The organism is Lysobacter yangpyeongensis (genome assembly GCF_042655745.1).
GTDB classification, from domain to species: domain Bacteria; phylum Pseudomonadota; class Gammaproteobacteria; order Xanthomonadales; family Xanthomonadaceae; genus Agrilutibacter; species Agrilutibacter yangpyeongensis.
The window spans coordinates 169,656-213,076 of the sequence record NZ_JBHSNM010000004.1; the positions used below are offsets into that span (position 1 = coordinate 169,656).

The following is a 43,421-nucleotide window of genomic DNA, read 5'->3' on the forward strand; positions in this document are numbered from 1 at the left end:
GTTCGACGGTTCCGACACCGACATGTACGGCGTCGGCGTCGGCCGCTACTTCGGCAACTTCTACGCCCGCTACCGCGCGCTGCACGTGCCGGGCGTGGGTTCGGGCAGCCTGAGCCACCGCGCGCAGCTGCGCTGGTACTACGCCGGCAATGCCGACGACTACTTCGAAGTCAGCGCCGGGCACGGCCGCAGCCACGAACGCGATGTCAGCGGTTTCGATCGCGTGGTCGCCAACAGCCACTCCTCGTTCGGCGTCAACTACGTGAAGTTCTTCACGCCGCGCTGGGGCTTCAAGCTGGGTGCGGGCCTCGACAACGACGTGGACGGATTCGATGAGCGCAGCGTCAGCGCCTCGCTCTACTCGCGCTGGTGACGTCGCGACCGGCCGCACGCGCGGCCGGTCGGTGTCGGGATTCCTGTCGCTCGCGCCCGCGTTGTTGGCGGGCGTGCTGCTGTTGCGCCTGTGGTCGCTGTGGATGGCCGCGGCTGCGCAGCCGTTGCCGTGGCGCGACGTGGCCGCGGCGCTGGGCGAAGACCTGCTGGTGCTCGGGCGCAGCCTGCCGCTGCTGTTCCTGGTGTCGTGGCCGCTGCTGCGCCTGCGCAACGCGCGCTGGCGCATCGCGACGCTCGCCGTGGTCTGGTCGGCGTGGCTGGCGGTGCAGGTCGCGCTGGAGCAGTACTTCCTCGCCACGCGCGTGCCGCTGGGCGCGGACCTGTTCGGCTATTCGGTGCAGGAAATCGCCACCACGGTCGCCGGCGGTGCGCGCATGGACGCGATGACGGTCGCCGGCTGGCTGCTGCCGCTGGGCGCATTGCTCACCGTGCTGTTCGTATGCGCAGGCCATGCACGGCCGTGGCGCGCGAAGCCGGCGGTGATCGCGTTGCTCGCCTGCGCGCTGCTGTGGCTGGTGCCGTTGCCGTCGACGCTGGGGCGGGGCGGCAGCGAGGACCTGCGCAATCTCGCGTGCAACAAGCTGGGTCATTTCGCCGGCGACAGCCTGCGCTACTGGACGGAACTGTCGCCGCCGGCCGCCGTCGCGAGCGCGGCCACGCCGGCCGACGCCGCAGCCGATCCCGGGCATCCCTTCCTGCGCCGCGAGCAGGCAGCGGACGTGCTCGGCCCGTACTTCGCGAAGGGATCGGCGCAGCCGCCGCACCTGGTCGTCATCATCGTCGAAGGCCTCGGCCGGTCGTTCTCCGGTCCCGGCGCGCCGCGCGGCAGCTTCACCCCGTTCCTCGACCAACTGGGCGAACGCAGCCTGTACTGGAGCAACTTCCTCGCGCCGCAGGGACGCACGTTCGGCGTGCTGCCGTCGGTGTTCGGTTCGCTGCCGTTCGCCGATCAGGGCTTCGCCGCGTTGGGCGAACGCATGCCCGCGCACGCCGGCCTGTTCAACGTGCTCGCGCGCCAGGGCTATGCCACGCGCTTCTACGCCGGCACCGACCTGGCCTTCGACAACGAGCGTGCATTCCTGCAGCGCGAAGGCGTGCAGCGCATCGTCGACCTCACCACGTTCGGCCCGGGCTACCAGCGCAATCCGTACAGCAGCTGGGGTTACGACGACAGCGCGCTGGTGGCGCGCGTGCTCGCCGACGGCGCGGTCGGCGGCCCGCAGCCGACGGTGACCGCGATCCAGACGATCTCGATGCACACCTCGTACCGCTTCGCCGGACAGGACGCGTGGCGACGCCGCTTCGAGCAGCGTCTGGACGAACTGCACGTGGCCGATGCCGACAAGCCCGGCTACCGTGCGTTCGCCGACATCTACGCGACCATCCTGTTCACCGACGACGCGCTGCGCCGCTACTTCGAGGCCGCCGCGCGCACGCCCGGTTACGACAACACGATCTTCGTGATCACCGGCGACCACCGCCTGCCGGAACTGCCGATGGACACGCGCATCGAGCGCTACCACGTGCCGCTGATCGTGTTCTCGCCGCTGCTGAAGCGGCCGGCGCGCTTCGGTGCGGTGTCCTCGCACCTGGACATCACGCCGTCGCTGCTGGCCTTCCTCGCGCACAACTACGGCCTGCAGCGGCCGGCGCGCGTGACCTGGACGGGCACCGGCCTCGACACCGGCACCGCGTTCGGCAACCAGCGCGAGATCCCGCTCAAGCACGAGAAGACTACGCTCTCGGATTTCGTCGCCGGCCCGTGGTTCATCAGCCGCGGCGACTTCTACCGGCTGGAGGACGGGCTGCAACCGGTGCCGTCCGACGACGCGGCCGCGCGCGCGCAGGTCGTGGCGCGCTTCGAGCGCTACCGCCAGGCCAATGCGCAGTTCGCGCGCACGTTGCAGCTCTCGCCCGAAGGCGATCGGCCGCAGCTGGTGCCCTACGCCGAAGCCGCGCCCGCAGTAGCCGAAGCAAGCGCAACCGCGGCGTTGCAGCGGCACACGCTGCACGCGCACGACGTGGTCGCGCCCGACGGCGCCGATGCGGGCAGCGTGCAGGTGACCGCCGACTTCACCAACGGCAGCGACCGCGCCAGCGGTCCGTTCGTGCCGTTGCTCGTGCTCAGCGATGCGGGCGGCCGCGAACGGCGCGAAAGCTATGCCGCGGCACTGCAGCTGGCGCCGGGCGCCAGCGGCCAGGCACGCTTCACGCTGCCGCTGGACGGCATCGAGTCGGGGCAGTACTTCATCGCGGTCCTGCCCACGCATCCGGACAGCGGCAAGCGCGTGGGCGAAGGTGCCTACCGCATTCCCATCAAGGTCCGTTGCTGCGCGCCCGGGGGCGGCGCGCGGGCGCGGCCCTGACGCGGAGACGAACATGCACAGGCGGCACTGGCTGGGCTTCGTGTTGGCGCTGCTGTCGATGGCGGCATTGCCCGCATCGGCGGCCTCGCGCGCGGTGTGGACCTGGGAGCGCGACAGCTACGCGATGCTCGAATCCGCGGAGGAAGCGCAGGGCGCGCTGACGTTCCTGCACGGCCGCGGCATCGACACCGTCTACCTGTACGCCGATGCGTTCGAAGGCCGCAACCTGATCAGCGAACAGCCGCAACGGTACCGCCGCTTCATCGCGGACGCGCACATGCGCGGGTTCAAGGTCTACGCCCTGCTGGGTTCGGCCTACCTCAAGACCGAGCGTTACATCCTGCCGGAGCGTCGCCGCGACGCGGTGGCGATGCTGCAACGCGTGCTCGACTACAACGCGGCGGCGCCCGCGGACGCGCGCTTCGATGGCATCAATCTCGACATCGAGCCGCATCTGCTCGATGCCTGGGACGACGCGCACCGCGAGGACCTGCTGCGCGACATGCTCGACGTGAGCGCGGAGTGGATGCGCATGAAGCAGGCGTCGAAGCAGACGCTGGCGATCGGCCCGGCGGTGCCGTTCTGGTTCGACGGCATTCCGGTGCGCTGGCGCGGAACCACGAAGCCGGCGAGCGAACACCTCGCCGACCTCTACGATTATCTGGCGCTGATGGACTACCGCGACCACGCCGACGGCCGCGACGGCATCGTCGCGCACGCCGCGAAGGAAATGGACTACGCGCGGCAGGCCGGCAAGCGCGTCGTGATCGGCCTGGAACTGGGCGACAACGAACTGAAGAAGGTCACCTTCCACCACCGCAGCGAGGCCGACCTCGCGCGCGAGATGGCGGCGACCGAAGCGGCCTATGGCGAATCGCCGGCCTTCGCCGGCTTCGCCCTGCACCATTACCGCAGCTACCGCGAATGGAGCCAGGCGCAGCGCGAACGCTGAGGCGTGCTCAGCGTTCGGATTGCCCGGTGTCGTCGTAGCCGCCGCGCTCGAACAATGCCGGCTTGATCAGCGCGGTGAACGCGCGCGCCTGCGGCGACAGGAACTTGCCCTTGCGCACCACCACGCCGTAACTGCGCGAAGGAAAGTACTTGGCCAGCGAGCGCGCGGCGAGGCGTTCGCGATCGGCGTCGGTGAGGCAGATCGCGGTGACGATGCTGATGCCCAGGCCCATCGCGACGTATTGCTTGATGACTTCCCAGCCGCCCACTTCGAGCGCGACGGTGTAGGGCACGCGGTTCTGCTGGAACACCAGGTCGACCAGCCGGTACGTGGTCAGGCGTTGCGGCGGCAGGATCAGGCCGTATGGCGACAGGTCCTGCAGGGCGAGTTCGGCCTTCTGCGCCAGCGGATGCTCGCGCGGCGTGATCAGCATCGGCTCGAAGCGGTACACCGGCGCGTAGTCGAGGTCGGCCGGCACGTCGAGCATCGAGCCCACGGCGAGGTCGACCGCGTCGGAACGCAGCAGCTCCAGTCCGCCGGCGCCGGTAACGTTGTGCAGGCTCAGGCGGATCTCCGGGTGTCCGGCCTTGAAGGCTTCGACGATCTTCGGCAGCAGGTAGAGGATGGTCGAGCTGCCCGCGGCAACGTGCAGTTCGCCGGCGTCGAGCCCGCGCACCCGGTCGCGGAACGCGGTGTCCAGCCCGTCCAGGCCCTCGACCAGGGGCCGGGCCAGGTCGTAGAGCTCCTGTCCCTCGCGGGTGAGGGTGATGCGGCGGCCGCTGCGTTCGAGCAGGCGGGCGCCCAGGTCGCGTTCCAGCGCCTGCAGTTGCAGGGTCACCGCCGGCTGGCTGAGGAACAGGGCCTCGGCCGCCCGTGAGATCGACCCCAGCCGGGCGGTCTGGCAGAAGGCCCGCAGCGGCTTGAGCCGGTCGCCCTTGTAGGCGAAACGCGGGGCGGGGGGCGGCTTGGGGCTGCTCCGGGTCGGCATGGCGGGTCGGATTCCGCAGTGAACTATTAAACGAACAAATGATATGTATTGAAAAAACTTGATTGTCTTATACCAGACTTGACCGCATGGTCACGCCTCACCCGTTACACCCGTCACCCGGGTCCACGAAGAGGAGCGACGCATGTCGGCAGTGCTGGAATCACAGGATCAACGGAGCGGGGACGACGGCGTCGAGGTGCTCGCCCGCCATCCGGACGCCGCGACCCTGCTGACCCCCGCGGCCCTGGCCTTCCTCGCCGGCCTGCACCGCCGCTTCGAGCCGGCCCGCCAGGCCCGTCTCGCCGCCCGCCGCGACCGCCAGGCCTGCTTCGACGCCGGCGGCCTGCCCGATTTCCGCGCCGACACCGCCGCCATCCGTGCCGGCGACTGGCGCGTCGCCCCGCTGCCGGCCGCGCTGCGCGACCGCCGGGTCGAGATCACCGGGCCGACCGATCCGAAGATGGTGATCAACGCGCTCAATTCCGGCGCCAGCTGCTACATGGCCGACTTCGAGGATTCGACCGCGCCGACCTGGGCCAACCTCCTCACCGGCCAGCGCGCGCTGCGCGAGGCGGTGCAGGGCACCCTCCGGTTCACCGCCCCGGCCGTCGACGGCGTCGCCGGCAAGCACTACGCGCTGAAGCCGTTCGCCGAGCAGGCGGTGCTGATCGTGCGCCCGCGCGGCTGGCACCTGGACGAGAAGCACCTGCGGGTCGATGGCGAGCGGATGTCGGCCGCGTTGTTCGACCTCGGTCTGTTCGCGTTCCACAACGCGCACGCGCTCGCGGCGAAGGACCGCGGCCCGTACTTCTACCTGCCCAAGCTGCAGTCGATGGAAGAGGCGCAGCTGTGGAACGACGTGCTCGACCACGTCGAAGCCGGACTCGGCCTGCCGCGCGGCCAGCTCAAGGTCACCGTGCTGATCGAGACGCTGCCGGCGGTGTTCGAGATGGACGAGATCCTGTACGTCCTGCGCAGCCGCATCGCCGGCCTCAACTGCGGACGCTGGGACTACGTCTTCTCCTACATCAAGACCTTCCGCGCCCACCGCGACAAGGTGCTCCCCGAACGCGGCCAGGTGACGATGACGCAACCGTTCCTGCGCGCGTACTCCGAACTGCTGATCCAGACCTGCCACAAGCGCGGCGCGCACGCGATGGGCGGCATGGCCGCGCAGATCCCGATCAGCGGCGACGCGGCGGCGAACGAAGCCGCACTCGCGAAGGTGCGCGCCGACAAGCTGCGCGAAGTCACCGCCGGCCACGATGGCACCTGGGTCGCGCATCCGGCGCTGGTCCCGCTGGCGAAGGCGATCTTCGACGAACGCATGCCGTCCGCGCACCAGCACGCCGTGCGCCGCGAGGAAGTGCTCGTCACCCGCGACGACCTGATCAAGCCGAGCCTCGGATCGATCACCCGCGCCGGCTTCGAGAACAACGTCGAGGTGTGCGTGCGCTACCTCGCCGCGTGGCTCGACGGCAATGGCTGCGTGCCGATCCACTGGCTGATGGAAGACGCCGCCACCGCCGAGATCGCGCGGGCGCAGCTGTGGCAGTGGCTGCATCACGCTGATCCGCGCGGCCAAGCGCCGCGCGGCGGCGGCCTGCACCTGGACGACGGCAGCGAACTCGACTTCGCCCTGTTCGAGCGCGCGCTGCTCAACCTGCCGATGAAGCTCGGCGACCGCACGCAGTTGCCGGGCGGCAGCCGCATCAACGAGGCGATCGGAATGCTCGATCGCCTCACCCATGCCGACACGCTCGAAGAGTTCCTGACCCTGCCTGCGTACGCGCGGCTGGATTGAGCCGCTCCGGTCGCGGTCACGGAGCGCCGCAGCTGCTGATCCATTGCTGCTGCTGTCGCTGTTGCTGCTGTTGCTGTTGTTGCTGTTGCCCTTGCTCGTCATTCCCGCGAAAGCGGGAATGAGGAATCGACAAACCCGAACACCTCCACACCCACGCCCCAACGCCACCCACGAGGCACCCGCCATGAACAAGCAAGCCACCGCCGACCAGCTGCGCCACGACTGGCAGACCAACCCGCGCTGGGCCGGCGTTTCCCGGCCGTATTGCGCCGAAGACGTGGTGCGCCTGCGCGGTACGGTGCCGGTCGAACACTCGCTCGCCCGCCTCGGCGCGGAGAAGCTGTGGCATTCGCTGCACACCGAGGACTTCGTCAACGCGCTCGGCGCGCTGACCGGCAACCAGGCGATGCAGCAGGTGAAGGCGGGACTCAAGGCGATCTACCTCTCCGGCTGGCAGGTCGCGGCCGACGCCAACATCGCCGGCGAGATGTACCCCGACCAGTCGCTGTACCCGGTCAACTCGGTGCCGCAGGTCGTGCGTCGCATCAACAACACGCTGCTGCGCGCCGACCAGATCCAGTGCGCCGAAGGCGGCGGCGACGTCGACTTCCTGCAGCCGATCGTGGCCGACGCCGAAGCCGGTTTCGGCGGCGTGCTCAATGCCTTCGAGCTGATGAAGGCAATGATCGAAGCCGGCGCCGCCGGCGTGCACTTCGAGGACCAGCTCGCCTCGGTGAAGAAGTGCGGCCACATGGGCGGCAAGGTGCTGGTGCCCACGCGCGAAGCGGTCGAGAAGCTGGTCGCCGCGCGCCTCGCCGCCGACGTGATGGGCGTGCCGACGCTGATCGTCGCGCGCACCGACGCCGAAGCCGCCGACCTGCTCACCAGCGACGTCGATGCCAATGACCAGCCGTTCTGCACCGGCGAGCGCACCGTCGAGGGCTTCTACAAGACCCGCAAGGGCCTGGACCAGGCGATCTCGCGTGGCCTGGCGTACGCGCCGTATGCCGATCTGGTGTGGTGCGAGACCGGCAAGCCCGATCTCGAATTCGCGCGCCAGTTCGCCGAGGCGATCCACGCGAAGTACCCGGGCAAGCTGCTCGCCTACAACTGCTCGCCGTCGTTCAACTGGAAGAAGAACCTCGACGACGCGACCATCGCGAAGTTCCAGAAGGAACTTGCCGCGTACGGTTACAGGTTCCAGTTCATCACCCTGGCCGGCTTCCACAGCCTCAACTACGGCATGTTCAACCTCGCGCACGGCTACGCGCGCCGACAGATGAGCGCCTTCGTCGAACTGCAGGAAGCCGAGTTCGCCGCGGCCGAGAAGGGCTTCACCGCGGTCAAGCACCAGCGTGAAGTCGGCACTGGCTACTTCGACGCCGTCACCCAGGTGATCCAGAACGGCCAGTCCTCGACCACCGCGCTGAAAGGCTCGACCGAGGAAGAGCAGTTCCACGAGCAGAAGGCGGCGTAAGGCGCATTCGATGCATTGCCGCAAGCCTGACGGGCCAAGGCACATCTTCTCCCCGCATGCGGGGAGAAGCCGTCCGGAGGGCAGATGAGGGCGCGAGCGCAGCGAGCTGCGAATTGCGGAACCGATCCAGGCGGCGAACAACAGCGAAGACCAGCGGAAAAAGTGGGTGTTAACCCACCTCCAGATCGACGCCTTTCCCCCTCCCTTTCGCGCAGCGAAGGGGAGGGCCGGGGAGGGGTGCGAGCGCAGCCAGCCTGCTTCTTCCGAGTGCGGCCGCCGCTTCTCAAATTCCCATTGTCCGCCCCCGCCCCCGGATCCCGTTGGCCGCGCCCCGCGCCTGCCGCCGTAATCCTGAGGGTCGGGTGATATTCTCCCCCTCTCCGCAGGGCCGGGTACGTGTGGATGAAGCGCAGCACTGCGACGGAGTCGCTGCAGGAAGCCGGTATGCCCACCACGGCGCCCGATGCGGCGACCGCGGCGCTGACCCCTGCCGAATACGCGCTGTTCGCCGCCGTCGGCCGCCCGCGCCGCTGCTATGCCGGCGAGACCCTGTTCCGCCGCGGCGACCTGGGCACCACGATGTACGTCATCGCCAGCGGCGCCATCGATCTCGACTTCGGCGATGACCTGATTTCCAAGCGTCTGAGCCGGTACGAATTCTTCGGCGAACTCGGTCTGCTGATCGGCGATCACGCGCGCAGCGCCGATGCCGTCGCCGCCACCGACGGCGAACTGATCGAACTGCGCCACGAGGAATTCCAGCGCCTCGTCGACGACGATCCCGGCCTGGTCTCGCACTTCCTGCGCCGCGCGATCATGCGCGTCGTACTCAACGAACAGAGCCTCATCCGCCGCCTGCGTCGCCGCAACCAGGACCTGCAGTCGGCGCTGGATTCGCTGCGCGCCACCGCGCACCAGCTCAACCAGACCGAAGAGCTGATCCGTACCGATGAGCTCACCGGCCTGCACAACCGGCGCGGCCTCGCCCAGCACCTGGCCGAGCGGCGCCGCAACGGATCGCTCAAGGGCCTGGGCCTGGTGCTGGTCGATTGCGACCGCTTCAAGCAGGTCAACGACGAACACGGCCACCTGGTCGGCGATCGCGTGTTGCAGAGCGTCGCCAGCATCCTGCGCTCGGTCGCCGGCGAAGGCGACATCGCCTGCCGTCTCGGCGGCGACGAGTTCTGCCTGCTGATCGGCGCGGACAATCGCGAGGCCGTGCTCGGCTTCGCCGACTTCATCGTGACCACCACGCGCGGCCTGTTGCAGGTGCCGCGCCACGCCGAGCCCGGCGAAATACCGCTGGCCTGTTCGGTCAGCATCGGCGCCTGCCTGATCGACGGCGAGCGCGACTGGAACGACTGGTACGCGCAGGCCGACACGGCGCTGTATCGTGCCAAGCGCCTGGGCGGCAATCGCGTCGAGTGGCAGGACGATGCCTTTGCCGCGGCTTAATGGACCCGAGCCGATGAACACCGCGGTACAGACGTTCGACCCCACGCCCGATGCGGCACCGCGCATGCCGGCCAATGCGCCGCAGTTGCGCACGCTCCTGCTCACCGACCTCGTCGACTCGATGGGACTGGTCGAACGCCTCGGCGACGGGCCAGCCAGCGATCTGTTCCGCGCGCACGACCGCCTGGTCCTGCAGCTGCAGCAGCAATGGCGCGGTCGCCTGATCGATCGTTCCGACGGCTTGCTGTTGCTGTTCGAGCGCCCGATCGACGGACTCGGCTTTGCGCTCGATTACGTGCGCGGACTCGCGGACATGGGCCGCTCCCGCGGCATCGCCCTGCATGCGCGCGCCGGCCTGCACGTCGGCGAAGTGCTGACCTGGCGCAACAGCGACGAAGCCGTGAGCATCGGCGCCAAGCCGCTGGAAGTGGAAGGCCTGGCCAAACCGATCGCCGCACGCCTGATGGCGATGGCGCGGCCCGGGCAGATCCTGCTCTCGGCCGTGGCCGAACCGCTCGCGCACCGCGCCGCGCGCGAACTGGGCGAACGCGGCCAGCACCTGGCGTGGAAATCGTGGGGTAACTGGCGCTTCAAGGGCGTGCCCGAGCCGCAGCAGATCTTCGAGGTCGGCGAACCGGGCATCGCCCCGCTGCGCCGGCCGCCCGACACGCCCAAGGCCTGGCGCGACATCCCGCTGTGGCGACGCCCTGCGGCGCTCGCCGCCGAAGCCGCGCTGCTGGCCGGGCTCGCGGTCGGCGCGTGGTTCGTCACCCGGCCCGAGCCCGCCATCGCGTTCAACCAGCGCGACTGGGTCGTCATCGGCGACCTGCGCAACCTCACCGGACAGAGCGCGCTGGACGATTCGCTGGAACAGGCCTTCCGCATCAGCCTGGAGCAGTCGCGCTACGTCAACGTGTTGAGCGACCTGAAGGCGCGCGACACGCTCGGCCGCATGCAGCGTCCGGGCGACACCGTGCTCGATCGCGCCGTGGCTTCGGAGATTGCCCTGCGCGATGGCGCGCGCGCGGTGATTCTGCCGACGGTGGCCGAAGTCGGCGGTCGTGTGCGCGTGAGCGCGGAGGTGATCGATCCGCACACGCAGACGACGGTGTATGCCGAGTCCGCTGACGGACGCGGCTTCGAGTCCATGTTGGAATCCATCGACAGGGTCACCGCCTCGCTGCGCGGCAAACTCGGTGAAACGGTGAAATCCATCGAGAGGGATTCCACGCCGCTGCCTGCGGTGACGTCGAAGAGCCTCGACGCACTGCGTGCCTATGCCCTGGCGCAGAATGCGCTGGCGCGGTTCAACTATGCCGAGGCGCTGCAGCTGTTCCAGCGCGCCACGCAGCTGGACCCGCAGTTCGCTCTGGCCTGGCTCGGCCAGGTGCGCGTCTACTACAGCCAGGAAAATGCCGGGCGCGGCGAAGTTCCGTTGCGCCGTGCGCAAGCGCTGCGGGAGCACCTCCCGCCACGTGAAGCGCTGTACCTGGATGCATGGGTATCGGAGTTCGATACGCCCGCGGAAACGGCTACCAAATGGGTGGAACTTGCCGCGCTCTATCCGGATTATCTGCCGGGTCGAGGCAATGCCTCGACGTGGCTATACAAGGAGAACCGATTCAAGGAGGCGCTGGTCCACACTCAGGCTGCCGCGATCCCCCAGAACCCGCTGCAAGGGCAGGAATTCGATTCCGTGGGGCGTGCCTATCTGGGGTTGGAGCAGTACGCACAGGCCGAAGCGGCATTCAAGCGATCCTTCGCCATGAGTGGTGGCGGCAGCATGCGGCGGTTGGTTTCCACGGCCGCTGCGCGGCGTGATTTCAAGGCGGCGCGCGCGTACGAACGACGGCTCGAAGCCGATAACCCCTTCGTGTATATCGAACGCACCAGCCTGGCCATAGACCAGGGGCGCTGGCAGGACGCGCAGCGGATGGCGCGCAAAGCGGTCGATCTCGCAGGAAATGAAGGTGCAGCCAGCCGCTACCTGACACTGCCGGTGGCGGTTGCCGACTGGATGGCAGGAGATGTGGAAAGCGCCCGCGCCCATGCACGCAGCGCGCTTGAAAAAGCGTTATCGGCGCTTCGCGGATACCGGGGCGCGGATTCGGAAGAAGATGCTGCCCTGGCCCTGGGTGCGGCGTTGGCCCTGTTGCGCATGGGCGGCGGAGATACGACCGACGAAGTTCTCGGCGTCCTGAAGGAACGTCCGGCGCTCCTCGACATCCCGCAAATAGCCGAATTGGCGACGATCACCAAGGCCGCCAGAAATCGCCTTGCGGATCGCCCGGACGATGCCATTGCGTTGCTGTCACCGCTTTTCGATGGCAACGAGCGCTACCAGGCACATGTTGAAATGATGGAGTCCCTGTCCTTGTCCGGACGAAACGATGAAGCGCTCTGGCACGCGCGCTGGCTCCAGCAGCACCGTGGCACGGCCTATGTGGAGCTGGAGTGCGGTCACTGCCTCCAGGCGCTGAACGTCGTGGACAGCGATCGCGCGATCCGGATCGAGGCAGCCTTGCTGGAGAAGCAGGGGAAGGCGGCCGAAGCCGCGCGGAAACTGGAGGATTTCAACCGGCTGTGGCCGGTTGAAATCCAGCCGGCTCACCTGCGGAGGTGACGTCGGAGCGGATTGCCGGCATCCAGCTTGGGTGTCGTTTGATCCAGGCCGCTCAGCAGCATGGCGCGGATTTCTTCCCGTGCCGCCGCAATCGATTCCTTTGGCGCGAGTCGTTCGACCTTGCAGTCGACCAAGGCCTCGGGCAACGCGACTGGCAGGCTGCCGCAGGCCGTCATCTGCGCCGGTGTCGGCGACTCATGACCTATCTCGTGAAGCGCGGCACGCGGATCGGCCTGGAAGCGCGCGCGGTAGTCGTCGTCCGTGCTCAGCAAGTCCAGTAACCGGTCGGCAAGCCGCGGATCCAGCGGCGCCGTCTTCACCTTCTCAGCCATTTCCCCGTCCCCTGATCGCCGGTGTTGGCGTGGTTGCGGGGAATCTAGCGCCGGTTCGGCGGGAGAAACAACCTCTTTTGCCGCCACGTTCGTGGTGATCCCGGTGCGTCGGGGTTCACGAGCGCCGAATGCGGACCGCCGACGCTGGTCCGGCCAGGCGAATCCAGTCAACGCGAAGGTCTCTGATGAATGTCGTCCGGGCGCAGCAAAGGAGCTGCTCCTACAATCGAACTCGCGCGACGCAACCGGAGTTACGCATGCAGATCCGCCGCTGTGCCACCGTCTTTCTCGAACCGCGCGAGGAAGCCAGCTTCGACCTCCATCTGCTCCTGTCCGGCGGCGACGGCCTGCGCCGCGAGCTGCGCTGGCTGGCGCTCGCGCCGCACCGCGGCGAGGAGCTGGAGATCGATGCCGACGAACGCGAGGTGCTCGGCGCCATCGGCCCCGCGCGCTGGGTCGATGCCGAAGCGCTCGTCGCGTATGCGCCCGCCGCGGTGCAGCGCCTGCTCGCGGAAGGCCTGCTCATCAGCGATGCCGCCGCTCACGCGCACTGGCGCGAACGCGATGAAGCCCTGCGTTCCGTGCACTGGCACCCGCTTGCGGCGACGCTGCACGCCTTCACCCGCTGGAGCGGCGTTGACGGTGTGCAGAACGGCAAGGACAGCGGCACGGAAACCGCCGTGCAGATGCGCGCGGTGCTCGGCGCGCCGCCGGTGGAAGCCGCGCGCCGCACCGACGCGTCTTCGCAACTGAAACTCCCGCGCATCGCAGCCACCGCCTTCGACGATCTGCTCGCGCGCCGTGTCACCTGCCGCAACTTCGATCCGGAACGCGCGCTGCCGTGCGCACTGTTCGCGCAGCTGCTGCAGCGCGTGTTCGCCGCCCATGCCGAGGTGCGGATCAGCGACGACACCGTGTTCCTCAAGAAAAATGTGCCTTCCGGCGGCGGGCTGCATCCGATCGAGTGCTACCTGATCGTGCAGAACGTCGAGGGCTTGGCGCCCGGCCTGTATCACTACCAGGCGGTCGAACATGCGCTGGAGCCCCTGCCGGTGCCCGCCGGGCGCAGCTGGGAGGACGGCGGGCTGCGCCGCTTCCTCCAGGACATGGTCGCGCAGCAGCACTGGTTCGCCGATGCGCACGTGGCGGTGGTGTTGTCGCCGCGCTTCGACCGCACGTTCTGGAAGTACCGCCAGCACGCCAAGGGCTATCGCGTCGTGGCGCTGGAGGCCGGCCACCTCTCCCAGACCCTGTACCTGGCCGCGACGGACGCCGGCCTGGGCGCCTTCATCACCGGGGCGATCAACGAGAAGGAGCTGGAACAGGCCCTGGGGCTGGATCCGGTGAGCCAGGGGGCGCTGGCGGTGTGCGGCTTCGGCTGGCGCGGCGCGGCCATGGCGACGGCGGAGTTGGATCCCAACGCGGAGGTCTGGACGGCCTGACCCTGCGGCTCGCCATGACCGCAGGCAGGCGACATTCCCGGGCGCCGCAGGTAGTCTCGGCCGCTCCTTCACCTCTCACGAGAGCCCCCCGTGCGCCTTCGCTTTTCGATCCTTCTCCTCGCCGCCGGCCTGGCGGTTTCCTCGCTCGCGACCGCCAACGAGGGCGGTTTGCGCTTTGACGACATCCGCAGCCAGCAGGCGGAGATCCGCGCCGGCGTCGTCGCCAGGAGCGGCCGCTACCGCGACATGGCCGAGAGCACCCGCAGCGAGCTGCTGAGCCGGCAGACCCGCGTGCTCAACACCATCGACGGCAAGCAGGTGTCCGCCGACCTCACCCAGGAGCAGCGGACCGAGGTGTTCAACGACCTGGAGTGGATCGAGGCCGCCATCAACCGCGAGGACGACGAACGCATGGTCTGCGAGTACACCCGCACGATCGGCAGCAACAGGAAACAACGCGTATGCAGGACGGCGGCGCAGGTGCGCGAGGATCACGAACGCTCCAAGCAGGAACTCGACCGCATCCAGACCCAGACCGGCCGTTACTGAGGCACCATTCGGATTCGCGAAAAGAGGGCGGCGCAAGCCGTCCTCTCCTCGTTTCGGGCCATCGGTTGCGGTGCCTGCGGGCCGGGCGTAGTGTCGGCGCGCTCGCAACGGATCGGCCCGCGCGTTGCGTCAGCGACACCTGCCGCCGGGCCATGCCTATCGGGGAGACGGACATGCTCAAACGCTATCTGATCGTCGCATGCCTTATGGCGCTCGCGCAGTCGGGGTTGGCAGCGGAAAGCAATGCCGCGCAAGGTAACGAGGACGGCTTGCAGGTCATCCTCAAGCAGCAGGCCGAGCTGCGCGCCGATCTCGAGGACGGCGGCATCGACGGGCTCACCGCCCGGCAGAACAACCTGGTGCGCAAGGCGCAGGCCGAGGTGTTCGCGGTCACGGAAGGCAAGACGCGGCTGGACCAGCTGTCGATGGACGAGAAGATCCGCATGGAGAACGCGCTGGAGCGCATCAATGCGGAAGTGAAGAACAACCGCCAGGCCAGCGATGACCAGAACGTGTGCTGGCGCGAGCGGGTCAGCGGCTCGAAGCTGAAGACGACGCGCTGCGGCACCCAGGCCGAGATGCGCGAAGCACGCGAAGGCGCCCGCGACTACATGGAAAAGCCCAAGGTCTGCGTTCCGCCCGGGTGCGGCGGCACCTGACGCGCCTTCACGCGCCGCGGACTGCCGACGTATCGGGCGAGGAAAAAAGGGCGGGATATCCGCCCTTTTTTCGTTTCCGGAACCTTCATGTCCGGCCCCGGCCGCAGGCGTAATGTCGCCCTGCGTCACACGCGGCCCCGGGGTTGCGCCCCGGCCGCAACGGTAACGGAGGCGAACATGAAAACCCTGATCCTGGCAGTCCTGCTGTGCCTGCCGCCGCTGGCGGTCGCACAGGCCCCTGCCCCCACTCCATCCGGGCCCGATTCGCTCCAGGTCCTGGTCGATCAGCAACGCGCGCTGCGCGCGGATCTCGACGGCGGCCGCATGGTATCGCTCACGCCGCGGCAGAGCCGGATCGTGCGTACGGCGCAGGACGACTTCTTCGCCGCCACGCAAGGCAAGGCGCGGCTGGCCGATCTGTCCATGGACGAGAAGATCCGCGTCGAGAACGCTCTGGAACGCATCAACGCCGAGGTCCAGAACACGCGCACGTCCAATGACGCGCAGAACGTGTGCTGGCGCGAACGTGTCAGCGGCACCGGGATGAAGAAGACCCGCTGCGGCACCAAGGCGGAAATGCGCGAGGCCCGCGAAGGCGCGCGCGATTACCTGGAGCGGCCGAAGGTTTGCGGGCAGCAGTGCGGCGGGCTGTAGTGCCGGGCATTCGCGCGCACAACTCGCAAGGCCGGCTTGGCGCTACGCAGGGCCGCGGACGCCATGCGTGCGTGGCGGCTTGCGATACGGCCTCCGGAACGACTGCCCCCTGCTGCGAGCGGAATCGGCGGCGCGCCACCGCGTGATCGAAGACTCGCCGATAGCCGCAGGTCGTCGTGGCCCTGCGAAGCGATGAAGATGCGAGGCAAACCGCCCTCGCGTCCGCGTGCTGCGCGTCGGGTCGGTGCCACTCGCTACCCGCGTGAGCGGGCGTCCGAGTGCCGCAGAACGTTGTGGTCCTTGCTGCGATGAAGACGCGAGGGAAACGGAGATCCCTCGCGTTCGCGCATTGCGCGTCGTGCGGTGACCCGCGCTGCCCGCCTGATCGAAGACTTGCCGAAAGGTCGTGGTACTCCGCGAGAGGCGATGAAGCAGTGAGCGGGCGCGCCTCGCGTTTCGCTCTGTGTCAAGCCCGACCGCGGCGATACGGCGGCTTCGCGATTCCCTCACGCCGCCCGCGCCGCGTCGCCGCGATCCATACCGCGGTAACCCAGCGCTTCGGTCAGATGCGGGCTGAGGATCTGCGGCGCACCGTCGAGATCGGCGATCGTGCGCGCCACGCGCAGGATGCGGTGGATCGAACGCGCCGACAGGTGCAGCGCGTCGACGGCGCGCTCGAGCAGCAGCTGGTCATGCGGTGCGAGTCGGCAACTCGCCTGGGTCTGCGCCTGGTCGAGGCGCGCGTTGATCCTGCCCGCGCGGGCCAGTTGCCGTTCGCGCGCGTGGATCACCCGGGCGCGCACGTCGGCGCTGGATTCGCCCATGGGCAGGTCCGGACGCAACTCCGCGGGCGGCAGGCGCGGCACGTCGACGTGCAGGTCGATGCGGTCCAGCAGGGGACCGGAGATCCGCGCGCGATAGCGGCGCACCGCCTCGGGGTTGCAGCGGCAGCGACCGCTCGCATCGCCGGCCCATCCGCACGGGCAGGGATTCATCGCCGCGACCAACTGGAAGCGCGCGGGAAACTCGTTCTGCCGCGCGGCCCGCGAAATGGTGACGACGCCGGATTCCAGCGGTTCGCGCAACACCTCCAATGCCCGCCGGTCCCACTCCGGTAGTTCGTCCAGGAACAGCACGCCGTGGTGGGCCAGCGAGATCTCGCCGGGCCGCGGTTCGCCGCCGCCGCCGACCAGGGCGACGGCGCTGGCGGTGTGGTGCGGCGCACGGAACGGCCGCTCACGCCAGCGCGAGGGATCCAGGCCGCGACCGCTCACCGAGGCGATCGCGGCGGTCTCCAGCGCCTCGTCCTCGCTCGCCTCGGGCAGCAGGCCCGGCAAGCGCGAGGCGAGCAAGGTCTTGCCGCAACCGGGCGGTCCGACCAGCAACAGGTGGTGGCCGCCCGCCGCCGCGATTTCCAGCGCCCGTCGCGCGTGGGCCTGGCCGCGGACGTCGGCCAGGTCGACCGTGGCGGCGCGGCGCACCGGCATCGGCTGCGCGGCGGGCAGCGGCTTGCGGCCCGCGAGCATCGCGCAGACCTCCAGCAGGGTGCGTGCGGTATGCACGACCACGTGCGAGGCGAGCGCAGCTTCGGCGCCGTTGCCCTCGGGCACGATCAGCCGACGCCCCGCCTGCGCGGCGGCCAGTGCCGCCGGTAGCACGCCGTCGACCGCGCGCAACTCGCCGGTGAGGCCGAGCTCGCCGACGAATTCGCAATCCTGCAGGGCTTCCAGCGGCACCTGTCCGCTCGCCGCGAGAATGCCCAGCGCGATGGGCAGGTCGAAGCGTCCGCCTTCCTTGGGAAGGTCGGCCGGCGCGAGGTTCACCGTGATCACGCGCGCGGGGAATTCGAACTGCGCACAGGTGATCGCCGCGCGCACGCGGTCCTTGGCTTCGCGCACCGCCGCCTCGGGCAGTCCCACCAGCGAGAAGCGCGGCAGCCCGCCCGCCAGGTGGACCTCGACGCGCACCGCGGGCGCACGCACGCCCGTTCGCGCACGGCTGTGCACGAGTGCCAGGTTCATGCGGCCGGCTCAGTGGCGCGGCGGTTGCGCCGCGCCGGTGCCCTGCTGGGCTTCCAGTTCGGCGACGGTGCGCTGCAATTCCTCGAGCTTCTCGCGCGTGCGCAGCAGCACTGCGCGCTGCACTTCGAATTCCTCGCGCGTCACCAGGTCGAGTCTGGCGAGTCCGGACTGCAGCACCGCCTTGAAGTTCTGCTGCAGCTCGTCGCTGCCTTCGCGCAGGCCGGACGGCACCAGCGCGCTGAGGCGGCGGGCGAGGTCATCGAGGTGGCTCAGGTCGATCATGGGCGGGCTCCGTCGGGGATGGTTCCAGCGTGGACCGTTCGCCGCGGCGAATCAGTCGGGCGGTGCCGCGTCCCGGGGTAGGAAACATCCGATCCGCGCATTGTAGGCCGCCGCCGTGCGGCGACGTGTCGATACATCGTTGCGTCGATGCATCGAGACCTCCGCCCGGACTCGCCCGCGTGCCCGCTGCGGCTTATCCTCCACGCGCAAGCCGGGAGACATGCGATGAAGATGGTCATGGCGGTGATCAAGCCGTTCAAGCTCGACGATGTGCGCGAAGCGCTGGCGGAAGCCGGCGTCGCCGGCATCACCGCCACCGAGGTCAAGGGCTTCGGCCGCCAGAAGGGCCACACCGAGCTGTACCGCGGCGCCGAATACGTCGTCGACTTCCTGCCCAAGATCAAGCTCGAAGTCGCGGTCACCGACGATCAGACCGATGCCGTGGTCGAGGCGATCATGAAGGCGGCCGGCACCGGCAAGATCGGCGACGGCAAGATCTTCGTCTGGGACCTCGACCGCGTGGTGCGCATCCGCACCGGCGAAATGGACGGCGACGCGCTCTGACGCCGCGCTAAAGCTGCGCCGGATACGCCGGCGCGCGCTCAGATTTCCATGGCCACGCGATTGCGGCCGGCTTCCTTGGCGCGGTACAGCGCCGCGTCGGCGCGATCGATCACGTCGTGCACGCCGTCGTCTTGCGGGCGCAGCATCGCCAGCCCCAGGCTGATGGTGACGTTGAGGTCTTCGGCCAGATCGGACAGGTCCAGGCGGTGCACGCTGTCGCGCAGACGTTCGGCGACCATCAGCGCGGCGTCGGTCGAGGTCTTCGGCAACAGCACGATGAATTCCTCGCCGCCCATGCGGCCGAGCAGATCGTTCTGCCGCAGCAGCGTTTCGCAGGCGCGCGCCACGCGGATCAGGACCTGGTCGCCGCAGGCGTGGCCGTGGCCGTCGTTGATGCGCTTGAACCAGTCGAGGTCGAAGGTCAGCACCGCCAGCGGTTCCTGCTGCGCGCGCGCGTTGGCCACCGCCTGTTCGGCGGCGACTTCGACGTGGCGGCGGTTGGCCACGCCGGTCAGGGCGTCGGTCAAAGCCAGCTGATTGATCCGGCGCATGCTGCGCAGCTGGCGCATGAACAGCGCGAGCAGGATCACCATGAGCAGGGCGATGCTGACGAGCGCGGCCCACTGCCAGCGGCTGGCGCGTTCGGCGACCTTCAGTCGCTGCTGCTGGCTGCGGCGTTCGGCCTGCAGGCGCGCGTTTTCCAGGTCGCGGCGTGCCGTGTCGAACTGGTACTGCAGCAGCAGCGACTGCTGCGTTCGCGAGTCCTCGTAGAGCCGGCTCCGCCCGCTGCGCTCGAGCTTGAGGTCATCCATCGCCGCGCGGTAGTTGCCGAGGGCCTCGTGGCTGAGCGCGCGCGACGCGTACAGGTCGACCTGGTAGCGCAGGTTCGGATCGACCTCGAAGGCCCGGGCGGCGCGGTCGTAGTGCTCCAGCGCCTGCGGGTGGTCGCCGCGCCCGGCGAGCACCATGCCGTCGAGCAGTTGCAGCATGGCTTCGTTGGAACGGTCGCCGACGCGCTCGAAGCCGGCGCGGGCGGTCGTCAGCGCGGTTTCGGCGGCGTCGAAATCGCCTTTCCTTACCAGCGACGAGGCCATCGCCAGATGCGCGGCGGCGACGTCGTATTCGAGGCCGTGCGCGGCGGCGACATCGAGCGCGCGTCGCAGCACCGCCAGCGCCTCCTCGTATTGCCGGAGATCCTCGTGCAGGTAGCCGGTCTGCAGCAGGGCGACCGACAGCAGTCCGGCATCGCCCTCGCGCTCGGCGAAGGCGATGCCCTGGCGCAGGTATTCCAGGGCCTTGTCGTGGTCGCCCATGCGCCGGTACGCGGCCGCGATGTCGCCGAGGCTGGCTTCGGCTTCCTTGCGCAGGCCCGCCGCGGTGTAGACCTTCTGCGCTTCAAGGAAATCGGTCAGCGCCGCGGCCTGCTGCCCCAGCAGCGAATACAGGCTGCCGCGATGCACCAGCGTTTGCGCCAGCAGCCGCGGGTCGTCGTGCTTGCGTGCGAGCACCAGCGCCGCATCGACCGTCGCCGCGGATTGTGCGGTCCGGCCGGAGCCGTCGATGTAGTTGGCTTCGCACAGGCTGAAACGGATCTGCTCGCCGACATCGTGCAGGCGCGCCGCGTCGGCCAGGCCGGCGCGGGCGAAGGCGAGTCCGGCCGCCGGCTGGCCCAGGTCGTCGTAGTCGCAGCGGAAGCCGCGTAACCGCAGCTCGCGGCGCGCGTCGTTCTTCGGCCGCAGTGCGTCGAGCCGGCGCACGACATCGCGCACCTGTTGCGGGCCGGAAACGATGAGGTCGCCGCGCTCGACCTGCTCGATGAGCCGGTCGAACTGCCCGGCGTCGGGGGTCGTGCCGAAGGCGTCCAGACCGGTCCGGTCCGGGGACGGCGCCGGTTGTGCCGGCACGTCCACGACGACGCACCAGCCGATGACGGCCAGCAAGATGATTCCCGACAGGCGCAAGACATCCCCCCGGATCGAGCGCAGACGGCGCGGGTGCCGTCCGGGAGGCACCGTAACACAGGGCCCGGCCCCGAACGGGGGACGTACGGCGCGCTTCCGGCACCGTCCGTCCGGACGGTGCGTTATTCGCCCAGCGCGGCCGCCACGAACGGCGGCGACACCAGGGCGCCCTGGTGGATGCCGGCGCTGTAGTAGCGGGTGTCGAACAGCTTGGCGCGGGCGTCGGCCTCGCGGAAATCGAAGCCGCCGGCCTTACGCGCCAGGGTGCACGACCACCAGCCGGTCGGGTAGCACGGCTGCGGGAAGGGCAGGGTCTTGAAGGTGGTGAAGCCGGCCTTGCCCATCTCGCCGCGCATCTCCTTGATCAGGTCGAGCAGCACCAGCGGCGACTCGGACTGCTGCACGAGGATGCCGTCGTCCTTGAGCGCGCGGAAGCAGGATTCGTAGAAGGCCTTGTTGAAGAGCCCCTCGGCGGGGCCGACCGGATCGGTCGAGTCGACGATCACGATGTCGACGCTGCCCGGCGCGCAGTTGGCCATGTAGGCGATGCCGTCGTCGAACAGCAGCTGCGCGCGCGGATCGTGGTTGGATTCGCACAGCTCGGGGAACCACTTCTCCGCCATGCGCGTGACCTGCTCGTCGATGTCGCACTGCACCGCCTTTTCCACGCCCGGGTGCTTGAGCACCTCACGCAGCGTGCCGCAGTCGCCGCCGCCGATGATCACGACGTGCTTCGGGTTGGCGTGGGTGAACAGCGCCGGGTGCGACATCATTTCGTGGTAAAGGAAATTGTCGCGCGTGGTGAGCATCATCGCGCCGTCGATGAGCATCAGGTTGCCCCAGTCGGTGCTCTCGTAGATCTCGATGAACTGGAACGGCGACTGCACCTCGTCCAGCTTCTTCGTGATCCGGTAGCCGATGGCCGAGCCGGCGCGCTCGAAGTTCTCGTAGTGCCAGGTGGTGTCGGTCATCGCGGCGGTTCCGTAAGGCGGTGTGGGGGCGCGGATTGTAGCGAAAGGGACGTGGCGGCCGGCTTCGCTGCGCGCTTCTTCCGCTCTTTGGCAGCAGGTCCGGCCTTGTCCATTCGCTGGCGCAGGCCAGGCTTTTCTCCCTCCCTTTGGCCGCAGGCCAAGGGGAGGGCCGGGGAGGGGTGCTGTTGCGGTTGCCTCCTCGCGCCCACGAGCAAACCCCGCTCGCGCCTGTGGCGTTGATCGCGCCCCGGCTCGCCCCTCGGCCGCGGCCAGAGGAGAGGGAAGACGGGGCCGCCGCTAACGTCGCGTCGCGAACGCAAGCCCTACAATGCGCGCCTGATCGCCGCCGATCCTTGCGGATCTTCCGCCGTTCGCCGCCCGATCTCCGATCCTCCCCGTTCGCCGCTACAGGAAGCACGCCGATGACCGCCTGGTCGCTCGACCACGCCCGCAGGACCTATTCGATTCCGCACTGGTCGGAGGGCTACTTCGATGTCGACGCGCAAGGGCGGATCACCGTCGCCCCGCGTGGCCCCCAGGGCCCGAAGATCGCGCTGCCGGACGTGGTCGACCAGGCGAAGGCGCAGGGCGCGAAGCTGCCGCTGCTGGTGCGCTTCCCCGACATCCTCGGCGACCGCCTGCGCAAGCTGCAGGGCGCCTTCGCCCAGGCGATGGGCGAGTGGGACTACGCGGGCGGCTACACCGCCGTGTATCCGATCAAGGTGAACCAGCACGCCGGTGTCGCCGGCACGCTGGCTTCGCATCACGGCGAAGGCTTCGGCCTGGAAGCCGGCAGCAAGCCCGAACTGATGGCCGTGCTCGCGCTGTCGCGCCCGGGCGGGCTGATCGTCTGCAACGGCTACAAGGACCGCGAATACATCCGCCTCGCCCTGATCGGCCGCAAGCTCGGGCTGGAGACCTTCATCGTCATCGAGAAGCCCTCCGAGCTGCCGCTGGTGATCGAGGAAGCGCGCGCGCTGGGCGTGAAGCCGGGCCTGGGCGTGCGCATGCGCCTGGCCTCGCTCGGCGCCGGCAAGTGGCAGAACAGCGGCGGCGACAAGGCCAAGTTCGGCCTCTCGCCGCGCCAGGTGCTCGACCTGTGGAAGCAGCTGCGCGACGCCGGCCTGGAGGATTGCCTGGGCCTGCTGCACTTCCACATGGGTTCGCAGATCTCCAACGTCCGCGACATCGCCAACGGCATGCGCGAGGCGACGCGCTACTTCGTCGAACTCTCCGTGCTCGGCGCGAAGGTGCGCTACATGGACGTCGGCGGCGGCCTGGGCATCGACTACGAAGGCACGCGCTCGCGCAGCTACTGCTCGATCAACTACGGCGTGAACCAGTACGCCTCCAGCATCGTGCAGCCGCTGGCCGAGGCCTGCGAGGAATACGGCCTCGCGCCGCCGCGTGTGATCACCGAATGCGGCCGCGCGATGACCGCGCACCACGCGGTGCTGGTCGCCAACGTCTCGGAAGTCGAGCAGGCGCCGGAAGGCCGCGTGCCCGACCAGCACGACGACGAACCCGCGGTGATCCGCCACCTGCGCGAGATCCATGCCGAGATCGACGCGCGCCCGGCCGTGGAGCTGTTCCACGAGGCCCAGCACCACCACAGCGAGGGCCTGTCGCTGTACGCGCTGGGCCAGATCGACCTGGTGCACCGCGCGCGCATCGACGACCTGTTCTACGCGATCGCGCATGCGGTGCGCGCGCGCCTGAGCTACGACGAGAAGAGCCACCGCGATCTGCTCGACGAGCTCAACGACCGCCTGGTCGACAAGTACTTCGTCAACTTCAGCCTGTTCGAATCGATGCCGGACGTGTGGGCGATCGACCAGGTGTTCCCGATCGCGCCGATCGAGCGCCTGGACGAGGCGCCGACGCGCCGCGGCGTGATCGCCGACATGACCTGCGATTCGGACGGGATGATCGACACCTACGTCGAGACCGAAGGCCTGGACAGCTCGCTGCCGCTGCACGAGATGAAGCACGGCGAGTCGTACCGGCTCGGTTTCTTCCTGGTCGGCGCGTACCAGGAGATCCTCGGCGACATCCACAACCTGTTCGGCGACACCGACGCGGTGGAAGTGCACCTCGACGGTAACGGCGGCTACGCGATGAGCCAGCAACGGCGCGGCGACACCGCCGACGTGATGCTCGATTACGTCGGCTACAGGCTGGGCGACCTGCGCCAGGCGTACGCCGACAAGGTCGCCGCGGCGCACTTGCCGGACGACGAAGCCGCGCGCCTGGCCGCCGATCTGGAAGCGGGCCTGACCGCGTACACCTACCTGAGCGACGAACCCCTGGCCTGAAGCGCCGGATCGTTCGCGGCGCGCCGCGGCGGCGCGCAGGGGATGCGTGCCGCCCTCCAGATGCGCATGCCATCGCCTCGATGATCCCTGCGACCTGGCGGGGGTCGCGCTCGCGATGCTGCTGCTCCGCGACCGCACCGGTCTTCTGGCGTTGCTGGTCTTCGCAGGCGCGCAGCGCAGCAGCCGGATCGGTCGTTGCTACCGGGCGTGGGCTGGCTCGCGGCGGCTTCCTGCAGCCTGTCCCTCAGCCACAAACTGGCCTTTCGGCTCGTCGACTCCGTCTGGGGCAGGCCTTTGCAAGGACGTGGACTGCTCGCCTTCGGCGTGGGCGCGCTGGCGGCGCGCGTTGCCGCATCACGCGGTGAAGAACCGGCCTCCGGATGGCGCACGCGCTGGGAGCGCAGCGCCCAGCGAACAGGGAAGCCATCGCCCAGGCGGCTTGATGCTGTCGCTTTCGCTTTCGCCGGCAGCTGCCTGGTCGCAGCGTGTCTTCGTAACGAAGTTCAACCTTCGCGCGCGACCTGAAAGCCCGCGAACGACTGGCTCACCGGCATCATCTCCAGCCGGTTGACGTTGAGGTGCGGCGGCAGCGTCGCGATCCACCAGATCGTGTCGGCGATATCCTGCGCGGTCATCGGCTGCGCGCCGTGGTACAGCGCATCCGACGCCGCCTGGTCGCCGTGCGTGCGCACCAGGGTGAACTCGGTTTCGGCCATGCCCGGTTCCAGCGTGGTCACGCGCACGCCGGTGCCGTGCAGATCGCTGCGCAGGCCGAGCGAGAACTGGCTGACGAAGGCCTTGGTGCCGCCGTAGACGTTGCCGCCGGGGTAGGGGTAGTTCGCGGCGGTCGAGCTGATGTTGACGATGGCGCCGCGACGTTCGATCAGCGTGGGCAGCACGCGCCGCGTCAGCGTCACCAGCGCAGTGACGTTGGTGTCGATCATGCGCTGCCAGTCGTCGAGGCGCGCTTCCTGCGCGGGTTTGGTGCCCTGGGCGAGGCCGGCGTTGTTGATCAGCAGGTCGATGCCGCGGAACGCCGCCGGCAGCGCGTCCATCGCCGCATCCATCGCCTGCGCGTCGCGGATGTCGAACACCGCCGCGTGCACGTGGTCGGCGCCCAGTTCCTCGACCAGCGCCTGCAGCCGCTCCGCGCGCCGGCCCGTCGCGATCACGCGCCAGCCGCCGGCGACGAAACGGCGTGCGGTGGCGGCGCCGAAACCGGAGGTGGTGCCGGTGATGAGTGCGGTTTTGGTCATGCGGGGTTCCTCGTTGCAGGCAGTGTGCGGAGTCACGGGTGGATGGCGGCGCGCAGCGCACGCCATTGCGTGTCGTCCGGGTGATGGCAGGGCGCGCGCGTGGTCGTTTGCTGCGAGGCCGGGCGCCGTGCGTCCAGCGCGCCGTCGCGCCATTGCCACCCGCAGCTCGGCGGCGCGCTGTCCGGCAGCGGCGCCTGCGCGAGCCGGTCGACCAGCGCGGCGGCGATGAGCCAGGTGCCCAGGTAATCGGGATGGCCGTCGTCGTGCAGCAGCCGCGTTCGTGCGGTAGGCGAAACGCGTTGCAGCATCGCCCCGATATCGACCGTTTCCAGCTGCAGCGAATGCGACAGCGCGCGCACCCGCAGGCTCAGTTCGCGTTGCGCTTCGGGCGAGGCCTGCCAGGTGGCGAACCAGACGGCGCGCGCGCCGTGGGCGCGCACGAGCTCGACCGACTCGCGCAACGCGGCTGGCGCGTCCCTGCAGGACGGGAAGTCGTCGGGGCACAGGGGCAACCCGCCCAGTTCCTGCAACACCACGACGTCGTAGCGGTGTTCCGCCAGCAGCTTCGCCAGCACGCCGTCCTGCAGGCGCTCGCGCAGCCGGCCGCCGCCCTGCGCGAGCAGTTCGGTTTCGATGCGGGCGTCCGGCGCGGCGGCCTGGTACAGCGTCGCGAAGGTGCTGGGAAGATCGTTGTAGTAGGTGAGGCTGTTGCCGACGAACAGCACGCGCAGCGTCGTTCCGGCCAACGCCGCCGACGGAAGCAGCAGCGCGACCAGCAGCACGACGACGCCGATCGCCCCGCGCATCACTTCACCTTGATCGCCATCGCCTGCAGGCCGCCGGCCGAGAGCTTGCGCTTGGCCTCGGCCAGGTCGCTGGCGGTGCCGTAGGGCCCCATGCGCACGCGGTACACGGTGGTGCCCTTGATATCCGCGGCTTCGACGCGCGCGCCCAGGCCGAGCAGGGCGATTCGCGCCTTCAGCTCCTCAGCCTGGCCCGATGCCTGGAAGGCGCCGGCCTGGAGCAGGTAGCGGGTATTGTCATCGAGCGTCGGTGCCGTCGCGGTCCGCGTCGTCGCCGCAGCCGGCTTGTCGCTGCTCTTCGTCGGCGTGGTGGCCTTGGTGTCCGCGGGGGCAACCGCGGTCGCGACCGGCTTCGGCGTCGAAGCGGTCGCGGCATCGGCGCTGTCCACCGGCTGCGGCAGCGCATCGGCGACCGCATCGGTCGGCGCCGTCGCCTGCTTCGCGCGCGCGGCTTCGCGCTGCGCCTCGGCGCGCTCGGTGGCGGCGATCTCGGCATCGCTCAACGGCACTTCCTTGCCGGGGAGCAGGGTGTAGAAGTCGTAGTCCTCGCCCGGCTTGCCGGTGCCCTTGTCCTTCGGCTTGGGGGCGGGCGCATCGCCTTCGGGCGCGACCGCGTCCTCGTCCTCGGCGATCGGCGCCGGCTGCGCATCCGGGTTGGGCTGCGGCCGGAAGAAGCCGTCGCCATCGGACTTCAGGTATTTCGGCGCGACGATGACCACCACCATCGTCAGCAGGACGCCGAGCACCAGCCAGGCCCAGCCGGGAATGTTGTTGCCGTTGCCGCCACTGCGTCGTGCCTGCGACTTGCTGCGCTTTGCTGCCACTTCGGTCTGCCTTGGGTTGGATTGGCCCGTCACGTTTTTTGAAAGGCGGGAATGGGGAACAGGGAACGGGGAAACGAGGGGTTCCCGCTACCCGGCTTCCCGCCCTCGCCATGTTTACTGCGGAAGAGCCGGTATGGAGGGTGGGACCCGACTACTGCGCGCTTGCGTTCCCGATTCCCTGTTCCCCATTCCCGCTCTTTCCCTATCACATCACTTCCGGCGCGCTCACGCCCAGCAGCTCCAGGCCGTTCGCCAGCACCTGCCGTGTCGCCAGCGCCAGCACCAGGCGCGCGTCGCGCAGGTTGGCGTCATCGACCAGGAACTGGTGGTCGTTGTAATACGTCTGGAAGGTCTGCGCGAGTTCGAGCAGGTACGCGGCGATCTGGTGCGGCTCGAGGTCGCGGCCGGCCATCTCGACCACGTCGGGATAGCGCAGCAGCGTCGTGACCAGTTCGCGCGCGCTGTCGTCGTCGAGGTCGAGCGGCTGCGCCAGGCCGTTGGCCGCGTCGAAAGACAGACCACGCTCCTTCAGCTGGCGCGTCAGCCCGTGCATGCGCGCATGCGAGACCTGCACGTAGTACACCGGGTTGTCGAGCGACTGGCTGCGCGCGAAATCGATGTCGAAGGTGAGCTGCGAATCGGGCTTGCGCGCGATCAGGAACCAGCGCGTCGCGTCCCTGCCGACCTCGTCGATCAAATCGCGCAGGGTCACGTAGCTGCCGGCGCGCTTGGACAGCTTCACTTCCTCGCCACCGCGCATCACCGTGACCATCTGGTGCAGCACGTATTCCGGCCAGCCCGGCGGGATGCCGCAGTCCAGCGCCTGCAGGCCGGCCTTCACACGGGCGAGGCTGCCGTGGTGGTCGGCGCCCAGTTCGGTGATCGCACGCTCGTAGCCGCGCTGCCACTTCGACAGGTGGTAGGCGACGTCCGGCACGAAGTACGTGTACGTGCCGTCGGACTTGCGCATCACGCGGTCCTTGTCGTCGCCGAAGTCGGTGGTGCGCAGCCACAGCGCGCCGCCTTCCTCGTAGGTGTGGCCGTGGGCGATCAGCTCGCGCACGGTTTCTTCCACCTTGCTGTCGGTGTAGAGCGAGGATTCCAGGAAGTAGGTGTCGAAGGACACGCCGTACGCGGCGAGGTCGAGGTTCTGCTCGCGGCGCAGGTAGGCGACGGCGAACTGGCGGATCGCGTCGAGGTTGGCAGGGTCCTTCGCGCCGACCACGGTGTGGCCCTCGACCTCGACGCTGTCGCCGCGCAGGTAGGCGTTGGCGACGTCGATGATGTAGTCGCCGCGGTAACCGTCCTCCGGCCAGCCGGTGTCGTCCGGACCCTTGCCCTGCGCGCGCGCCTGCACCGAGATGGCGAGGTTGTTGATCTGCGCGCCGGCGTCGTTGTAGTAGAACTCGCGCTTCACGTTCCAGCCGTTGGCATCGAGCACGCGCGCGATGCAGTCGCCGATCACCGCGGCGCGGCCGTGACCGACGTGCAGCGGGCCGGTCGGATTGGCCGACACGTATTCGACACCCGCGGTGTGGCCCTTGCCGGATTCGTTGCGGCCGTAGCGCGCACCCTGCGCCAGCACCTCGCCGACCTGCGCGCGCCACGCGCTCTCGGCGACGAAGAAGTTGATGAAGCCGGGGCCGGCGATCTCCACCTTGGCGATGGCGTCGTTGGCCGGCAGCGCGTCGACCAGCGCCTGCGCGATCGCGCGCGGGTTCGACTTGGCGGGCTTGGCCAGCAGCATCGCGGCGTTGCTGGAGAAGTCGCCCTGGGCGCGGGTCTTGGGGCGCTCGATGACGAAGTCGGGCGTGGCCAGGTCGGCGGGAAGCGTGCCGGCAGCGCGCAGGGAATCGATGGCCTGCGCGACCAGCGCGCGGAGGGTGGATTTCACGGGGATTTTCAGGCGGCGTAGCGGGTCGGGCATTGTACGCGAGCGTTGCCGGCCCGCCGTTGCGGCGGCGTTCGCGCGGCCTGCTGGGCGTGCTTCGGTGCGAAGTCCAGCATGTCGCTTCGCCCCGAGGTCCCGCTAGACCCAGCCGCGCGCCGCCAGCGACACAGGTGGCCCGTCGCCGATCACGAAGTGGTCGAGCAGGCGCAGGTCGACCAGCGCCAGCGCCTGCTTCAGGCGCGCGGTCACCGCGCGATCGGCGGCCGAGGGCTCCGGGTTCCCGCTGGGATGGTTGTGCGCCACGATCACCGCCGCCGCGTTGTGGCCGAGCGCGCGCCGCACGACTTCGCGCGGGTGCACCTCGGCGCCGTCGAGCGTGCCCTGGAACAACTCCTCGAAGGCGAGCACGCGATGGCGGGTATCGAGGAACAGCGCCGCGAACACCTCGTGCGGCAATCCGCGCAGGCGCTGGGAGAAATAGCGCCCCGCCGCTTGCGGATCGCTCAGGGCGGCGCCGCGTTCGAGCTCGGCGTGCAGCACGCGGCGGCTGAGTTCCAGCGCCGCGGTGAGGGTGCAGGCGCGCGCGGGGCCGAGGCCAGGCAGGCGCCGCAGTTCCGTCGGTGGCCGTTCAAGCAGGGCGCGCAACGGCCCGTGCGCGGCCAGCAGTTCGCGTGCGGTGGCGATCGCGTCGCGACCCGGCAGCCCGGAGCCGAGGAACAGCGCCAGCAGTTCCGCATCCGAGAGCGCCCCGGCGCCGCGGGCGAGCAGCTTCTCGCGGGGGCGTTCGGTGGCGGGCCAATCGCGGATGTGCATGCGACTCGAGAGGTGGGAGAGGGTTCCCGGACGCGGCGAGCGAGCGTCTGCCTGCGAACCTGATCAGAAACAGGCGAGTGGATTCTCGCCGCATCCGGGATGGACATAGCCTGCCCGGCGGCCGGGGGTCTGACGATCAGGCGAATTCGCCTGTTCGGGTAAGCTAAGCGCCCGTTTCGCCGTAGGAATTTTCCTCGCCGATGGCCGATGCACGCGCCCGCGCCGCTGACCCGCTCGTCGACCAGCGCATCCTGTTGTGCGTGTGCGGCGGCATCGCCGCGTACAAGGCCGCCGAGCTGGTACGGCGCCTGCGCGAGGCCGGTGCCCAGGTGCAGGTCGCGATGACCGAGGAAGCGACGCGCTTCGTCGGCACCCCGACGTTCCAGGCCTTGTCCGGCTTCCCCGTGCGCACCTCGCTGTGGGACGAAGCCGCCGAGGCCGCGATGGGCCACATCGAGCTGGCCCGCTGGGCGGACCGGATCGTGGTCGCGCCGGCCACCGCCAACACCCTGGCCAAGCTGACGCACGGCTTCGCCGACGATCTGGTCACGACGCTGTGCCTGGCGACGACCGCGCCGATCACCGTCTGCCCGGCGATGAACCACCGCATGTGGCTGCATCCGGCCACGCAGGCCAACATCGCGACGCTGCGCGAACGCGGCGTGCAAATCGTCGGGCCCGAAGACGGCCCGCTCGCCGAGGGCGAATCCGGCCCGGGACGCCTGAGCGAACCGGCCGACATCGTCGCCGCGCTCGCCGGGGCCGGCCGATGAGCCTGCGCGGACGGCGCGTCGTCGTCAGCGCGGGACCCACGTTCGAGGACCTGGATCCGGTCCGGTTCATCGGGAATCGCAGCAGCGGCAAGATGGGCTTCGCCGTCGCCGAAGCGGCCGCGCGCCAGGGCGCCGAGGTGGTGCTGGTCGCCGGTCCGGTCGCGCTGCCCACGCCCGCCGGCGTCGTGCGCATCGACGTGCGCAGCGCCGCGCAGATGCACGCCGCCGTGCTCGGCGCGCTGCCGGCGGACGTCTACATCGGCGCCGCCGCGGTGGCCGACTTCACTCCGCGCAGCATCGCCCCGGGCAAGATCAAGAAGCAGGCGGGGATGGACACGCTGGTGCTGGAGCTGGTGCGCACGCCGGACATCCTGGCGGAGGTCGCCCGCCATCCGCAGCGGCCGCGCCTGGTGGTCGGGTTTGCGGCAGAAACCGACCAGGTCGAGCACTACGCGCGCGGCAAGCTGGAGAAGAAGCGGCTGGATCTGATCGCCGCCAACCGCGTCGGCGTCGCCGGCAGCGGCTTCGAGAGCGACGACAACGCGCTGGTGGTGTACGGGCGCGACGGCTTCGCGCAGGCGTTGGGGCCGGCGCCGAAGACGCAGTTGGCAGAAAACTTGCTTGAACTGATCTCGGCCCGGCTCGGCTGAGCCACCCGCGCGGCCGCCACCGAACACGCAGGAACCGCATGCACCACACGCTCGAACTGAAGATCCTCGACGCGCGCTTCGGCGGCGAATGGCCCCTGCCCGAATACGCCACGCCGGCCAGCGCCGGCCTCGACCTGCGCGCCGCGCTCGAGGCGGCGCTGACGCTGCAGCCCGGCGATGCGGCGCTGGTGCCGTCGGGACTGGCCATCCACGTCGGCGATCCGACGATGTGCGCGGTGGTCCTGCCGCGTTCCGGGCTCGGCCACAAGCACGGCATCGTGCTCGGCAACGGCACCGGCCTGATCGATGCCGATTACCAGGGCCCGTTGATGATCAGCGTGTGGAATCGGGGTCGCGAGGCTTTTACGATCCAGCCCGGGGATCGCATCGCACAACTCGTGGTGCTGCCGATCGTGCGGGCGACGCTGCAGGTGGTGGACGAATTCGAGGCCAGCGCGCGCGGCGCGGGTGGCTTCGGGCATACGGGCGTGCGCTGAGCGCGCCCGGCATTACGACAGGAAAGCATGATGAGCGAGAAGAAGACCCTTCCTCCGGCGCAGGCGAAGCTGCTGCGTCAGCTGGCTGCCGTGGTGCTGGTGCTGCTGGCCGCGTGGTTCGGCTGGAGCGCCTGGGAGCAGTTCCGCGACAGCAACCGCCGTCATGCCGTCGAAGGGGCGCGCGATGCCGCGGTCCAGGAGGTGCAGGCGCTGCTGACGAGCGAGCAGAAGCAGTTCGCCACCCGGCTGCAGAGCGCGCCGGTGCAGGCGGCGCTCGCCACGGGCGACCTGCGCCTGGCCGGTGAAGCGCTGACCCAGGGCTGGGCCTCCGCGACCGACGGGGAAATCCTCTCGACCGATCTCGATCCCGCGTATGCCGGCCTGCCCAAAACCGGTTACGGGCGGCTCGCCGCGATGGAACAGGCCCTGGCCGAGCAGAAGCCCGTCGCGCGCATCGTCGTCGACGCCCTGGGCAAGCAGAAGCTGAGCCTGGCGGCGCCGGTCCTGCGCGGTGCCGAGGTCCTCGGCGTGGCCAGCGTGCGCCTGCCGCTCGACCGCATCGCCGCCAGCGTCGAAAGCGCGCGCGTGCCCGAAGACACCTACCTGGCCCTGCGCCAAGGCTCCAGCAGCCTGGTCGAGCGCGGCGACAAGAGCCTCGCCAGCGGCGCCGAAGTGATGGCGGCCAAGGTGCCGGGCAGCGATCTGCGCGTCGCCGCGGCCATTCCCGACGTCGCCGGCGGCCCGTTGGGGCTGGGCTGGCTGCCCTGCGCGGTCGTGACGGCGCTGCTGCTGCTAGGCGCGCTGGCGGCCTGGTTCTATCCGCGCATCGCGGGCGGCCGCGCGCGCGCGCTGCCCGAGGACGAACAGGAGCCGACGCTGGCCCAGATGGCCCCGATGGCGACGCCTGCAGCGGCCCCCGCTCCGGTCGCCGACGCCACGACCGCTGCCGCGCCGTCGCCCAAGGCCGGCGTGGCCATCGACCGTGGCATCTTCCGCGCCTACGACGTGCGCGGCGTGGTGGGCAAGACGCTGGACCCTGGTGTTGCGGAACTGCTCGGGCAATCGATCGGTTCGCTGATGCAGCAGCAGGGCCTGCTCGACATCGTCGTCGGCCGCGACGGCCGCCTGTCCGGCCCGGAACTGGCCGAGGGCCTGATCAACGGCCTGCGCAAGGCCGGCCGCAACGTCATCGACATCGGCATGGCGCCGACGCCGGTGGTGTACTTCGGCGCGTACCACCTGCGCGCGGGCTCCTGCGTCTCGGTGACCGGCAGCCACAATCCGCCCGACTACAACGGCTTCAAGATCGTGGTCGGCGGCGAGACGCTGTCCGGCGACGGCATCACCGACCTGTACGACCGCATCGCCGAAGACCGGCTGTACACCGCCGACCAGCCCGGCAGCGTGCGCTTCCAGGACATCGGCGACGACTACGTCCAGCGCATCGCCAACGACGTGCAGATCGACCGGCCGCTGCGCGTGGTCGTCGATGCCGGCAACGGCGTGGCCGGCGACCTCGGCCCGCGCGTGCTGTCGGCGATCGGCGCCGAAGTCACGCCGCTGTACTGCGACATCGACGGCACCTTCCCGAACCACCATCCCGATCCGAGCGAGCCGCAGAATCTCAGCGACCTGATGCGCATGGTCGAGCGCCTCGACGCCGACCTGGGTATCGCCTTCGACGGCGACGGCGACCGCCTCGGCGTGGTCACCCGCGATGGGCAGAACATCTTCCCCGACCGCCTGCTGATGCTGTTCGCGCAGGACGTGCTCGAGCGCAACCCGGGCGCGATGATCATCTTCGACGTCAAGTGCACCGGCCGCCTGCCGGGCCACGTGCTGCGCCACGGCGGCAGCCCGCTGATGTGGAAGACCGGCCATTCGCTGATCAAGGCCAAGATGCGCGAAACCGGCGCGGAGCTGGCCGGCGAGATGAGCGGCCACTTCTTCTTCAAGGAGCGCTGGTACGGCTTCGACGACGGCATCTACGCCGCCGCGCGCCTGCTGGAGATCCTGTCGGTGCAGCCTGACTCGCCTTCGGCGACGCTCGCCGCGTTGCCCGACGGCGTATCCACGCCCGAGATCAAGGTGGATGCGCCCGATGGCGATCCGCACACCTTCGTCGAGCGTTTCCGCACCGCGGCGCAGTTCGAGGGCGGGCGCACATCGACCATCGACGGCGTGCGCGTCGACTTCGCCGACGGCTGGGGCCTGGTGCGCGCTTCCAACACCACGCCGGTGCTGGTGATGCGTTTCGATGCCGACAACCAGGCGGCGCTGCAGCGCATCCAGCAGGCCTTCCGCGAGCAACTGCTGGCGCTGAAGCCGGATCTGTCGCTGCCGTTCTGACGCGCGCCGCGACGACGGCACGCCAATGAAAAAGCCGGTCGTTCGACCGGCTTTTTTCTACCCCAAAACTTTTCTACCCCGGAACGGGTCAGGTCCCGCCGCCCTCCACGGGCGTCACCGCCGGCGCCTTGGGCGCTTTCAGTTCGCGGTAGGTCTGCAGCGCGTGGGCCAGCTCGGTGTCGATCTCGCTGCGGTCCTTGTGGTGGCTGACCAGCATGGCCTGCTGGCGCATCAGTTCGCTGTGCTGGGTGCGGATGGTGCCGGTCAGGTTGGCCGGCACCGGCTTGCCGGCGAGCTCGGCCTCGCCGGCCTGGCGCAGCAGGCTGATCAGGCTCTGGCGCAGTCCGCCGATGCTGAGCTGGGCGGCCTTGATGGTGTCGTCGAGCAGCGCGATGCGCTCGTTGAAGGCGCGGCGCAGGTCGGCCTCGGTGGCATAGGACTCGGCCATCGCGCGTTCGCGCATGCGCCGTGCGGCTTCCTCGAACTGCGCCTGGCCGGCGAGTTCCGCCTGCGCGGCGGCGGCGGCGCGCTCTTCCTCCGTCAGCGCCCGGCCGACCTGGCGGGTGGCCAAGCCGCTCTTGGTGCTGAATTCGGTGCGCGCGGCATCGGTGGCCGAGGCGGGCAGGGCGTCACCGCAGACCTTGCGGCCGCCTTCGTTCCAGCAATACAGCTTCTTCTTCGGCGCCTGCTGGGCGCTGGCCGGAGCGGCCAGCAGCGCGGCGCACAGGGCGAAGGCCAGGGGGGCGTGCAACTTGCTCATGAATTCTGCTGCCGGTATCGCGGATGCCGGGAGCAACGCAAGAATCGCGCCAGCTGCGCCGCGCGTGCGGTCAGGTCGCGTCCTCGCTCCCGTAAGCGGCACGGTACGCCAGCAAACGTTCGCGTTGTGCAACGAGCCCGGCGTCGCTGCCGGCGAAGTCGAGCAGATCGGTCAGGGTCGCCACGGCGATCACCGGGAGCCCGTGTTCATCCGCGACAGTTTGTGCCGCGGAGCGTCGCGAGCGCGCCGGATCGACGGCTTCCTGCCGGTCGAGCGCGATCACGATCCCGGCGGCCATCCCACCGGCCTCGCGGATGATGGCCAACGCTTCACGGATCGCGGTGCCGGCGGTGATCACGTCGTCGACGATCAGCACGCGCCGGCCGGCCAGCGGCGCGCCGATCAGCGTGCCGCCCTCGCCGTGCGCCTTGGCCTCCTTGCGGTTGAAGGCCAGCGGCAGGTCGTGGCCGCGCCGCGCGAACTCGCAGGCCACCGCCGTGGCCAGCGGAATGCCCTTGTAGGCCGGGCCGAACAGCAGGTCGAAGGCGACGCCGTGCGCGGCGATCGCATCGGCATAGCAGCCGGCCAGTTCCGCCAGCAGCGCGCCGGAGTTGAACAGTCCGGCGTTGAAGAAATACGGGCTCTGGCGCCCCGACTTGAGGGTGAAGTCGCCAAAGCGCAGCGCATCGGCGCGCAGCGCGAGCTGGAGGAAGCGGGAGCGGTGGCTGGAAGACACGGGATCGGGATTCAGGATGGGAGATGCGAATTGTCGCATCGGAACGCGGACGGGTTTCGATGGCATGGTCAAAGCGTCCGCCGCTTCCGCCGCATGGGGTAGTCTGCGACCTCGCGTCTTCGCGCATCCCCCATCCGAATCCCGATCCCTTTTCATGCGCATCATCAGCTTCAACGCCAACGGCATCCGCTCGGCCGCCACCAAGGGCTTCTTCGACTGGTTCGCCACGCAGGATGCGGACGTGCTGTGCCTGCAGGAAACCAAGGCGCAGGAGCACCAGCTGGGCGATCCGTCCGCGCCGGTCGACAACGTGTTCCGCCCGGCCGGTTACCGCACCTACTTCAAGGACGCGAGCACGAAGAAGGGCTACAGCGGCGTCGCCATCTATGCGAAGCGCGAGCCCGACGAAGTGCTGACGGCGATGGGCTGGCCGGCGTTCGACGACGAGGGCCGCTACATCGAGGCGCGCTTCGGCAACCTCAGCGTGGTGTCGTTCTACATCCCGTCCGGTTCGTCGGGCGAGCTGCGCCAGGACTTCAAGTTCGAAGTGATGAAGTGGCTCGAGCCGATCCTGCAGCAGTGGCTGCACTCCGGTCGCGATTACGTGCTGTGCGGCGACTGGAACATCGTGCGCAGCCGCCTCGACATCAAAAACTGGACCAGCAACCAGAAGAATTCCGGCTGCCTGCCCGCCGAGCGCGACTGGCTCAACGGCCTGTGCCGCGAGGGCAGCGGCTGGGTCGATGCCTACCGCCATCTGCATGCGGAAGGCGAGGACTACACGTGGTGGAGCAATCGTGGCGCGGCGCGCGCCAAGAACGTGGGCTGGCGCATCGACTACCAGTTCGTGACGCCGTCGTTGCAGGACAAGCTCAGGCGCTGCGCGATCCATCCGACGCCGCGCTTTTCCGACCATGCTCCGTTCACGGTGGACTATGACCACGCCCTCTGACGCTGCGCGCAAGTCCGGGTTCTTCGCCTCGCTGGCCGACTACTGGCGGCCCGGCGTTCGCGAGATGCTGTTCCTCGGTTTCGCCGCAGGCCTGCCGTTCCCCATGGTGCTGACCACGCTGTCCGCGCGGCTGCGCCTGGCGGGCATCGACCGCACCACGATCGGGCTCTTCAGCCTGGTCGGCCTGGCCTATTCGCTCAAGTTCGTCTGGGCGCCGATCGTCGACCGCTACCGCCTGCCAGGTTTCGGCGCGCTGGGCCAACGTCGCGCCTGGATGTTGCTCGCGCAGGTCGGCGTCATCACCGGCCTGGTCGCGCTGGCGCTCGCCGATCCGGCGAGCGATGCCCAGCGCGTGGCGCTGCTCGCGGCGATCACGGCGTTCTGCTCGGCGACGCAGGACATCACCATCGACGCGTACCGCATCGAGGCGAGCGACGCGAGCCTGCAGGGCAGTGCCTCGGCGGCGTATCAGATCGGCTACCAGGTGGCGCTGATCTGCAGCGGTGCCCTGGCTCTGACCACCGCCAGCCATGGCGGCTGGACGGCGGCCTACTTCCTCATCGCGACGCTGATGCTGGTGGGCATTGTCGCGACCATGCGGATCCGCGAGCCGGTGGCGGCGATCGAACGGGGCCGGCCGCAGCCGGCACTGATCGAAGCGACCGCGGCGCGCCTGCGGCCCACGATGGTGCTCGGCGCGCTCGCCACCACCGTGGTGGCCTGGTGGGGGCTGCGCATGCTGCTTCCGGCGAAGGATTCGACGCTCGCGCTGGACGCCACCGCCGTGGCAATCGCCTGCTTCGAACTGGCGCTGTTCGCCGTGCTGCAGTTGCACGCGCTGCGCGGCGTGCGCGAGCGCCTGATCGGATCGGTCGCGCTGCCGTTGCTGGACATCGTCGACCGCTTCGGCTGGAAGCTCGTGGTGCCGATGCTGCTGCTCATCGTCACCTATCGCCTCAACTACATGACCATGGGTGTGGCGGCGAACACCTTCTACCTGGACATGGGCTACACGCTCGATGAAGTCGCCGTGGTGTCCAAGCTCTACGGGATCGCGCTGACGCTGTTCGGCGCGGTGTACGCGGGCTGGCTGGTCAAGCGCCTGGGCTTCATGCGCAGCCTGCTGCTCGGACTGGTGCTGCTGAGCGCGGCGAACCTGCTGTACGGGCACGTGGCGACGCTGCCGAAGGACCCGAGCCCGGGCATCGCCTGGCTCGCCGCGGCGATCAGCCTGGACAACGTGGCCAACGGCATCGCCGGCACGGCGTTCATCGCCTACATGTCGTCGCTGACCAGCAAGCAGTACACCGCGACCCAGTACGCGCTGTTCGGCACCCTGTGGAGCCTGCCGGCGAAGAGCCTGGCGAGCCAGTGGGGCCGCATCGTCGACGCCTGGGGCTATCCGCCGTTCTTCGTGTACACCGCCGCGATGGGGCTGCCCGCGCTCATCCTGGTGCTGTGGCTGATGCGCCGGGAGCGGCTGGCCGCGGCGCGTTCAGCCGGAGAGCAAGTGTGACAAGGGAGTGATCGAAGTAGTATTGATTCCCGCCTACCCGTGCCGGCATTTCCCCCGATGACCGAGATCGTCCTTCGCGACATCGATCCCGTGCTGGCGGACCGCATCCGCCGCATCGCGGACGCGCGCCGCTGGGACTTGCCGCGCACGCTGCAATACCTGCTGGAACAGGGCCTTTACGCGGTCGAAGCCGACATGAACGTCCGCTTCAGCGACACCGACAGCGACGCCCTGCGCGAGGCGATCGCGGCATTGGAGAGCGTGCCCAACGATCCGGGCTTCTCGCTCATCGGCCGCGTCGAACGCCCGAAGGAGCTGGACGCGCCGAGCCTCGACATGAACTTCACCGTCGCCGAGTTCAACGACCGCAAGGATCCCGCGTAATGCGCCTCGCGCCGTTCACGCGGCCGGATGGATCACGCCGAGCACGCGCGGTCCGCGCGCACCGCTGACGCTGGGCAGGTTGCCCGGCAATCCCGCCAGCGTCTGCCGAGCGAGCCATGCAAAGCCCATGGCTTCGACGAAGTCGGGATCGAGGCCGTGCGTCGCCGTGGACTCCACGGTAATGCCCGGAAGGTGCGCGGCAATGCGCTGCAGCAGCCGCGGGTTGTGCGCGCCGCCGCCGCAGACCAGCACGCGGCGCGTGTGCGGCTGGTGCGCAAGCAACGCGGCGGCAATGCTGGCGGCGGAGAGCTCCAGCAGTGTCGCCTGCACGTCCGGCGGGCTCTCGCCGCCGGCGAGGCGCACCTGTACCCAGTCGAGATGAAAGACCTCGCGCCCCGTGCTTTTCGGCGGCGGCAAGGCGAACCAGGGTTCGTCCAGCAGGCGCTGCAGCAGCGCCGGATCGCACTGCCCCTGCGCGGCGAACGCGCCACCGGCGTCGTAGGCCTGACCGGTGTGGCGCACGCACCACGCGTCCATCAGCGCGTTCGCGGGGCCCGTGTCGAAGCCGCGCACGACGCCCTGTCGCGGCAGCAGGGTGAAGTTGGCGATGCCGCCCAGATTGAGCACCGCGCGATCTTCGTGCGGCGAATGCAGCAGCGCGTTGTGCAGGGCCGGCAGCAACGGCGCCCCGTGGCCGCCTGCGGCGACGTCGCGGCGACGGAAATCGGCGACCGTGGCGATGCCGGTGCGTTCGGCGATAACGTGCGCGTCGCCCAGCTGCATCGTGAAGGGATGGGCGCCGTCGAACGCCGCGCCGCTCGGACGATGGCGCACGGTCTGCCCGTGCGAACCGATGGCGCGCACCTGCGCCGGTGCGATACCGGCCTCGACGAGCAGGCGCGAGGCGGCATCGGCGAAATGCTCGCCGATGCGTACATCAAGCGTGCCGATTTCGTCGATCGAATCGATCGCCGCGCCCTGGCCCAGCGCGATCAGGCGGGCGCGCAACGATTCCGGCCACGGATAGGTGCGGCCATGGACCAGTTCGCAATGGGCATGGCCTTCGCCGGCGAAACGCACCAGCGCGGCATCGATGCCGTCGGCGCTGGTGCCGGAGATCAGGCCGACGAACAGTTGCGATGCGATGGGATTCTGCGCCATGCGCGCAGTAAAGCGTTCCCGCCTGCAATTGGATAGTGCCCGCTGTGCCGCGCCAACCGCGGGGCGGCATCAACCCTTGCGCGGATCCTTGCGGGAATCCGTCGCCGTCGCCACCGGCTTCGGCGGAGCACCGGCATCGGCGTAGATGATGTTCTCGACCTTCTGGATGCGCATCAGCGCGACCGCGGTCTGCTGGCGGAACTGCGCCAGCGTCGGACCGCTGAGCGGTTCGGCCGGCGGCATCGTGATGGAAAGCGGATTGCGGTGCACGCCGTTGACGCGGAATTCGTAGTGCAGGTGCGGACCGGTCGACATGCCGGTGGTCCCGACATAACCGATCACCGTGCCCTGCGCGATGCGCTGGCCGCGCTTGATCTTGCCGATGCGCGACATGTGCCCGTACAGCGTGGTGTAGCCGCGGCCGTGATCGAGCACCACGGCATTGCCGTAGCCGCCCATCCAGCCCGCGGACACGACACGTGCATCGCCGGCGGCCATGATCGGCGTGCCGACGCGCGCGGCGTAGTCGACGCCCTTGTGCATGCGCATGCGGCCCAGCACCGGATGGTGGCGCGCACCGAAACCGGAGGTGAGTCGCGCATACGGAATCGGCATGCGGATGAAGCTCTTCTTCAGCGGGCGGCCGTCGCCGGTGAAGTACTCGGCCTTGCCGTTGCGCACGAAGCGGAAGCCGGTATGCAGCTTCTTGCCGGTGGTGAAGGTCGCGGCCAGCACCGGGCCGGTCTTGATCAGTTCGCCTTCGCGCCAGGTCTGTTCGACCACGACGCTGAAGCGGTCGCTCGCGGCCACATCGTCGTTGAAGTCGATGTCGTACTTGAAGATGTCGTCGGTCAGCGTGTTGATCGCCCCGGCGCTCAGCCCGAGCTTGCGTGCCGAATGGAACAGTGAACGGCCAACCTTGCCGCTGATCACCACGGTGCGGGTTTCGGTCGGGCGCTCGATCACCTTCTGCCGGATCCTGTCGCCATCGAAGCTCAGTTCGACGCGATGGGTCTCGTCGCGATCGAAACGCAGGCCGCGTAGCTGCCCGCCCTTCCCGTCCTGACCGACCGGGAGGTCGAACGCCAGCTCGCTGCCGGGGCGCAGCCGGGTCAGTGCCTCGCGCGCGCCCGGTTGCTGCAGGACTTCGTGCAACGTCGCCGGCGACAGGTCGAACTGCTTGAACAGCGACGCCAGCGTCTGGCCGCGCTCGACCCGCACCACCTGCCAGCTGTCGCCGGCCTGCCCGTGGACACCGGCGAGCGGCAGCGACGGCAGCGGCAACGCCATCGACAGGTGCGGGGTGGGCGCGTGGGCCGGCTGGGTCGGGCTGAACCCGGGGACGATGGCCGCCACCAGCATGCCGAGGGTCGCCACCAGGCTGGCCTGCGCCCACTGCCGGCGCGACCAGCGGCCATTGAAACCGTCGGAAAGATGACGGGCGAGAACCGGCCGGTGCAGTGCGGCTTCGCGCAGTGCCTTGAGTCGTTCGCGCCGCTGCGCGCCCAATCCGGATTTGCCCATCGCTACCATCCCCCTGCTATCGATTCGGATTTCCGGCGGCCGCTCCGTTGGCTGTCGAAATGTGGCTGTCGAAACGCCTGCGCGCATGCGTGACGTGCGCGCGACGGCGGTACCATAGTCACGTGAGCAGTCCGCGTCAAATCATTGAAGGACAAAGGAATTTTGACGTGCAACCCGGTTTAACGCCGTGTTAACTTCCACCTAACGAATTTCACGCCGCCTATCGCATTCAGGCGGACGCCACTCATCGGAAAACGGCCGTGCCCCACAACCAAACCCAAGACGCCCTCGACCTGATCGCACGCGGGGCCGAGGAAATCCTCAAGCGCGACGAACTCGAGGCGCGCCTGAAAACCGGCCGTCCGCTGCGGGTAAAGGCCGGCTTCGACCCGACCGCGCCCGACCTGCATCTGGGCCACACGGTTCTGCTCAACAAGATGCGCCAGTTCCAGGACCTCGGCCATCAGGTGATCTTCCTGATCGGCGACTTCACCGGAATGATCGGCGACCCGACCGGCAAGAGCGTCACCCGCAAGCCACTGACCCGTGAGGACGTGCTCGCGAACGCGCAGACGTATGCCGAGCAGGTGTTCAAGGTGCTGGACCGGGAGCGCACCGAAGTACGCTTCAACAGCGAGTGGTTCGGGCAGATGTCGGCGGCCGACATGATCCGGCTCGCCGGGCAGCACACGGTCGCACGCATGCTCGAACGCGACGACTTCGCCAAGCGTTACGCCGCACAGCAGTCGATCGCGATCCACGAGTTCCTGTATCCGCTCGTGCAGGGCTACGACTCCGTCGCCCTGAAGGCGGATGTCGAACTGGGCGGTACCGACCAGACGTTCAATCTGCTGATGGGCCGCGGCTTGCAGGAACACCACGGCCAGCCGCCGCAGATCGTGCTGACCATGCCGTTGCTCGAAGGCCTCGACGGCGTCAACAAGATGTCGAAGTCGCTGGGCAACTACATCGGCATCAATGAGCCGGCAATCGACATCGTCACCAAGACGATGAAGATCGACGATGCGTTGATGTGGCGCTGGATCGATGTGCTCAGCTTCGAGATATCGATTGCGGAAGCGGCTTCGCTCAAGCGCGATATCGAGGAGGGCGCACTCAATCCGCGCGACCTCAAACTGCGGCTGGCGCGCGAGCTGGCGGCGCGCTTCCACGGCGCGGCCGTGGCCGAAACGGCTGTTGCCGGCTGGAATGCGGCCGTGCGCGGCGAGGGGGATACGGCATCGTTGCCGCTCAGCGAGATAGCGGTGCCCGCGGAGGGGTTACGCATCGCCGCGCTGCTGACCGCGGCAGGCCTGACACCGAGCAACTCCGAAGCCAATCGCAAACTGAAGGAACGCGCCGTGCGTATCGACGGCGAGGTGGTCGAGGATGCGCAGCGCATCCTGACCCCGGGGTTTGTCGGGATGCTGTCGGTGGGCAAGCGCACTTTCGTCCGGGTGTGCCTGGTGGCTGCCTAGCGCGCGGATGGCGAGGTGTGGCGATGTGGAGTAGCGTTGCCAGCGCCCACCCGGAGGGCGCTTGAAAGCAGCCTCGCCACTTCCGCAGGAGTTCGTTGTGAACGACTCGTACGATCCACAGGGCTATTGGGAAAGAGTCAACTCCCATCGCAAGTCGATCGATTTTCTTCGGGCGTTCTACGACGAAATCAATTCCCTGTCTCCGTCTGCAGGCAAGGAGCACCTTGCCCGGGCGAACCAGATGGAATGGATGCGGTCCGCGTGCCGGCAATACGGGTGGAAAACGCTGCTGGATGCAGGGTGTGGGCCTGGCTTCTGGTTTCAGCTCTGGAGGGATGAGGGCATCTCGTTCGCAGCGGTCGACCGGGCTCGTTCGGCGCTACCCAATGCCCGTGCCATGGGCAGCCGGCTGGACCTGCAGGTGCGCGTCGAGCAGGCGCCTCTTTCGCAGTTGCCTTTCGGCGACAAGGAGTTCGACGTCGCCGTGACCGTGAAGGTGTTGCTGCACACGCCGCCGGACGAAATTGTCGCGGCCATGCGCGAGTTGGGACGGGTGGGGAAGTACGTGATGCTTCTCGAGTTCGCCTCCGAACGGGTGATCGAAACGCAACCGCACGTATTTCAGCACGACTATGCGGGCATCGCCGGGCAGTTGGGATTCCGGCTGCTCAAGTCGGAGCCGCAGCCTGGCTATCAGCGGTTTTTTGTCATGCAGAGCTGATGCCCGCCGGAGTGGCTGCAACTTCTCTGGCTGAAGATTTTTTCAACTCCCCCTTCCCAATCTGGTTGCGGCTGTGCACAATGCGCGCCCCGCTGACCGGGCGGCCCTTGAGGGGGCGGAACGGGAGGGCGGGGCGGCCAAAAAAGATTGCGACACGGTGTTGACGGAATCGAAATTGGCTGTAAGATAGTCGGCTCCCTCGGACACTTTGGTGTGACGGGGCAGCGGTAAAGAGGGATGCGGCGCTGAGGCCGGTTCCGGAGATCTTTGACAGTGTGCGCAGGTGACTTGTGCGGGCGTCTGGCCGGTGGATGCATGTCCATAGAGCAGACGTTCGTAACAGAGCAACAAGTCAATTCAAATGCAGAAATGCAAGCGAGTAATTTGGTGCCTGGAATGGGCTCTGCACTCGAAATATTTGGGTTTTCGGACCCATGCAGTTTTAAGTGAAGAGTTTGATCCTGGCTCAGAGTGAACGCTGGCGGCAGGCCTAACACATGCAAGTCGAGCGGCAGCGCGGGGGCA

34 protein-coding genes, 1 rRNA gene and 2 pseudogenes (1 of these 37 only partly in view) are annotated in these 43,421 nt (G+C 68.9%); 22 read left to right on the forward strand and 15 right to left on the reverse strand.

Features of this window, described 5'->3' with window-relative positions:
* The 3 genes in view from ACFPN1_RS12795 to ACFPN1_RS12805 are tightly spaced (at most 31 nt apart) and all read left to right on the forward strand, a layout consistent with a single transcriptional unit that may run on beyond the window.
* Positions 1–373, forward strand: the final stretch of a protein-coding gene (locus ACFPN1_RS12795; RefSeq protein WP_386755463.1) for a YaiO family outer membrane beta-barrel protein. Its footprint begins 965 nt before the window's first position; 373 of the gene's 1,338 nt are visible here — the last part of the coding sequence; its start codon lies beyond the left edge, outside the window; it ends in the stop codon at positions 371–373.
* 31 nt (positions 374–404) lie between these two features.
* Positions 405–2,759, forward strand: coding sequence for an LTA synthase family protein (locus tag ACFPN1_RS12800; protein ID WP_386755464.1), 2,355 nt, complete (start codon positions 405–407; stop codon positions 2,757–2,759).
* A gap of 13 nt (positions 2,760–2,772) precedes the next feature.
* A complete protein-coding gene (locus ACFPN1_RS12805) occupies positions 2,773–3,711 on the forward strand; it encodes a hypothetical protein (protein WP_386755466.1) in 939 nt (312 codons plus the stop codon).
* Between the two features lie 7 nt (positions 3,712–3,718).
* On the opposite strand, the gene ACFPN1_RS12810 is transcribed toward ACFPN1_RS12805, so the two are convergent.
* Entirely contained in the window at positions 3,719–4,699 is a 981-nt protein-coding gene (locus ACFPN1_RS12810; protein ID WP_386755468.1) for a LysR family transcriptional regulator, read from the reverse strand.
* A gap of 142 nt (positions 4,700–4,841) precedes the next feature.
* Between ACFPN1_RS12810 and aceB the strand changes: the two genes are divergently transcribed.
* The 4 genes from aceB to ACFPN1_RS12830 all read left to right on the forward strand — a co-directional run bounded on the left by aceB (position 4,842) and on the right by ACFPN1_RS12830 (position 12,058).
* Positions 4,842–6,503 carry a malate synthase A gene (gene aceB / locus ACFPN1_RS12815; protein ID WP_386755469.1) on the forward strand — a complete coding sequence of 554 codons (1,662 nt, stop codon included), beginning with the start codon at positions 4,842–4,844 and terminating at the stop codon, positions 6,501–6,503.
* A 184-nt stretch (positions 6,504–6,687) separates the two neighbouring features.
* Positions 6,688–7,980, forward strand: a complete 1,293-nt coding sequence (aceA, locus tag ACFPN1_RS12820; protein WP_386755470.1) for an isocitrate lyase — start codon at positions 6,688–6,690, stop codon at positions 7,978–7,980.
* Positions 7,981–8,424: 444 nt separating this feature from the next.
* Positions 8,425–9,435, forward strand: a complete 1,011-nt coding sequence (locus ACFPN1_RS12825; protein ID WP_386755520.1) for a GGDEF domain-containing protein — start codon at positions 8,425–8,427, stop codon at positions 9,433–9,435.
* A gap of 64 nt (positions 9,436–9,499) precedes the next feature.
* Positions 9,500–12,058: a putative peptide modification system cyclase gene (locus ACFPN1_RS12830; protein ID WP_386755521.1), complete on the forward strand. Its 2,559-nt coding sequence runs from the start codon at positions 9,500–9,502 to the stop codon at positions 12,056–12,058.
* Here ACFPN1_RS12830 and ACFPN1_RS12835 read toward each other — a convergent pair.
* Entirely contained in the window at positions 12,043–12,390 is a 348-nt protein-coding gene (locus ACFPN1_RS12835; RefSeq protein WP_386755472.1) for an NHLP-related RiPP peptide, read from the reverse strand. The two genes, ACFPN1_RS12830 and ACFPN1_RS12835, sit on opposite strands and share 16 nt — an antisense overlap.
* 257 nt (positions 12,391–12,647) lie before the next feature.
* Between ACFPN1_RS12835 and ACFPN1_RS12840 the strand changes: the two genes are divergently transcribed.
* The 4 genes from ACFPN1_RS12840 (at position 12,648) to ACFPN1_RS12855 (ending at position 15,694) form a co-directional block, all read left to right on the forward strand.
* The gene (locus ACFPN1_RS12840; RefSeq protein WP_386755473.1) at positions 12,648–13,832 is read left to right on the forward strand and encodes a putative peptide maturation dehydrogenase; all 1,185 of its coding nucleotides are present in this window, start codon (positions 12,648–12,650) and stop codon (positions 13,830–13,832) included.
* A 90-nt stretch (positions 13,833–13,922) separates the two neighbouring features.
* The gene (locus ACFPN1_RS12845) at positions 13,923–14,381 is read left to right on the forward strand and encodes a hypothetical protein (protein WP_386755474.1); all 459 of its coding nucleotides are present in this window, start codon (positions 13,923–13,925) and stop codon (positions 14,379–14,381) included.
* A 173-nt stretch (positions 14,382–14,554) separates the two neighbouring features.
* Positions 14,555–15,040: a hypothetical protein gene (locus ACFPN1_RS12850; RefSeq protein WP_386755476.1), complete on the forward strand. Its 486-nt coding sequence runs from the start codon at positions 14,555–14,557 to the stop codon at positions 15,038–15,040.
* Between the two features lie 177 nt (positions 15,041–15,217).
* A complete protein-coding gene (locus ACFPN1_RS12855) occupies positions 15,218–15,694 on the forward strand; it encodes a hypothetical protein (protein WP_386755477.1) in 477 nt (158 codons plus the stop codon).
* 506 nt (positions 15,695–16,200) lie between these two features.
* Here ACFPN1_RS12855 and ACFPN1_RS12860 read toward each other — a convergent pair.
* Together ACFPN1_RS12860 and ubiK are read right to left on the reverse strand one after the other, a co-directional pair.
* Positions 16,201–17,715, reverse strand: a complete 1,515-nt coding sequence (locus ACFPN1_RS12860) for a YifB family Mg chelatase-like AAA ATPase (protein WP_386755478.1) — start codon at positions 17,713–17,715, stop codon at positions 16,201–16,203.
* 9 nt (positions 17,716–17,724) lie between these two features.
* The gene (ubiK, locus tag ACFPN1_RS12865; protein ID WP_386755480.1) at positions 17,725–17,997 is read right to left on the reverse strand and encodes a ubiquinone biosynthesis accessory factor UbiK; all 273 of its coding nucleotides are present in this window, start codon (positions 17,995–17,997) and stop codon (positions 17,725–17,727) included.
* A 225-nt stretch (positions 17,998–18,222) separates the two neighbouring features.
* On the opposite strand from ubiK, the gene ACFPN1_RS12870 reads away from it, so the two are divergent.
* Positions 18,223–18,561 (forward strand): P-II family nitrogen regulator, encoded by a 339-nt coding sequence (locus ACFPN1_RS12870; protein ID WP_386755482.1) that lies wholly within the window; start codon positions 18,223–18,225, stop codon positions 18,559–18,561.
* Between the two features lie 38 nt (positions 18,562–18,599).
* Here ACFPN1_RS12870 and ACFPN1_RS12875 read toward each other — a convergent pair whose 3' ends face one another.
* Positions 18,600–20,501 (reverse strand): diguanylate cyclase, encoded by a 1,902-nt coding sequence (locus ACFPN1_RS12875; RefSeq protein ID WP_386755484.1) that lies wholly within the window; start codon positions 20,499–20,501, stop codon positions 18,600–18,602.
* Positions 20,502–20,644: 143 nt separating this feature from the next.
* A complete protein-coding gene (gene speE / locus ACFPN1_RS12880; RefSeq protein ID WP_386755486.1) occupies positions 20,645–21,493 on the reverse strand; it encodes a polyamine aminopropyltransferase in 849 nt (282 codons plus the stop codon).
* Between the two features lie 422 nt (positions 21,494–21,915).
* On the opposite strand from speE, the gene speA reads away from it, so the two are divergent.
* Positions 21,916–23,808, forward strand: coding sequence for an arginine decarboxylase (speA, locus tag ACFPN1_RS12885; RefSeq protein ID WP_386755488.1), 1,893 nt, complete (start codon positions 21,916–21,918; stop codon positions 23,806–23,808).
* Between the two features lie 503 nt (positions 23,809–24,311).
* Here the strand turns inward: speA and ACFPN1_RS12890 are convergent.
* The 5 genes from ACFPN1_RS12890 to radC form a co-directional block, all read right to left on the reverse strand.
* On the reverse strand, positions 24,312–25,064 hold the full coding sequence (locus tag ACFPN1_RS12890; RefSeq protein WP_386755490.1) for an SDR family NAD(P)-dependent oxidoreductase: 753 nt from the start codon (positions 25,062–25,064) through the stop codon (positions 24,312–24,314).
* A 32-nt stretch (positions 25,065–25,096) separates the two neighbouring features.
* Complete coding sequence (locus ACFPN1_RS12895) at positions 25,097–25,870, reverse strand: SGNH/GDSL hydrolase family protein (RefSeq protein ID WP_386755492.1); 774 nt, start codon at positions 25,868–25,870, stop codon at positions 25,097–25,099.
* The gene (locus tag ACFPN1_RS12900; protein WP_386755493.1) at positions 25,870–26,691 is read right to left on the reverse strand and encodes an SPOR domain-containing protein; all 822 of its coding nucleotides are present in this window, start codon (positions 26,689–26,691) and stop codon (positions 25,870–25,872) included. The genes ACFPN1_RS12895 and ACFPN1_RS12900 overlap by 1 nt, the downstream gene beginning before the upstream one ends.
* A gap of 205 nt (positions 26,692–26,896) precedes the next feature.
* Positions 26,897–28,585, reverse strand: a complete 1,689-nt coding sequence (argS, locus tag ACFPN1_RS12905) for an arginine--tRNA ligase (RefSeq protein ID WP_386755494.1) — start codon at positions 28,583–28,585, stop codon at positions 26,897–26,899.
* Between the two features lie 135 nt (positions 28,586–28,720).
* Positions 28,721–29,395 (reverse strand): RadC family protein, encoded by a 675-nt coding sequence (gene radC, locus ACFPN1_RS12910; protein WP_386755495.1) that lies wholly within the window; start codon positions 29,393–29,395, stop codon positions 28,721–28,723.
* A gap of 200 nt (positions 29,396–29,595) precedes the next feature.
* On the opposite strand from radC, the pseudogene coaBC reads away from it, so the two are divergent.
* From coaBC to ACFPN1_RS12925, 3 genes and pseudogenes are all read left to right on the forward strand, one after another.
* Positions 29,596–30,818 (forward strand): annotated as a pseudogene (gene coaBC, locus ACFPN1_RS12915) (bifunctional phosphopantothenoylcysteine decarboxylase/phosphopantothenate--cysteine ligase CoaBC).
* 38 nt (positions 30,819–30,856) lie between these two features.
* Positions 30,857–31,315 carry a dUTP diphosphatase gene (dut, locus tag ACFPN1_RS12920; RefSeq protein ID WP_386755496.1) on the forward strand — a complete coding sequence of 153 codons (459 nt, stop codon included), beginning with the start codon at positions 30,857–30,859 and terminating at the stop codon, positions 31,313–31,315.
* A gap of 30 nt (positions 31,316–31,345) precedes the next feature.
* Complete coding sequence (locus tag ACFPN1_RS12925; protein ID WP_386755498.1) at positions 31,346–33,664, forward strand: phosphomannomutase/phosphoglucomutase; 2,319 nt, start codon at positions 31,346–31,348, stop codon at positions 33,662–33,664.
* Between the two features lie 88 nt (positions 33,665–33,752).
* On the opposite strand, the gene ACFPN1_RS12930 is transcribed toward ACFPN1_RS12925, so the two are convergent.
* On the reverse strand, positions 33,753–34,424 hold the full coding sequence (locus ACFPN1_RS12930; RefSeq protein WP_386755499.1) for a hypothetical protein: 672 nt from the start codon (positions 34,422–34,424) through the stop codon (positions 33,753–33,755).
* Between the two features lie 70 nt (positions 34,425–34,494).
* Positions 34,495–35,199: an orotate phosphoribosyltransferase gene (gene pyrE, locus ACFPN1_RS12935; RefSeq protein ID WP_386755523.1), complete on the reverse strand. Its 705-nt coding sequence runs from the start codon at positions 35,197–35,199 to the stop codon at positions 34,495–34,497.
* A gap of 115 nt (positions 35,200–35,314) precedes the next feature.
* Here pyrE and ACFPN1_RS12940 point away from each other — a divergent pair, with 115 nt between their 5' ends.
* From ACFPN1_RS12940 to ACFPN1_RS12950, 3 genes and pseudogenes are all read left to right on the forward strand, one after another.
* A complete protein-coding gene (locus ACFPN1_RS12940) occupies positions 35,315–36,112 on the forward strand; it encodes an exodeoxyribonuclease III (protein ID WP_386755501.1) in 798 nt (265 codons plus the stop codon).
* On the forward strand, positions 36,096–37,628 hold the full coding sequence (locus tag ACFPN1_RS12945; protein ID WP_386755503.1) for an AmpG family muropeptide MFS transporter: 1,533 nt from the start codon (positions 36,096–36,098) through the stop codon (positions 37,626–37,628). Before ACFPN1_RS12940 ends, ACFPN1_RS12945 begins: the two co-directional genes overlap by 17 nt.
* Before the next feature lie 57 nt (positions 37,629–37,685).
* Positions 37,686–37,904: pseudogene (locus ACFPN1_RS12950) on the forward strand (hypothetical protein); the annotation flags it as partial.
* A gap of 123 nt (positions 37,905–38,027) precedes the next feature.
* On the opposite strand, the gene ACFPN1_RS12955 reads toward ACFPN1_RS12950, so the two are convergent.
* A complete protein-coding gene (locus ACFPN1_RS12955) occupies positions 38,028–39,173 on the reverse strand; it encodes an anhydro-N-acetylmuramic acid kinase (protein ID WP_386755505.1) in 1,146 nt (381 codons plus the stop codon).
* A 69-nt stretch (positions 39,174–39,242) separates the two neighbouring features.
* Positions 39,243–40,706, reverse strand: a complete 1,464-nt coding sequence (locus ACFPN1_RS12960) for a peptidoglycan DD-metalloendopeptidase family protein (RefSeq protein WP_386755507.1) — start codon at positions 40,704–40,706, stop codon at positions 39,243–39,245.
* 251 nt (positions 40,707–40,957) lie between these two features.
* On the opposite strand from ACFPN1_RS12960, the gene tyrS reads away from it, so the two are divergent.
* From tyrS to ACFPN1_RS12975, 3 genes are all read left to right on the forward strand, one after another.
* Entirely contained in the window at positions 40,958–42,175 is a 1,218-nt protein-coding gene (gene tyrS / locus ACFPN1_RS12965) for a tyrosine--tRNA ligase (RefSeq protein WP_386755508.1), read from the forward strand.
* Between the two features lie 97 nt (positions 42,176–42,272).
* A complete protein-coding gene (locus ACFPN1_RS12970; RefSeq protein ID WP_386755510.1) occupies positions 42,273–42,896 on the forward strand; it encodes a class I SAM-dependent methyltransferase in 624 nt (207 codons plus the stop codon).
* 443 nt (positions 42,897–43,339) lie between these two features.
* Positions 43,340–43,421: ribosomal RNA gene (locus ACFPN1_RS12975) — 16S ribosomal RNA — on the forward strand; the annotation flags it as partial.

Bases quoted from the DNA above. Each gene is read 5' to 3' on its own strand.
- ACFPN1_RS12830 (WP_386755521.1), top strand. From the start codon at position 9,500: ATGCCGGCCAATGCGCCGCAGTTGCGCACGCTCCTGCTCACCGACCTC.
- ACFPN1_RS12960 (WP_386755507.1), bottom strand. From the start codon at position 40,706: ATGGTAGCGATGGGCAAATCCGGATTGGGCGCGCAGCGGCGCGAACGA.
- aceB (WP_386755469.1), top strand. From the start codon at position 4,842: ATGTCGGCAGTGCTGGAATCACAGGATCAACGGAGCGGGGACGACGGC.
- pyrE (WP_386755523.1), bottom strand. From the start codon at position 35,199: ATGCGACAATTCGCATCTCCCATCCTGAATCCCGATCCCGTGTCTTCC.
- ACFPN1_RS12955 (WP_386755505.1), bottom strand. From the start codon at position 39,173: ATGGCGCAGAATCCCATCGCATCGCAACTGTTCGTCGGCCTGATCTCC.
- ACFPN1_RS12840 (WP_386755473.1), top strand. From the start codon at position 12,648: ATGCAGATCCGCCGCTGTGCCACCGTCTTTCTCGAACCGCGCGAGGAA.
- ACFPN1_RS12805 (WP_386755466.1), top strand. From the start codon at position 2,773: ATGCACAGGCGGCACTGGCTGGGCTTCGTGTTGGCGCTGCTGTCGATG.
- speE (WP_386755486.1), bottom strand. From the start codon at position 21,493: ATGACCGACACCACCTGGCACTACGAGAACTTCGAGCGCGCCGGCTCG.
- ACFPN1_RS12890 (WP_386755490.1), bottom strand. From the start codon at position 25,064: ATGACCAAAACCGCACTCATCACCGGCACCACCTCCGGTTTCGGCGCC.
- ACFPN1_RS12870 (WP_386755482.1), top strand. From the start codon at position 18,223: ATGAAGATGGTCATGGCGGTGATCAAGCCGTTCAAGCTCGACGATGTG.
- ACFPN1_RS12925 (WP_386755498.1), top strand. From the start codon at position 31,346: ATGAGCGAGAAGAAGACCCTTCCTCCGGCGCAGGCGAAGCTGCTGCGT.
- radC (WP_386755495.1), bottom strand. From the start codon at position 29,395: ATGCACATCCGCGATTGGCCCGCCACCGAACGCCCCCGCGAGAAGCTG.
- ACFPN1_RS12895 (WP_386755492.1), bottom strand. From the start codon at position 25,870: ATGCGCGGGGCGATCGGCGTCGTCGTGCTGCTGGTCGCGCTGCTGCTT.
- ubiK (WP_386755480.1), bottom strand. From the start codon at position 17,997: ATGATCGACCTGAGCCACCTCGATGACCTCGCCCGCCGCCTCAGCGCG.
- ACFPN1_RS12835 (WP_386755472.1), bottom strand. From the start codon at position 12,390: ATGGCTGAGAAGGTGAAGACGGCGCCGCTGGATCCGCGGCTTGCCGAC.
- ACFPN1_RS12825 (WP_386755520.1), top strand. From the start codon at position 8,425: ATGCCCACCACGGCGCCCGATGCGGCGACCGCGGCGCTGACCCCTGCC.
- ACFPN1_RS12855 (WP_386755477.1), top strand. From the start codon at position 15,218: ATGAAAACCCTGATCCTGGCAGTCCTGCTGTGCCTGCCGCCGCTGGCG.
- speA (WP_386755488.1), top strand. From the start codon at position 21,916: ATGACCGCCTGGTCGCTCGACCACGCCCGCAGGACCTATTCGATTCCG.
- ACFPN1_RS12945 (WP_386755503.1), top strand. From the start codon at position 36,096: ATGACCACGCCCTCTGACGCTGCGCGCAAGTCCGGGTTCTTCGCCTCG.
- dut (WP_386755496.1), top strand. From the start codon at position 30,857: ATGCACCACACGCTCGAACTGAAGATCCTCGACGCGCGCTTCGGCGGC.
- ACFPN1_RS12860 (WP_386755478.1), bottom strand. From the start codon at position 17,715: ATGAACCTGGCACTCGTGCACAGCCGTGCGCGAACGGGCGTGCGTGCG.
- ACFPN1_RS12810 (WP_386755468.1), bottom strand. From the start codon at position 4,699: ATGCCGACCCGGAGCAGCCCCAAGCCGCCCCCCGCCCCGCGTTTCGCC.
- ACFPN1_RS12940 (WP_386755501.1), top strand. From the start codon at position 35,315: ATGCGCATCATCAGCTTCAACGCCAACGGCATCCGCTCGGCCGCCACC.
- ACFPN1_RS12850 (WP_386755476.1), top strand. From the start codon at position 14,555: ATGCTCAAACGCTATCTGATCGTCGCATGCCTTATGGCGCTCGCGCAG.
- aceA (WP_386755470.1), top strand. From the start codon at position 6,688: ATGAACAAGCAAGCCACCGCCGACCAGCTGCGCCACGACTGGCAGACC.
- ACFPN1_RS12930 (WP_386755499.1), bottom strand. From the start codon at position 34,424: ATGAGCAAGTTGCACGCCCCCCTGGCCTTCGCCCTGTGCGCCGCGCTG.